Origin of the sequence: Chitinophaga sp. sic0106 (assembly GCF_019219075.1) — a bacterium.
GTDB lineage: Bacteria > Bacteroidota > Bacteroidia > Chitinophagales > Chitinophagaceae > Chitinophaga.
Genome location: NZ_JAHUWJ010000026.1, coordinates 1 through 57,671, shown reverse-complemented (window position 1 = coordinate 57,671; position 57,671 = coordinate 1). Strand labels below are relative to the sequence as shown.

44 protein-coding genes are annotated in these 57,671 nt (G+C 45.8%); 16 read left to right on the top strand and 28 right to left on the bottom strand.

Translation table 11 applies throughout. The annotated features are described in order from the left end of the window. Positions 1–31 precede the first annotated feature (31 nt). Positions 32–1,411 (bottom strand): aldehyde dehydrogenase, encoded by a 1,380-nt coding sequence (locus KW844_RS26500; protein ID WP_218379789.1) that lies wholly within the window; start codon positions 1,409–1,411, stop codon positions 32–34. Between the two features lie 164 nt (positions 1,412–1,575). Between KW844_RS26500 and gatB the strand changes: the two genes are divergently transcribed. Both gatB and KW844_RS26490 read left to right on the top strand, forming a co-directional pair. Beyond that, positions 1,576–3,018 (top strand): Asp-tRNA(Asn)/Glu-tRNA(Gln) amidotransferase subunit GatB, encoded by a 1,443-nt coding sequence (gene gatB, locus KW844_RS26495; protein WP_218379788.1) that lies wholly within the window; start codon positions 1,576–1,578, stop codon positions 3,016–3,018. Positions 3,019–3,082: 64 nt separating this feature from the next. Then, the gene (locus tag KW844_RS26490; RefSeq protein WP_255578643.1) at positions 3,083–4,243 is read left to right on the top strand and encodes a TlpA disulfide reductase family protein; all 1,161 of its coding nucleotides are present in this window, start codon (positions 3,083–3,085) and stop codon (positions 4,241–4,243) included. A 205-nt stretch (positions 4,244–4,448) separates the two neighbouring features. Here KW844_RS26490 and KW844_RS26485 read toward each other — a convergent pair whose 3' ends face one another. The 9 genes from KW844_RS26485 to KW844_RS26445 all read right to left on the bottom strand — a co-directional run bounded on the left by KW844_RS26485 (position 4,449) and on the right by KW844_RS26445 (position 24,267). Beyond that, positions 4,449–6,026, bottom strand: a complete 1,578-nt coding sequence (locus tag KW844_RS26485) for a RagB/SusD family nutrient uptake outer membrane protein (RefSeq protein WP_218379787.1) — start codon at positions 6,024–6,026, stop codon at positions 4,449–4,451. 14 nt (positions 6,027–6,040) lie between these two features. After that, entirely contained in the window at positions 6,041–9,193 is a 3,153-nt protein-coding gene (locus KW844_RS26480; protein WP_218379786.1) for a TonB-dependent receptor, read from the bottom strand. 778 nt (positions 9,194–9,971) lie between these two features. Beyond that, complete coding sequence (locus KW844_RS26475; RefSeq protein WP_218379785.1) at positions 9,972–10,511, bottom strand: hypothetical protein; 540 nt, start codon at positions 10,509–10,511, stop codon at positions 9,972–9,974. Positions 10,512–10,540: 29 nt separating this feature from the next. Next, the gene (locus KW844_RS26470; protein ID WP_218379784.1) at positions 10,541–12,307 is read right to left on the bottom strand and encodes a SusD/RagB family nutrient-binding outer membrane lipoprotein; all 1,767 of its coding nucleotides are present in this window, start codon (positions 12,305–12,307) and stop codon (positions 10,541–10,543) included. Positions 12,308–12,330: 23 nt separating this feature from the next. After that, positions 12,331–15,495, bottom strand: coding sequence for a SusC/RagA family TonB-linked outer membrane protein (locus tag KW844_RS26465; protein WP_218379783.1), 3,165 nt, complete (start codon positions 15,493–15,495; stop codon positions 12,331–12,333). A gap of 428 nt (positions 15,496–15,923) precedes the next feature. After that, positions 15,924–17,303, bottom strand: coding sequence for a RagB/SusD family nutrient uptake outer membrane protein (locus KW844_RS26460; protein WP_218379782.1), 1,380 nt, complete (start codon positions 17,301–17,303; stop codon positions 15,924–15,926). Between the two features lie 20 nt (positions 17,304–17,323). Further along, entirely contained in the window at positions 17,324–20,353 is a 3,030-nt protein-coding gene (locus KW844_RS26455) for a TonB-dependent receptor (protein WP_218379781.1), read from the bottom strand. Between the two features lie 563 nt (positions 20,354–20,916). Further along, positions 20,917–21,615 carry a hypothetical protein gene (locus KW844_RS26450; protein ID WP_218379780.1) on the bottom strand — a complete coding sequence of 233 codons (699 nt, stop codon included), beginning with the start codon at positions 21,613–21,615 and terminating at the stop codon, positions 20,917–20,919. Positions 21,616–21,858: 243 nt separating this feature from the next. Continuing rightward, a complete protein-coding gene (locus tag KW844_RS26445; protein WP_218379779.1) occupies positions 21,859–24,267 on the bottom strand; it encodes an RND family transporter in 2,409 nt (802 codons plus the stop codon). 91 nt (positions 24,268–24,358) lie between these two features. On the opposite strand from KW844_RS26445, the gene recO reads away from it, so the two are divergent. Continuing rightward, positions 24,359–25,096, top strand: coding sequence for a DNA repair protein RecO (gene recO, locus KW844_RS26440; protein ID WP_218379778.1), 738 nt, complete (start codon positions 24,359–24,361; stop codon positions 25,094–25,096). Here recO and KW844_RS26435 read toward each other — a convergent pair. From KW844_RS26435 to rsfS, 4 genes are all read right to left on the bottom strand, one after another. After that, complete coding sequence (locus KW844_RS26435) at positions 25,073–25,879, bottom strand: UDP-2,3-diacylglucosamine diphosphatase (protein WP_218379777.1); 807 nt, start codon at positions 25,877–25,879, stop codon at positions 25,073–25,075. The genes recO and KW844_RS26435 overlap by 24 nt on opposite strands. A 1-nt stretch (position 25,880) precedes the next feature. Next, the gene (locus KW844_RS26430) at positions 25,881–26,390 is read right to left on the bottom strand and encodes a lactate utilization protein (protein WP_255578642.1); all 510 of its coding nucleotides are present in this window, start codon (positions 26,388–26,390) and stop codon (positions 25,881–25,883) included. A gap of 134 nt (positions 26,391–26,524) precedes the next feature. Continuing rightward, a complete protein-coding gene (ftsH, locus tag KW844_RS26425) occupies positions 26,525–28,555 on the bottom strand; it encodes an ATP-dependent zinc metalloprotease FtsH (protein ID WP_218379775.1) in 2,031 nt (676 codons plus the stop codon). A gap of 75 nt (positions 28,556–28,630) precedes the next feature. Continuing rightward, on the bottom strand, positions 28,631–29,032 hold the full coding sequence (rsfS, locus tag KW844_RS26420) for a ribosome silencing factor (protein ID WP_218379774.1): 402 nt from the start codon (positions 29,030–29,032) through the stop codon (positions 28,631–28,633). Positions 29,033–29,191: 159 nt separating this feature from the next. Between rsfS and KW844_RS26415 the strand changes: the two genes are divergently transcribed. The 3 genes from KW844_RS26415 to KW844_RS26405 all read left to right on the top strand — a co-directional run bounded on the left by KW844_RS26415 (position 29,192) and on the right by KW844_RS26405 (position 32,228). Continuing rightward, on the top strand, positions 29,192–29,932 hold the full coding sequence (locus KW844_RS26415; RefSeq protein WP_218379773.1) for a biotin--[acetyl-CoA-carboxylase] ligase: 741 nt from the start codon (positions 29,192–29,194) through the stop codon (positions 29,930–29,932). Positions 29,933–30,202: 270 nt separating this feature from the next. Continuing rightward, positions 30,203–31,141 carry an AraC family transcriptional regulator gene (locus KW844_RS26410; protein WP_218379772.1) on the top strand — a complete coding sequence of 313 codons (939 nt, stop codon included), beginning with the start codon at positions 30,203–30,205 and terminating at the stop codon, positions 31,139–31,141. Between the two features lie 88 nt (positions 31,142–31,229). Continuing rightward, on the top strand, positions 31,230–32,228 hold the full coding sequence (locus tag KW844_RS26405) for an aldo/keto reductase (RefSeq protein ID WP_218379771.1): 999 nt from the start codon (positions 31,230–31,232) through the stop codon (positions 32,226–32,228). Positions 32,229–32,285: 57 nt separating this feature from the next. Here the strand turns inward: KW844_RS26405 and KW844_RS26400 are convergent, their stop codons facing one another. From KW844_RS26400 to KW844_RS26385, 4 genes are all read right to left on the bottom strand, one after another. After that, positions 32,286–32,621, bottom strand: coding sequence for a translation initiation factor (locus KW844_RS26400; protein WP_218379770.1), 336 nt, complete (start codon positions 32,619–32,621; stop codon positions 32,286–32,288). 19 nt (positions 32,622–32,640) lie between these two features. Then, complete coding sequence (locus tag KW844_RS26395; RefSeq protein ID WP_218379769.1) at positions 32,641–33,519, bottom strand: diacylglycerol kinase family protein; 879 nt, start codon at positions 33,517–33,519, stop codon at positions 32,641–32,643. A 9-nt stretch (positions 33,520–33,528) separates the two neighbouring features. Beyond that, positions 33,529–34,380 carry a carboxylating nicotinate-nucleotide diphosphorylase gene (gene nadC, locus KW844_RS26390; RefSeq protein WP_218379768.1) on the bottom strand — a complete coding sequence of 284 codons (852 nt, stop codon included), beginning with the start codon at positions 34,378–34,380 and terminating at the stop codon, positions 33,529–33,531. A 109-nt stretch (positions 34,381–34,489) separates the two neighbouring features. Continuing rightward, positions 34,490–34,900 (bottom strand): DUF4783 domain-containing protein, encoded by a 411-nt coding sequence (locus KW844_RS26385; protein WP_218379767.1) that lies wholly within the window; start codon positions 34,898–34,900, stop codon positions 34,490–34,492. Between the two features lie 356 nt (positions 34,901–35,256). Between KW844_RS26385 and gpmI the strand changes: the two genes are divergently transcribed. The 3 genes from gpmI to uvrC all read left to right on the top strand — a co-directional run bounded on the left by gpmI (position 35,257) and on the right by uvrC (position 39,503). After that, complete coding sequence (gene gpmI, locus KW844_RS26380; RefSeq protein ID WP_218379766.1) at positions 35,257–36,780, top strand: 2,3-bisphosphoglycerate-independent phosphoglycerate mutase; 1,524 nt, start codon at positions 35,257–35,259, stop codon at positions 36,778–36,780. A gap of 300 nt (positions 36,781–37,080) precedes the next feature. Next, positions 37,081–37,665 carry a hypothetical protein gene (locus tag KW844_RS26375; RefSeq protein ID WP_218379765.1) on the top strand — a complete coding sequence of 195 codons (585 nt, stop codon included), beginning with the start codon at positions 37,081–37,083 and terminating at the stop codon, positions 37,663–37,665. Between the two features lie 2 nt (positions 37,666–37,667). Further along, a complete protein-coding gene (gene uvrC, locus KW844_RS26370) occupies positions 37,668–39,503 on the top strand; it encodes an excinuclease ABC subunit UvrC (protein WP_218379764.1) in 1,836 nt (611 codons plus the stop codon). On the opposite strand, the gene KW844_RS26365 is transcribed toward uvrC, so the two are convergent. The 8 genes from KW844_RS26365 to KW844_RS26330 all read right to left on the bottom strand — a co-directional run bounded on the left by KW844_RS26365 (position 39,478) and on the right by KW844_RS26330 (position 49,431). Next, positions 39,478–40,059: a DinB family protein gene (locus KW844_RS26365; protein WP_218379763.1), complete on the bottom strand. Its 582-nt coding sequence runs from the start codon at positions 40,057–40,059 to the stop codon at positions 39,478–39,480. The genes uvrC and KW844_RS26365 overlap by 26 nt on opposite strands. Before the next feature lie 93 nt (positions 40,060–40,152). Next, the gene (gene gldN, locus KW844_RS26360) at positions 40,153–41,181 is read right to left on the bottom strand and encodes a gliding motility protein GldN (RefSeq protein ID WP_218379762.1); all 1,029 of its coding nucleotides are present in this window, start codon (positions 41,179–41,181) and stop codon (positions 40,153–40,155) included. Positions 41,182–41,203: 22 nt separating this feature from the next. Further along, positions 41,204–42,745, bottom strand: a complete 1,542-nt coding sequence (gene gldM, locus KW844_RS26355) for a gliding motility protein GldM (RefSeq protein ID WP_218379761.1) — start codon at positions 42,743–42,745, stop codon at positions 41,204–41,206. A 53-nt stretch (positions 42,746–42,798) separates the two neighbouring features. Beyond that, positions 42,799–43,539 carry a gliding motility protein GldL gene (gldL, locus tag KW844_RS26350; protein WP_255578641.1) on the bottom strand — a complete coding sequence of 247 codons (741 nt, stop codon included), beginning with the start codon at positions 43,537–43,539 and terminating at the stop codon, positions 42,799–42,801. A gap of 140 nt (positions 43,540–43,679) precedes the next feature. Further along, a complete protein-coding gene (locus tag KW844_RS26345; RefSeq protein ID WP_255578640.1) occupies positions 43,680–44,966 on the bottom strand; it encodes an SUMF1/EgtB/PvdO family nonheme iron enzyme in 1,287 nt (428 codons plus the stop codon). Between the two features lie 270 nt (positions 44,967–45,236). Further along, entirely contained in the window at positions 45,237–47,282 is a 2,046-nt protein-coding gene (locus tag KW844_RS26340) for a thioredoxin domain-containing protein (RefSeq protein ID WP_218379759.1), read from the bottom strand. A 250-nt stretch (positions 47,283–47,532) separates the two neighbouring features. Further along, a complete protein-coding gene (locus KW844_RS26335; protein WP_218379758.1) occupies positions 47,533–48,330 on the bottom strand; it encodes a uroporphyrinogen-III synthase in 798 nt (265 codons plus the stop codon). A 36-nt stretch (positions 48,331–48,366) separates the two neighbouring features. Next, positions 48,367–49,431 carry a DUF4271 domain-containing protein gene (locus KW844_RS26330; RefSeq protein WP_218379757.1) on the bottom strand — a complete coding sequence of 355 codons (1,065 nt, stop codon included), beginning with the start codon at positions 49,429–49,431 and terminating at the stop codon, positions 48,367–48,369. Between the two features lie 129 nt (positions 49,432–49,560). On the opposite strand from KW844_RS26330, the gene hemW reads away from it, so the two are divergent. After that, complete coding sequence (hemW, locus tag KW844_RS26325; RefSeq protein ID WP_218379756.1) at positions 49,561–50,685, top strand: radical SAM family heme chaperone HemW; 1,125 nt, start codon at positions 49,561–49,563, stop codon at positions 50,683–50,685. A 77-nt stretch (positions 50,686–50,762) separates the two neighbouring features. Here hemW and KW844_RS26320 read toward each other — a convergent pair whose 3' ends face one another. Together KW844_RS26320 and KW844_RS26315 are read right to left on the bottom strand one after the other, a co-directional pair. After that, positions 50,763–51,737 carry a deoxyhypusine synthase family protein gene (locus KW844_RS26320; RefSeq protein WP_218379755.1) on the bottom strand — a complete coding sequence of 325 codons (975 nt, stop codon included), beginning with the start codon at positions 51,735–51,737 and terminating at the stop codon, positions 50,763–50,765. Positions 51,738–51,833: 96 nt separating this feature from the next. Beyond that, positions 51,834–52,286: a PepSY-like domain-containing protein gene (locus tag KW844_RS26315; RefSeq protein WP_218379754.1), complete on the bottom strand. Its 453-nt coding sequence runs from the start codon at positions 52,284–52,286 to the stop codon at positions 51,834–51,836. 336 nt (positions 52,287–52,622) lie between these two features. Here KW844_RS26315 and KW844_RS26310 point away from each other — a divergent pair, with 336 nt between their 5' ends. The 6 genes from KW844_RS26310 to KW844_RS26285 all read left to right on the top strand — a co-directional run bounded on the left by KW844_RS26310 (position 52,623) and on the right by KW844_RS26285 (position 57,546). Beyond that, complete coding sequence (locus tag KW844_RS26310) at positions 52,623–53,219, top strand: ACP phosphodiesterase (RefSeq protein ID WP_218379753.1); 597 nt, start codon at positions 52,623–52,625, stop codon at positions 53,217–53,219. A 91-nt stretch (positions 53,220–53,310) separates the two neighbouring features. Continuing rightward, positions 53,311–53,919 (top strand): DUF2911 domain-containing protein, encoded by a 609-nt coding sequence (locus KW844_RS26305; protein WP_255578639.1) that lies wholly within the window; start codon positions 53,311–53,313, stop codon positions 53,917–53,919. Between the two features lie 280 nt (positions 53,920–54,199). Next, on the top strand, positions 54,200–55,339 hold the full coding sequence (locus KW844_RS26300) for a cystathionine gamma-synthase (protein WP_218379752.1): 1,140 nt from the start codon (positions 54,200–54,202) through the stop codon (positions 55,337–55,339). 135 nt (positions 55,340–55,474) lie between these two features. Then, positions 55,475–56,248 carry a TIGR02757 family protein gene (locus KW844_RS26295; RefSeq protein WP_218379751.1) on the top strand — a complete coding sequence of 258 codons (774 nt, stop codon included), beginning with the start codon at positions 55,475–55,477 and terminating at the stop codon, positions 56,246–56,248. Positions 56,249–56,260: 12 nt separating this feature from the next. Continuing rightward, on the top strand, positions 56,261–57,205 hold the full coding sequence (locus KW844_RS26290) for a DUF6263 family protein (protein WP_218379750.1): 945 nt from the start codon (positions 56,261–56,263) through the stop codon (positions 57,203–57,205). 2 nt (positions 57,206–57,207) lie between these two features. Beyond that, positions 57,208–57,546 (top strand): hypothetical protein, encoded by a 339-nt coding sequence (locus tag KW844_RS26285; protein ID WP_218379749.1) that lies wholly within the window; start codon positions 57,208–57,210, stop codon positions 57,544–57,546. Positions 57,547–57,671 lie beyond the last annotated feature (125 nt).

The following is a 57,671-nucleotide window of genomic DNA, read 5'->3' as shown; positions in this document are numbered from 1 at the left end:
GAACCACTCCAGCTGACACCGAAGGTGTCAGCTACATTATCTTCTTTAATAACTTCAACTTATTCTTAAACGGCGGATACTTCGTAGGTACATCCAGCCAGGTACCTGTTTTCAGCACACTCTTCGGATGTGTAAACGTTTCAAAACTATACCTGCCGTGATACTGGCCCATACCACTGTATCCCGTGCCACCAAACGGCATTTCAGGATTGGTTAAATGCACCAGCGCATTGTTGATACAGCCACCGCCAAAGCGCACCTGTTCTATCAGTGCCCTTTCTGTTTTCTTGCTTTTTGTAAATACATATAATGCCAGCGGATAGGGCAGCCTACGTATAGCGGCAATCGCCTGATCCAGGGTTTTAAATGGAAGTATCGGCAATACCGGTCCGAATATTTCTTCCTGCATCACGGGGGCATCCCATTCCACATCCGTCAGCAGGGTAGGGGCAATGTATTTGGTATTGCGATCCGTTTGCCCACCATGGGCAACATGCCCTTGTTGCAGGTATTTAGCCACCGCATCGAAGCGCTTTTCGTTGATCATACGGGCGTAATCCCCACTGGCAGCGGGGTCATCTCCAAAAAATTCACGGATTGCCTGCTTAAGTGCATCCGTAAAGGCGGTCTGCACATTTTCATGTACCAGTATATAATCGGGTGCCACGCAGGTTTGGCCGGCATTCCAGAATTTCCCCCAGGCGATACGTTTAGCCGCTACCGTTACATTCACTTTTTCATCCACCACGCAAGGTGATTTACCTCCTAACTCCAGCGTTACAGGCGTCAGGTGCGGCACTGCCATCTCCATAATCTTTTTACCCACCGGTATGCTTCCGGTGAAAAATATATGATCAAAGCGGTACGACATCAGCATGGGAATCACCACACCGCCATCACCCTCCACTATAGCGATATAGGCAGGATCAAAGGTTTCTCTTATGAGGTCTGTTAGCAGGGCAGATGTAGCCGGCGCCAGTTCCGAAGGTTTCAGAATGGCGCAGTTGCCCCCTGCTATAGCGCCCAGTAAAGGGCTGAGCAACAGCATAAAGGGGTAATTCCATGGGGCTATGATCAGCGTAAGTCCCAGCGGCTCCCGGTATATCCGGCTGCTGCTCGGATATGTCACCAGCGGACTGGTCACCACTTCCGGTTGCATCCACTCTTTGAGATGTTCCAGGATAAAACCGATTTCTTCATATAAAAAGCCCACCTCGCTGGAATATGCCTCCATCGGGTGTTTATGTAAATCCTGATGTAGTGCCTCCAGGATGCGGGTTTCGTACTGCTCAATGGCCTTTTTCAACCGCTTCAGCTGGGCTTTCCGGAAATTATACGGCAGCGTAGCCCCCGAGTCAAAATAGGCTTTCTGGGCTTTATACAACTGTCCGGCCTGGGTATTACTGATCATAGGGATGAATTTAAACTTTTGATATAACCCAATTTACCATTTTCCGGGCAGGAATTTGCCCGGAAACACAGCATTATTTGAATATATTTGCGTTAATCAGCAAGCAATTATAGTGGTGATTTGCTTTCGATTTTATTTTATTGGAATTTTTAAAATGTCACCTCTTGGATTACAGTAAATACGAAACCGTGATTGGGCTTGAAGTTCATGCCCAGCTGCTGACGGAAAGCAAACTATTCTGCAGCGACAGTGCCGCTTTCGGCGGAGCCCCCAATACCCACATCAGTCCTATCACCATGGCTCATCCGGGTACTTTACCCCGCATGAATAAAAAAGCAGCCGAATATGCCATCAAACTTGGCCTGGCTTGTCATTGCGCCATAGAAAAGGATAACTACTTCGCACGCAAAAACTACTTTTACCCTGATCTCCCAAAAGGATACCAGGTATCACAACATACAGCTCCTATCTGCAACGGCGGATACGTACGTATCACAACGGATGCAGGTACACGCGATATTAAACTCAACCGCATCCACCTTGAAGAAGATGCGGGTAAGCTGCTGCACGACCAGGACCCTTCCTACAGCTATGTGGACCTGAACCGTGCCGGTGTACCGCTGGTAGAAATCGTAAGTGAGCCGGATATGCACACCAGCGAGGAAGCCTATCAGTACCTGACGGAACTGCGCCGCCTCGTGCGTTACCTCGGGGTATGCGACGGAAACATGGAAGAAGGCAGCATGCGCTGTGACGCCAACATCTCCATCCGCCTGAAAGGCGCTACCACCCTGGGCACTAAGGTAGAAGTGAAAAACATGAACTCCATCCGCAACGTGAAACGCGCCATAGAGCTCGAAGTAAAGCGGCAGGTGGAACTCCTGGAAACCGGTGGTACGATTGTACAGGAAACCAGGAGCTTTGATGCCGCTACCGGCACATCATTCAGCATGCGCTCCAAGGAAGAAGCCAATGATTACCGCTACTTCCCCGAGCCTGACCTGGCACCTTTCCACCTCAGCGATGATTTCATTAATGCCATCAGGGCTACACTGCCGGCATTACCGGAGGAATTGATTCAGAAATATATCACACAATATAACCTGCCGGAATATGATGCCCGCGTTATCTGCGATGATAAGGCCACGGCCGATTATTTTGAGGCATTGATTGCCACTACCAGCCAATACAAGGCGGCTGCCAACTGGCTCCTGGGGCCTGTAAAGTCTTATCTGAATGATAAAGGTGCGGACATCACAGCTTTTCCGTTGCCACCTGCTACCCTGGCCAAACTGATTGCGCTGGTGGACAGTGGGAAAGTGAGCTTCTCCATTGCCTCCTCCAGGATATTGCCGGAAATGATCAGCGATCCTGCCGAGCCACTGGAAATAGCGACCAGACTGAATCTGATCCAGGACAACAATGCGGATAACATTGCCCCTATCATCGATGAAGTGCTTGCAAAATATCCGGATAAAGTAGCTGCCTACCGCGGTGGCAAGAAGGGGTTACTGGCATTGTTTGTGGGAGAGGTCATGAAAGCATCGAAAGGAAAGGCCGATCCACGCCTGACCAATGAGCTGCTGGCCGAAAAACTGAAGGGTTGAGGCCAATCCATGAAATTAACCTAATTTGAGGGCTTGCAGATATTGAATATTAAAAACTGATTGCATGAAAAAATACTTCTTATGGCTGTCTGCCGCCGCTTTCCTTGCAGGATGCGCCGGTCAGCAGCAGGAAAAGGGAGAGTTCAAAATTGACGGGCAACTGACTAACCTGCCTGTCGGACCTGTAGTACTGGAGCAGCTTAGCCTCACAGATATTAAAGTGGTGGACTCCACCAATGTTAAAGATGCCGGTGGTAAATTCAGTCTCAAAGGCATGGTGCCGGAGCAGGGCCTTTACCGCATCCGCTTCAGCAATGGCAAGTTCATTATCCTGTCACTGGATGCCGGTGACATGAAGCTGGAAGGTGACGTCGACAATCTGGACAACCTGAAAGTAGAGGGTTCTGAATCTACTGCTGAACTGCACCAGTTCCTGGCCAGCATCAGCAAGCAGTCCATCGCACTTACCGAAGAAATGCGCAGGCTGGATAGTTTACATAGCGTAAAAACGCCGGACAGTGTGCTGCATCCTAAAGTGGAAGAGCTGCAACGTAAGGAGAAAGAATTTGAAGAATACTTTTTCATCACCGCTGATAAAACCAAGTATCCTGCTAACGCGGTATTTGCTATCAGCCAGGTGCGTGATGCCGGCGAAATCCTTGGCCACAGGCAGGTGCTCACCAATATGCAGAAACGTTTTCCTGAAAACACGCTGGTGAAAAGCCTGGTAGGGAAAGTAGATGAAATGGAAAAAATGCAGGGTGCCGGCGGCGATGCTGCTGGTGGTGAAGAACCGTCTATCGCGGTAAAGGTTGGTGAAACAGCTAAAGATTTCACCCTTCCCGACCCGAATGGTAAGATGGTGAGTCTGAGTTCCTTCCGTGGAAAGTATGTACTGGTGGACTTCTGGGCCAGCTGGTGCGGTCCTTGTCGCGCTGAAAATCCGAATGTAGTGAGTGCTTTCCAACAATACAAAGGCAAGAATTTCACTATACTCGGCGTATCCCTGGATAAGGAGAAATCTAAATGGACAGAAGCTATTCAGCAGGATGGCCTGGCCTGGACCCAGGTGAGCGACCTGAAATTCTGGGAGTCTGCCGTGGTGAATACCTTTGGTATCAACGCTATTCCTGCTAACTTCCTGATTGATCCGCAGGGTAAAATTATTGCGGCTAATCTTCGCGGGCCTGCACTGGAAGCGAAGCTGAAGGAAATATTGAAATAAGATTTTTTGTAAAGAGATATAAGGTCCCGGTGGGTAACTCCATCGGGGCTTTTTTTATGCTACATGGGCTTGCCTTCACCGCTAATCATCGGCAGACGCGTAACTGGCATGTAAACAAGAAGGGTGTACCATTTGCGATGGTACACCCTTACTTGTTTACTGATTATTATCTATTAATTCACTATTAAATACTTCATTAGTGTAATTATTCGTAACCAGGGTTTTGTTGCGCTTTCAGTGTTGGATTCGCTGCTACTTCAGTTGCAGGGAAAGGCCACAGATAACGGTAGTCATCATAAGGCACTGCAGCAACGTTAGTTGGCAACAGCTGGCCGGAAGCAGCTTTGTAGTCAGCGGCAGTACCAGTGAAGCCTGAAGCCGGGTCAATTTTAGCAGGTACACCTTTGAAACCGTATTTGGTATCGAAAGCGAGGCGGTGGATATCAGCCCAGCGGCGACCTTCACCCTGGAACTCAATTCTACGCTCTTGCAGGATAGCCAGTACCAGATCAGCAGGTGCTGTTGTGAAGCGGTTCGTGCTGGTTGCTGGCAATGCTCTGTTACGAACATTGTTTAACAGAATGAAAGCCTGTGCATCATTTCCAGTACGTGCATATGCTTCTGCAGCGTTCAGTACCACTTCCGCATAACGGATGATAGGGGAATTATCTGCTTTATTTACGTAGTCACGGAATTTATAAGAGTAGGTTTTTCCGTCGGTTGACTTGTAAGTCAATGTAGTTCTGCGGATATCATCAGCTACCCACCATGCCTGATTGAACAGGTTAGGGCTCAGTGCTACCAGTCCACGGCCACCCAGGTCAGCAGGGCCGTACATTGGTGCTAATGCACCATTTGTACCACCATTTGCTAAAGTACTGTTAGCAATAGAGAAGATGGATTCTTTGCTCGCTGTCAGGAATGGATCAGATGGAGCTGCAGCCAGTACATAACCGTTGAGCGGGCTGGTAGGAACTGCTTTATCAGTACCCAGCTTGGTTGCTTCAGCGATTACGCCTGCGTAATCAGCCATGTGCAGTTTAATCCTGGTTTTAAGCGCGATAGCGGCACCTTTATTTGCCTTATTCACGTTGGTTCCGGCGCCGTTCTGTTCAACGAAATCCAGGTCAGCCAGCACCTTAGTATAAGCTTCAGCAACAGTACCTCTGCCTACTTTCAGCGCTTCTTCAATTTTGGAAGGATCATCGATGGCTACATCACGGTAAGGAATACCTGGTTTGCTACCGTTACCGTCTGCATATGGACGACAGAAGTTCAACAGCAGTTCATGGTGAGCGAGCGCTCTCAGGAAACGGGCTTCAGCTTCCATCTGCAGTTCTTTTCCGGAAGAAATAAGGCCGGCTTTCTCTGCTTTTTTCGCACCTTCAATAAACACATTCGCCTGGTTCACTAAAGCGTACAGGTTTAACCACATGTGCACATTGTTCGCCGTGGTGGTAGTGATGGTGGATTTATAAGTGATTTCGTAGAAGGTTGCCAGGTTCAGCATATCCTCACCACGCATATCTGACTGCTGAATAGCAGCGCCACCAAAAGGATAGCCACGACCAGCACCATCATTATAACTACCTACCGCAGCAGCATTGTATACACCATTGAGTGTAGTTTCAATATTAGCTGAATCAGCAAATGCGGAAGGAATACTTAACACATCTTTAGGAGTGAGTTCGGTATATTTCTTACAAGAGGTGAAGCTGGCAGATATCATCAAAGATGCTGCTAGTACAGTTCCTGTGTATTTATATCTGAATATATTTCTCATGTTTCAATTTTTTTTTACAGACCAATGTTAACGCCGAAGGTATAGGTACGTGGTACTGGAGCAGTGTTATAGTCAATACCTGGCTGCAGGTTAGCATTAGTACCAGAAGCGCTGTAAGTGTTCAGCTCTGGATCAGCACCTGTATACTTGGTGATCACGAAAGCATTCTGTACCTGGAAATAGAAACGTGCGCTGGCGATACGTGCGTGTTTCAGCAGGTCAGCAGGCAACATATAACCTAAACCGATATTCTGAGCGCGGATGAAATCACCTGACTCAAGGAAACGGGTAGTGGTATTGCTGGATTGCAACAGGAACGCATCAGAACCCTGATACAGTTTAGGAACATCAGTAACCTGGCCCGGAGTGGTCCATCTGTTCAGAATTTCTTTACTGTTATTCTGGAATTTCTGGTTGTTCAATGTTTCCTGGCGGGTAACGTTCATGATTTTGTTACCACCTGCAAAAGAGAAGAAGATGTTGAAATCAAACCCTTTATAAGAAACCGTGTTATTCAAACCACCATAGTAGGTAGGAGTCGATTGGCCCAGGAAGCGTTTGTCAGAATTAACCAGGGTAGCAGCTACTGAATTGTCCTCTGGTTTAGCCGGATCGTACTTAGTATAGTAGTTCTGGCGGGATGCATTGTTAGGATCTTTTACATTACCCTGAACAAGGCTACCATCAGCTTTTTCATACAGTGGATTACCGTTGGCAGGGTTTACACCTCTGTAAACAAATCCATAGAACTCTGCAAGAGAACGGCCTACCTGGGTTACATTGTAGTTATAAACAAGGTCAGATCCTTTGTACAGGGAGGTAACTTTATTTTTCACAAATGTTACGTTGGCAGAAGTAGTCCACTGGAAATCGCCTTTCTGGATGTTTACAGAAGTAACGCTTAATTCCACACCACGGTTAGTCATGCTGCCTGCGTTGATTGAAATTACGTTTGGTCGTACAGAGTTAGGAACACCTAAAGATGGTGCTACTGGTACCTGCAGGATCATGTTATCAATGTTGTTCTTGAAATAATCAGCTGTAACAGTGATACGATCTTTCAGGAGACCGAGGTCAAAACCAATGTTAACTTTTTTACTTGTTTCGAAAGTCAGATCAGGATTATATACTTGGTTGTATCCGAAAGCAGAGCTAGTACCATAGTTAAGTGCCTTGTAAGAGCCGTAGTAAGGATAAGGTCCGATTTCTACGTTACCTACTTTTGCCCAGCCACCACGGATTTTTACATTGGAAATCACACTGGATATGCTACCGCTTTTGAAGAAGTCTTCTTCAGAAATTCTCCAACCAGCAGAAACGCCTGGCAGGTTAGCATTCTGTTTACCCGGAGGCAGTGCAGAAATAGCATCTCTACGGAGTGTTGCACTTAAGATATAACGATCAGCATAAGCATAAGATGCACGACCAAAGAAAGACCTGAAAGCTCTTTCAGTGATACCACCACCTACTGTGAGCGGGGTCACACTACCTGAAATCAAGTTTTCGCCGGCGAAGTAAGTGTTACTGATTCCTTGTGCGTCAGCGAAGAAAGATCTTTCTCTGCTTTTTTGCAGCTCGAAACCGGCAACAGCATTGATGTTGTTTTTGCCGAAGGTCTTGTTATAAGACAATGTGTTTGCCCAGTTGTAACGGAAGCTAGGGATATATTGCTGGAATACATAGCCTTTAGTACTTCTACCGTCACCGTGGATTGGATTCCAGTATTGGTAATCTTCACCACTCAGCAGGTTCACGCCTAACTGAGTTCTGAAGTTCAGTCCTTTCAGGATTTCAACGTTCACAAAGGTATTACCGGTAACGTTCAGATTTTGGTTTCTGTACACGTTGTTATCCAACACATATCTGATGTTTGGATAGTTGTCACCGATACGGATTTTGTTGGAACCCTGACCTTGCGTATTGGCTGCCACGTTGATATTGTAAGAACCATCCGGATTCATTACCGGAACGTTAGGCAGGGAACGGAGCGCATTGGAAACGCTACCAGACAAACCGTTGGTGCTTGTGTTGAAACCATTGTTGGTAACATGGGAAATGTTCGCATTGATACCAACTGTTACAATGTTCAGCGCCTTTTGTTCTACACGGATGCGTGCCTGATATTTTTTCTGATCGTTACCAACCAGCATACCATTCATATCAGAATAGCCAAGGGAGAAATAATAGTTAGTTTGCTCAGAAGCGCCGCTTAACGACAGTGAATGATTTTGTTGAAAACCATTTCTCAGCACCTGATCCTGCCAGTCGGTATCATAAAAACCGCCAGCTGGGTTAGGCGTTGCAACTGCTTGCGGAGAGCCACCTGCGTTAGTATATTTTTCGTTTGCGATGGTGATGAATTCTTCAGCATTCAGCAGGTCGAATCTTTTAGAAGGATTGGCAGAAGCGAACCATGCATCATAGTTTACTTTTCCTTTTCCTTGCTTACCTTTTTTAGTGGTGATGAGGATTACACCGTTTGCAGCACGGGAACCGTAGATAGCTGTTGCAGATCCATCTTTCAGTACTTCCATACTTTCGATATCGTTTGGATTGATATCACCCAGTGGGTTATTTGGCGTAACGCCACTTTGGTTACCGGCGATAATAGGTACTCCATCAATTACGTACAGCGGATCAGCACTGGAAGTCATGGAGTTTGTACCGCGGATACGGATACGTGCAGGCTGGCCCAAGGTACCACTGGCAGTAGTAGCCTGTACACCCGCTACCTGACCCGCCAGTTGGCGGTCAATTGCAGGAGCAGCCGCATTTTTCAACGCAGCACCGTTAATAGAAGCGATGGAAGCAGTCACGTTTTTACGCTCTTGAGTACCGTAGCCTACAACAACTACTTCACTCAATGCTTTCTGATCACCTTCCAACAATACGTTTACGTTAACCTTGTTGGCAACATTCACTTTTTGCAGCATATAGCCAACAAAGGAAAACTCCAGTGTTGCTACCTTAGCATCTACAGCAAGCGTATATTCACCGGTAGGAGTTGTTAATGTACCGATATTGGTACCAGGGATTTTTACAGTAACGCCAGGAAGCGGTGAACCATCTTTCGCGTCGGTTACCTTACCTGTGATCGTTCTGGATTGCGCCAGCGCCTGGAAGACACTGAGGACCGCGAGCAGCCCGAGGAATAATCCTTTCTTCATAAGCAATTTTGATTAGACAATAAAAAGTAAAACGTCAGTAGTTGGTGGTGGTATAGGCATGACATCGCCCTTAGACATTTGAATGCCTTTTTTATTACAGTCCCCAAATACAATATAATGTAACTGCAACCCTGCTACAGCGGATTACACTGAAATACTAAACAAGCATAACATTTACCATCATGTTTCCTTAACTGTGATTAAATACTACTGCGTTCAAATTCGGTTGAATCTACTATCTAATAAGCTATACCTTGTTACCAATAGTGGGTTATTTTGCTGACATAAGCACATAACTATACCTGTTCCTCCGGGAGCTTGTTTAGCTTTTGAGCATGCAAAAGACTATAACAAGACCTACGTCAGGTTTTAAGGACTATGGTTGCTATAAAGTAATGGAAAAATCGTTGGCGATTCGATTCCTCATAAGCATGTTAGACTACTAAACTATTCTTCTATAAGCAATATTAGACTTTGTCATCAAAGGAGTATCATCTCGCATTGATCAAACAAATATAATGTAAATGGTTTTGGATTCAATAACATTTTAGTGGGAAAATTTTAACATTATTTAACTTAAAGGAATGTTAAGTTATTCAATACATTGCTTATCAATAGATTATTATTAAACCTATCATTTCAACCGGTTGAAAGTTGTACTAATTGTGCATTAGTAGCGATGGCATGCAAAAATGTAGGAGTGGTAAATTGACAAAAAATCCCGGCCACCTTGAGCAGCCGGGATTCTGATAAGTGTTGTTATAATTCTTAAACAGAATTAATCTATTGTTTTTTGCCAGAACAAAGAAGGATTTGAACCTGCCATACCATAGGAATTGCTGCTGTATGGCGCAATTGGCACCATATTGCCATTACCATCTAAATAAAACGGAAATGCTTTTACCAATGTCCCATCGGGCAAGGTCATATCAGCTCCAATTTCGATATACTCATCTTTAGCCAGTGTTGCAGGATCAATACCGAACCACTCTATGAATTGAGCACCTGTTACAGTGATGTTCTTAGCAGGAAGGGTGACATTTGCCTGAATAAGATGCGTATGCTGATAATCCCCGTCATATGCTGCGTAGATATCAATTTTTGTAGCTTTCAACGCATTCGGGAAATAATAATCCAGGTCGAAAGTAGCTGTAAAGTTGCGGATGTTATTCAGATTGCCACTACCTGCTGTTTGAGTAAACAAAGGCAGTACCCCTTCACGAATATTATCAGGCAATTTCGGATTATCGTTCTTACGGCAGGAACTGAATACGCAAACCGCAAGAAGCATTAATATCAATGTTACTGAATTCTTCATACTTACAATTTTTTAATGCTTAAATAATGCTACTTAGGATCCCAGAATACATTAGAAACATCTGGCTGCTTCTGAGGTGGAGCATTTCTGTTTACGTTTAATTCATCTGCCGGATATGGTAGGGAGAGTGGATAATTTCTGCCCAATACCACCCTTACCCTTGGCTGAACATGGTTTGGTTCAGTCGAAGTTGGATCACCGAAAATCGGTGGCTGATAAAACCCTCCAGGAGCCTGAGTTGGATCATTTGGATTAAATAAAATTGGGAAACCGGTACGACGATAATCAGAATACTGATCGCAACTGAAGCCATAACTTTGAATCCATTTCTGGGTCATAATTACTTCCAGCTTATCATTATTTGTTGGCCTGCCATCGTAGAAGGCTAACACTTTATTAATGTAATCGGTTTCGGCAGCAGAACCAGAAAGCTTAGGAATAGTCTGGTTTTTATTTGCTTTAGTAGCTACATAGTCAACCTGCAGGAAAGATTCCTGAATAGCAGCTTCCAGGGTAGCACGTGCATCGCCTGCAATCAAACCAGCGTTGATACACTCCGCTTTCAGGTAAAGTACATCAGCATAAGTCAGCAGCCTCAAAGGAGCAGCTCCGGTAGCATCCGATGAAGACACACCTTCAATGTTCAATTGATTGTTTTGGTTATAGTTCTTGTAGTTATCATCGTAACGACCTCCTACAGGATATATTCCAAATACAGAAATACCATTATCATTTGACCTGTCTCTGTTAGGTCCAACAGAGCCAAAAAGGATAGATACAAAAGCACTATCACGATAGTCTGTTTTACCAGAATCAGCCGGTGTAACACTTGTGGTGGTCATCTGATTATAAAAGTAATATGGAATACGTGGATCCTCAATATTGGTAAATATCCGTGGATTATATCCTTTCAGGATCGAATAGAACCACGGGCTCACATAATGGGAACGTTGTGTTGCGAAATAATCATTAAAACCAGGATTTCTGTCATCTGGTGAATTACTTGGGCCATATGGCATCATGAAGCTCTGTTCCAGTTTGCTGATCAGTTTATCACTGAACAACGCAGAAACCTCCGCACTTACATTTTTTATCAAGCGTTGTTGTACTAACATCTTCAGCTTAATACTTTTTGCAAGGCGGGTCCAGCTATCAACATTACCACCATAGAACAGATCATCAGAACCGGGCACCAGGGAGTTGCCACCTGACTGTGACAGATTTCCGATTGCAGTATCCAGCATCTTTAATAACTCAGGATAAATTGCTGCGTCATCATCGAATTTAGGATAACCGTTTTTTGTAAGATAAAACTGGTTAGCTTCAGTGAAAGGAACATCTCCAAACAAGTCCACCATCTGACTCATACCATATGCTTTCAGGATACGACCGATACCGGCAAACCTGTGGTTTTGTTCTTCGTCGGCCTGACGGATTAACACGTTTGTATTCTCCAGGAAACCAACAAAACCAAAGCCGCTGTTCTGCGCGCTATAGAATTGTGTCCAGGCATTGTTGATATCAAACTGGTCACCTTGTGCCCCATATTGATCCTGAGATTCGCGCACCGTTACCTGGTGCATATATACAGCCAGCACTTCGGTGAAACCAATTGCACCTCGGCCGCTGTTACTGAACCCTAATGCATAGGCAAGGCCTTGCTCACTTGCTGTAAGCAACTGACTTGAGGTCGCCTGCGACGGGTTATTCGGATCTGTGTTTATGTCAAGGAACCCTTTCGTACAACCAACAGTCGTTAAAAGGCCTCCTAACAGTATTATGCAAATTCTTTTCATCGATAGTCTTTTTTTCATGAATACTAGAAAGTCACTCTCACGTTGAACCCATAACGGCGGGTAGTTGGTGCACCAGAGAGTTCAATACCCTGGGTGTTAGTCGAACCGAAGCTACCTACTTCAGGGTTGAAGTTGGTATATTTCGGCATACCGGGAGCAACATACCACAGGTTACGACCAGTCAACGTAACCGTTAAACCACCAATAAATGATTTATTGAACATTGATTTAGGGAAATCGTATCCCAATGTTACTTCACGAAGTGTATACACAGTAGCATCGTAAACATTCCATTCAGTAGCAGAGTTGATCGCAAAACTTTCTCCGAAATAAGAGTCAAACAAAGATATCGGTGTGCTATTTGGAATAGGAGCTCCTTTGTCATCCAACAACGGTGTACCAGGACTGTTTACATCACCGTAGTAACCAGGCAGGATGATCATTTTTTCACGACCTTCTGTATCCTTGGTTACACCACGGCCCAGTAAACTACTTACTGTTACAGAGTAAATGTCACCGCCTCTGGTGAGATCAAATAAAGCATTCAGAAAGATACCTTTGTAGTTAAAGGTGGTTGTCAAACCAGTTTTAAAATCAGGATTTGGATTACCAACCATTCTCTGATCGCCGGCTGGAATGAGCAAGCCTGAGCTAGGGTCTATCAACAGATTTCCCTGTGCATCACGCGCATCATAGGTACCTCTCAGATATCCATAAGGCTTACCGGCTTCCAGATAAGGGCTGATACCATCAAGTACACCTGCAAGGCGTAAACGATCAACACCATCTCTCAGCTTGGTAACCATATTCACGTTTCTCGCGAATACCCAGTGCAGATTCCAGGTAAAGTTTTCAGTTTTAACCGGAACCAGGTTCAGGTCAATTTCAAAACCTTTGTTGGTAATCTCGCCGTAGTTATCCACGAAGGTGGTGTAACCAGAAGTTGGAGCTAGTGTTATAGGTGCAATCAGGTTGGTAGATTTTCTGGAATACCAGGCAAAATCCAATGCGATTCTTCTGCTGAGGAATTCCAAAGTAGCACCTACTTCGATATCCTGTGTAAACTCTGGTTTCAGATTTGGATTACCGGCACCAGGATTTTGGATAACACCAGACTGACCAAGGAATGGTACGTTAACCGTCATGATATTTTGCAGGCTGTATGGATCCGCATCGCGGCCCACTTTGGCCCAGCTGGCACGCAGTTTACCAAAGTCAAACCAGCTACTCTGAATCTTGAGTGCATCTGTAAATAACCAGGATACGGCCGCACTTGGATAAAAGTAACTACGGTTTTCTTTCGGCAATGTAGAAGACCAGTCGTTACGACCTGTTAAAGTCAGGAATAACCATTTTTTATAATCGAGGTCCACCTCTGCGAAAATACCCCACAGTCTTCTCTTAATAAGAATATCCTCATTAGGAAGTACACTTTTTGTATTGGTCAGGTTATAAATACCAGGTGCAACAATACCTTTACCAATGTTGATAACAGAGTTTGTTGTACGCTGGTTTACGTTATGACCCACGATCGCTTTAAAGCCGAAATCTTCATTTTTCAGTTTCGGAGTGAATGTACCGATGAGGTTGGACTCAATTTCTGCAAAACGGTAGTTTTGTTCGGTGATCTGCCCCAGACCTTCTGCTCCGCGGGAACCAAGATCGATGATCTCTTTACGGGTGAGATTATTCACATTCGTACCTATTTGGTAGCTGGCGTTGAACCATGGCAGGATGTCGTAGTTCAGTTTCAGACCAGCAACATATCTGTCAGTTTTGGTATTCACTGTATTGTGAATGAAAGACCAGAGAGGGTTATCGAATTGAGCATCCAGTGGTTGCACAGGATAACCATTTTTATCTTCGTATGGATAACCGGCAATATCCCAGTTTCTGGCCAGGAAGAGGTTACGTGCAAAGGAAGAAGCAGCACCATCAATCTGGTTTTCACCAAACTGGGAACCCAACTGGTTGGTAGTGCTGTAGCTGAAGTTACCACTCACATTCAGGCCATTAGTAAGTCGGGTAATACCACCCACCGAGAGACTTGCTCTGTTAAAATCAGAGTGAGGTACATAACCATCCTGGCTCAGGTAAGATGCCGTTGCACTTACAGAAGATTTTTCATTTCCTCCGTTTACACTGATAGAGTTTTCAGAGATAAAACCGGTGCGGAAGAGATCTTTTACGTTATTAGGTACTGCCCTGTAAGGAATTTTGGTACCAGGAGGATAAAGCTCAGGATATGCCCGAACGTAGGGTGCCCATAATGCTACCGAATCAATAGAACCAAAGGGCGCACCCCAGGAACCATTCGAAACACCAGAGTAGTTAAAGTTACTACCTGCACCATATTTGTTTTGGTAATCAGGGTAGCTGGCTACGGTTTCAAATGCGATAGAAGAAGAATAGGTTACTTCTGTTTTCCGTTTAGAGAGCGTAGAAGAACCGGATTTGGTAGTAATTACTACCGCACCATTTGACGCCCTGGAACCATAAAGTGCAGCAGCAGCGGCACCTTTCAGTACGGTCATGGAAGCAATGTCATTTGGATCGAGTGCAGAGAGACCACTACCGTAGGCACCACCACCCGAGGTTTGGGAAGAAGTGGTTACCTGGTCATTGTTGTACGGGATACCGTCTACAACGATGAGTGGCTGGTTGTTTCCAAAAAACGAGGTGTTACCACGGATCTGGATACGGGTAGCCGCACCTGGCGTACCCTGGGATGACCTGATGTCCACACCTGCAACTTTACCTTGCAGGCCTTTTAACATATCAGGCTCGGATTTCTGAAGGATCTGATCAGGCTTTACTGTGGATATGGAATATCCCAGTGCTGCCTCGTTCTTTTTCAGACCTACAGCGGTTACAACAACTTCTCCGAGTTGTTTTTTGTCGGCTTCCAGCGCTACATCAATGCTGTTGCCTGACCCAGCCGGTACTTCTTTGGTAAGATAACCTACGAAAGAAAATACCAGTGTGGCTCCATTTTCTACTCCATTAAGTTTGTAAGTACCATCACCAGAGGTGAATACTCCTTTTGTTGTACCCTTAATCACAACAGTAACTCCGGGAATAGCAGAGCCATCTTTTGCATCACTAACTTTTCCGCTGATCGTTCGCTGTGCGACTGCGTTTACTATGCAGCCAAACAGGAGCAGCCAAAGTAGTAGCCCTTTTTTCATAAGCGACTTGGTTTTGATTGACTAATAAAAAGAAGATTGCAGGCTAGAACTTATCAAGGCATCACCTCATTAACTCTTTCATAACTGTGACTAGTAGTTACAAAATCTTCATAAGCTAACAGGGTTAAGCGCTCATAAACATTAACCATTAGAACCTATATAACTGTGACTAGCAGCTATACAGGTTTAATTATTTTATCATATGAATTAAAATAAATAAATGTTAAATAACAGGTTAATAACAGATATATTCGAAATTTGTTTCCTTTGACCAAATATAAAATAAATCCTTATCAGAAAACCAAATTGACTACTATTTTTATTTAAATAAACAAACTATTTGATTATAAAGTTCTGTTAAATAGGCATAAAAAAAGAGTGCCCCGCCGTAGCGAAGCACTCTTTATGGTTACAACATGCTTGTCTAGTTATTCATAACCCTGGTTCTGCTCGATGTCAGGGTTCGTGTTTTTCTCAGTCTGAGGAATAGGCCATACGATATTGTATGCATCCGCAGTAAAGGAGCAAGGTGCGGTAACCGCCAGGATACTACCGCAGAAATTGCGGTCTACCCCTTTGCCGTTTCTGAGCAAATCAAAATAACGGTGACCTTCGAACATAAACTCTCTTCTGCTTTCAGCCAGTACAGAATCCAGCACAGCCGCCGGAGCAATACCTGCCAGCTTGTCCAGATTTCTGTTTTCTCTGATCACATTCACGTCTGCAATAGCAGCATCCGGATTAGCGGCACTGTTCGCTTCAGCACGAATCAGGTACATTTCTGACAAACGGAGCAGTTTCGGACTGGTCATACCAGCTTTACCTGTCTGTCCGGAAAACTTCCTGTTGGTAACCTCTGTATCCAGCGCACCAAAGTATACCAAACGACTGTCTTTCGCATCAAACTTGCTGGACAGATCCGGAGATACACGCAAGTCACCGTAGCCTGGTTTCAGATACATCTGACCGATATTATCAGAACCAGTTGTTTCTGCATCTGTAAATACCAGGGTGAAGATTTCTTCAGCACTTCCGGGAACATTATAGAAATCCGCAGCAGATGGCTGCAGGGAATAACCGGCGTTGATCACATTTGTTGCTTCAGCAGCGGCATTCACTTTATCTCCTTTCTGAAGATAAACTCTTGCCAGCAAGGCAGATGCTGCATACTTGCTAGCGTGGTATTTCGTAGATACGCCTACGTTAGCCAGCAAAGTTTTAGCCTCAGTCAGATCAGCAATCACCTGATCATAAACTTCCTTCACCGTTGCACGCGCAGGCATGTCAACTACATATTTCAGTTTTAATGGCACTCCTGGCTGACTGCCACCGCCTTGTGCGTAAGGGCGGGCAAATACATTCACCAGGTCAAAGTGCATCAGCGCACGCAAAAACAGCGCTTCACCTTTCACCACATTCTTGTCCGCTTCAGCACCGGAAACTTTATCAATAGCTTCCAGGATACGGTCGGCACGCATAATACCCGTGTAAGCAACGGTCCAGAAATCCTGAACGTCTGCATCCTGTGTATTATAATCATGACGGAAGCTGCTCAGAAAACGGTTACTGTTACTTGCAGCGATATAAATATTGTCCGCATTCACTTCGGTCATCACCCAATAGTTACGACCATAGTATTCAGTTTGCTGTAAAGCATCGTATACACCATTCAGTGCTGTATTTGCACCAGCTACATCCACCAGGGCATCTCCAACGTCCAGGCCATCAGATGGCTTTACATCCAGCTTGTTGCTGCAGGCTTGCATAAACAAACCAGCTGCGGCTATTGCTATGAGAATTTTTTTCATAATTGTTACTTCATTAAATTTTACAAAGTGATATCCACACCAAAACTTACAGTTTTGTTAACCGGGTATTTGAAGAACTCATAACCAGTATTGTCGATCTCAGGATCCACACCGGAATAACCAGTGAGGGTCAGCAGGTTCTGTGCCTGTACATACAAGCGAACATTCTGGATCTTAGCTGCATTCAACCAGGTTTTAGGCAGGTTGTAACCCAGCACTACGTTACGCAGACGGATGTAAGAACCATCCTCCAGGTAGCGGGTAGACAAAGAAGTAGAGTTCCTGTTACCGCCAGGAATTGGCTTAGGTCTGGTAGCATTCTGACCTGGAGTTGTCCAGTAGTTTTCACCGGCAGACACATTGTAGTTCCAGTTCAGGCGACCACCATCGGCATCACCATATCTGGCAGTACCGTTCATTACCTGATTACCCTGTGAAGCATAGATGAATGCAGACAGTGTGAAATTTTTGTAGTTGAAGGTGTTATTGAAACCAAGTGTGAACTTAGGCATAGTAGAACCAAAAGTGCGGTAGTTAGCTTCGTTGATGTTGTTGGTAGTTGAACCATCAGCTTTGTACCACAGCGGATCACCATTTGCCTGGTCTACACCAGCCCACTCTCTCAGATACCAGGTATAAGCCGGTAAACCTACACGGTGAATAGTACCGGTATATGCAGTACCGTCAGCGTTGGTAGGATTGATGATATCCTGGTTTTGGTACATGGAGAGGATTTCGTTTTTGTTGGCAGCAAAAGTCACGTCTGTAGACCATTGGAAGTTTTTGTTCTCAATGTTACGGGAGGTGATAGCCGCCTCAATACCTTTGTTAGACATAGATCCAATGTTCTCCAGTCTGTCAGGATAACCGGAAGAAGGAGGCAGCGGTCTGTTCTGCAGCAGGTCAGTAGATTTTCTGTAATACAGGTCTACGGAAGCAGTCAGTCTGTTATTCAGGAAGCCCATATCCAGACCTACGTTGGTAGATGCACTTCTTTCCCATGTCAGGCTGGCGTTACCAGGCTGGCTTGGGTTAGAAGCAGGAGAACCATTGTAAGCGATGTTATACTTGTAGATAGCCATCCAACCGTAGTCAGAGATACCACCGGCAATACCGGATGTACCATGGCTCACACGCAGCTTGGCATCAGAGAAGATATGCTGGTTTTTCATGAAGTTCTCATCGATCACACGCCATGAACCACCGAGGGAGTAGAAGTTAGCCCATCTGTTACCAGGAGCAAAACGGCTGCTACCATCTCTTCTGATAGATCCTGTAAAGTAGTACTTACCGTTGTAAGTATAGTTTACCTGACCGAGGTAAGACAGGAAGCGGCTATCGCTCTGCACACCACCAACACCCAATGGAACAGCAGCTGCGTCCAGCACAGGAGTTTTAGGGCTGGCGAAACCAACACCTTCTGCACTGAATGAGTTATCGTGGGTAGGAGCATACTCCATTAAAGCCAGATAATCGAACAGGTGTTTCTGGCCAACCTGGAATTTACCACTCAGAGAGGTCTGAGAAGTAATTGTTCTTACGTTACGCTGATACTGGTAGATATCTCCACTCTGGTTAGGATCAGCAGCATTGTATCCATCGCCTGTAGTAGGGTCCTGGAAGGATTTCTGCTGAGCACTGATATAATCTATAGATACATTCTGACCAAATTTCAGCCAGTCCGTGATCTTGTAGTTCAGGTACATTTTACCCAGTACACGAATGTTTTCCAGGCGGTTGGTATTCAGCGCGGAAGAATACAGGAAGTTATCGCCTGTGTTGGAAGTGTTCTGCCACAGATCTTCCAGACCGGTGTACAGACTACCATCAGGCTTGTATGCTGGCAACAGCGGGCTGTTAGCGAAGCTACCGAGCAGCGGACTGCTATAACGGTTACCCGCACCTGCGTTGTTCAGATCAGCATAAGAGAGATTCAGGTTCAGACCTACATCCAGTCTGTCGCTAACTTTGTTCTGTACGTTAGACACAACAGAGTAACGTTTCATACCGGAATTGATCATCGCACCATCCTGGCTGAAGTAACCACCGGAGATGTAATATTGTGTTTTATCATTACCGCCGCTGGAATTGATTTCATAGTTCTGTGTCTTCCCGTTCTGGAAAGCCAGATCTCTCCAGTCAGTTGCATATTTCAGCAATGAATCCGGAACAGCTTTGTTGATATCTTCTTCAGAGTAACCGTTTAAACGATACACATCACGTTTGTAATCAAACGCCTGTTGTGCATTCATTTGATCCCAGTTACCAAAGCTAGGCATGTTGTAACCATACTGTGCTTTGAAACCTACTTTGGAACTACCTGCTTTACCTTTTTTGGTTGTGATGACGATAACACCATTACCACCACGCGCACCATACAGTGCCAGCGCAGACGCATCTTTAAGCACGTTGATGCTTTCGATGTCGTTTGGATTGATGTTAGCCATTACGTCGGTAGACTGCGTCTGGGTTACCTCGTTCACCTGTCCGTTGTTGATGATGATACCATCAATCACATAGATTGGGTCAGAGCTGGCACTCAGGGAACCGATACCACGGATGCTGATGCTTTGCTTAGCACCTGGCTGACCAGATCCTGAAGCAGACACTACACCTGGTGCACGACCCTGCAGCAGCTGGTTTACGTCCGGCATAGGCACGTTTTCCAGTTGCTTGGAACCTACCTCAGAAATGGAGCTTACCATTTTCTTACGGTCCACCACAGTGTAACCGGTAACTACGACCTCACTCAGTTGTTTGTCGTCCGTACCAAGTTTCACATTCAGCACTTCTTTGGCAGCAGATTGCTCCTGGTGTGCATATCCCACGAAAGAGAACACCAGTACAGCATTTTCATCCACTGCAATTTTGTAAGAACCATCCACAGAAGAAGTAGTACCCTTGTTGGTACCCTTGATTTGAATGGTTACACCCGGGATAGGAGAGCCGTCCCGAGCATCAGTAACTTTCCCCGTAACTGTGCGACCCTGTGCGAATACATTTCCGGCAAGGGACAACACGGCCAGGAGGAGAACTAATACTTTCCTCATAAGCATGTTTTGTTTCCGTTGTTGTTATCTATCTTTCTAAAATAAAAAGCTACGCTCAGGCCCTAAAAAGAGCCAAATGATACAGCACCTGGTTAAATAGCAGGTTCGGTTTCTTCTAAAATAAATGTTGTGGAGAATGCACAGGTTTCTATGGCATGGTCGAGTTCACAAAAGTTGACAATTACCAAGAATATTACTTCTTTGTTGTGATTATTTCAATAAATCACACAAAGAAGTAGTTATCCTTTTTCTCACAAGCAGTTTCCTTAATAATTTTCCAATCAGACTGTAAATATAGACTTTATTAACAAAAATTTAAAGGTTGCAACTTGCAAATAACAACCCGATAACATGGCTTTAACTTTTTATTAACATATAAATATAATCAACTTAATATTTTCATATTGATAAATAGCTACTTATGAATCTACATGAAAAATATGCGGAAAAAAGTTAACATAAAAAATAGAAGAATTGACAACTGTTAAACAATTAACTATCTCATCTTAACAAAAAAACCCGGCCGAAACGCTCGACCGGGTCAATGCCATTAGGTGAAAAAATCAGGATAAAGTGAGTGGATATGATTTCAGCATCTCTAATAAAACCGTGAACAAATCATCTCCACGGTAATTAAATCTGAACTCACATTCCTTTAAATGTAAATAAGCAGTATTTCTGTTCAGCCCCTTGAACTTGGCTAAACGATGCTTGGTCAGGCCCCAGAAAGCATCTACCTCATCCATCTGTGGCGTACCAGATGCATCAGCAGGCTTGCTGCTTAATCTGTAAAGGCGATACTGCCCCAGATCAACCACCCCGGAATAATTGCGCAAACGCTCCGTTGTGTTAATCTTCTCCAATACAGACCTGCCTCGCGTGGCGGAATGAATCATGGAACGGCTCACATCCGGCAGTAATTCGGTGTGTAACCGGTCGGCAATCTTAACTATACCGAAGATTACAGGCCTTACAGCCTTGTCCACATCGGACTGCACTGCTACCAGGGTATCATCGTCCTGGTCCAAACGGGAATCCTCCCGGTCGTACATTGCAGCAACAGGGATAGAAACAGGATGCAACATTTCACAATAACGTGCAATCTGGTTTCTTAACTTCTTCAGGTAACTGTTGATCGTTACCCTGCTTACACCACTGATATTCGCTATCTGCGTGGCGGTAAGATCATCGGCAAACAGCCGTAAGATCTCCTTAAATTTCCGCTCACTCAAGTGAGCGCCCTTTAAGTATTTGTTTTTCATGAACTAGTGGTTAGAATGGCATTATAAACCTCACATTTTTTTATGTGGATATATACAGTTTTATGATAAACGGTCATTAAATCGGATAAACGTTTTTTACTAGATTAGTTTAAGCACTTTTTTTGTCCGCTTTAGCTAAAAGTTTAGCATTGCCTGTAGAAAAACATCCCCAAAAACGAAAAATGCAATGACTACCAACGGTAATCATTGCATTCACTTAATGAGTTATACGCCCCGGCTTTTCTAGTCCTTATCGCCCACACCCAGCTGATCAATCGCTATATCCTCCTCTGCATCCAATGGTTTCCACAACGCCTTCTTCTTCGCCTGCTTCAGCAACGCCTTCTCCATCCACAACAACAATGCCGGCAGAATAGTGAGGTTAGTAATCATCGCTACAATTAAGGTTAGTGATGTTAACCATCCCAGCGCCTTCGTACCACCAAACTCTGAAAAACTGAATATCATAAAGCCAGCAAACAAGATCAACGAAGTATAAATAATACTCAACCCGGTTTCATGAATCGTCTGCTTCACCGTAGCACTGATGTTTAAATCATGATGCGGTAACTCCTGCTTGAAATTCACCAAAAACCTGATCGTTACATCAATCGCAATACCCAACGCCACACTAAACACCAATACGGTAGAAGGCTTTAAGGGTACACCTACCCAGCCCATCACACCAGCCGTTACTACCAGCGGAATTAAATTCGGTATCAATGAAATAATCACCATGCGCCACGATCTGAACAAATACAACATACACACCATGATCAACACAAACGCCAACACTATGCTCTCCGTTAACCCACTGATGATAAACCGCGTGCCCTCCTGGAAAATCACACTGGTACCTGTAAACGTCACCTGATACTTACTGCTGTCAAATATTTCATTCACTTTGGGACGCAACGAATCCAACAACTCCGGCAAACGCCTCGAACCTACATCAGCCATATTCACACTCACCCTCGCCACCTGCTTCGTACTATCCATAAATGAATTCACCAGCTTCGAAAATGTAGTGTTCGCGCCGGCACCAGACGGTGCCTTCATCCGCAGATATGGCGCCAGAAAACCAAGATCAAACTGATTAGGCACCGCATAGTTGCTGCTGTCGCCATTATAATACGCCTGCTTCGCAAACTTAATACCTTCCACCACCGACAATGGCCGCGCAAAATCCGGCTGCGCCGCTATCAGCTTTGTCAGCTCATCCAACTTACCCAGCGTCTGCAAATTCACCACGCCATTCTTGCGCTTCGTGTCCACCGCTATTTCCAACGGCATCACACCCTTAAAATTTTTCTCGAAAAACTTTAAGTCCGTGTACAACTTATCTGTATGCGGAATATCATCTAACATATAACCAACCGACTGCAAACGCGTCATGCCCACAATCGATAACACCACCAGCACAGCACTTACGCCGTACACTGCTTTCCTGTATTTAAACACCAACGTTTCCAGCAGGTTCAGCACCTTGCTAAATAAACCATTTTCACGATAAGAGATATGCTTCGTTTTCGGCGGCGGCAAATAACTCAGCACACTCGGCAAAAACACAAACGAAATCATGAATATCAGCATGATGTTCACACCAGCTACCACACCAAACTCTTTCAGAATGGCACTGTTGGTAAAACAAAACACGCCAAAACCAATAGCAGCAGTGATGTTGGTAAACAAGGTAACAATCCCCATCCGTTGTATCATACGCACCAGCGCCCGTGTTTTATTATTATGCTTCGCATATTCCGTATGATACTTACTGATAAAATACACACAGTTAGGAATCCCGATTACCACAATTAAAGAAGGAATCAAACCCGTCAGTAACGTAATCTTATACCCCAGCAATACAATGGTTGCCACCGACCAGATTACTCCGATCGCTACCACCACCATCGACATCAATACCGCCCCAAACGATCTGAAAAACAGGAAGAGAATCAAGCCCGTCAGCAGGAATGATATCTTCAAAAATAATTTCAGTTCATCAGCCACCTTAACGGCCATGACTGTACGAATCAGGGGAAGCCCGCTCAATCGCACTTCTGTCTTTTGCTTCTCCTCAAATGCCTTGGTAATTTTATAAATAGAATCCACTACAGCCGTGCGCTTCGGTGAATTAAACACATCTTTGTTTACATAAATAGCCATCAGGTAAGCATGGCTTTCCGGATTATATAACAACCCTTTATAAAACAATAAGGTGTTAAAAACATTGGCAAGACTATCAATTTCCTGCTGCCCCGATAAATCACCTTTAAACAAAAGCCCTGCTTCCAGTTTTCTGGTGCTGTCATTCTTCACCAGGTTGATAGCAGCAGGAACACTCAGGATGTTTTCCACCGCATGGATACTTTTGATATCCTTGTTGAGCTGAATGTAATCATGGAAAAATTCTTTCTGAAAGAACTTTTCTGTTTGTACACCCAGCACCATCATGTTCCCATCTTCTCCAAACTTTTTCTTAAACTGCTGAAATTCAAGATACCTGGGGTTATCATGCGGAATGGTAGCCACATAATCATAGGACATTTGTACTTTACTGGCAAACCAGGCCATCACGCCCGTTGTAACCAGTAATAACAGTAATAATGTGAAGCGAAATTTGAGCACAAAGCTGGCTAAGCGTTGCCACATGTGGATTTTTCAATTTAGTAAGGGCGTAAAGGTAATTAAAATAGCTATTGGCTGTTAACCGCCGCTTTTAGCTAAATTGCAGGCTGATTATATGTTACACAAGACAAGAGGGATAGTACTAAGAACCGTCAAATATGGCGACACGAGCATGATTGTAAGCATTTTTACAGAATTGTTCGGAATGCAGTCCTATATCGTCAACGGGGTTCGGTCCAGCAAGCCTAAAGCTGCCCGTGGCAACCTGTTACAGCCAGGTAATATCCTGGAGCTGGTAGTATATCATCAGGAGATAAAAAACCTGCAGCGCATAGCCGAATTCAAGCTGGCCTATATCTTCAGTTCGCTACACTTCAACATCGTTAAAAACACGGTAGCGTTATATATGATTGAGCTGTTGCAGAAAACCCTGAAACAACCGGAGCAGCACCTGGAATTATATTACTTCGTAGAAAACGCCTTTGAGGTCCTCGACAAATCGGAGTTGCCTGTGGTGGCCAATATGCCCCTGTTTTTTACCCTTAAAGTAGGGGAGTACCTGGGCTTCCGGATAAATGGCCGCTATTCTGAATACACCCCTTATCTCGACCTCCAGGAGGGTCACTATACGGACCTTCCACCGCATCATATCCACCACCTGGAACCGGAGTCCAGCCAGTATACAGACGCACTTTCCCAATGCACAGCTACGGAAGAACTGGCAAGCATTGTGATGAACAAAGAAAGAAGAAGGAAGTTACTGTATGCTTACCTGGAATTTTTCAGGCTACACTTACCGGATTTTGTGGAGATGCAGTCGCCACCTATTCTACACGATATCCTTGACGCCTGATATGGCAGCTTTTTCACCAGCGGCAGTATAATACTGCAGCGTCGTTTGCTGACCGTCAAAAACGGCAAAGGAGGTGTAGTTGAGCCAGTCGCCCAGATTGATATATCGGCTGTTTTCACCCACTTTAATATCCAGGGGCAGGTGCCGGTGCCCGAAGATGAAGTAATCGAAATGTTCTTTTTGCAGCACTTCTTTGCTGTAAATGGCGAGCCACTCGTTTTCTTCGCCCAGGAATTTTTCTAAATCCTGGCCTACAGCGGCTCTGCTTTTACGGCTGAAGTAATTGGCCATACCAATCCCGATGGCGGGATGTAAGGCGGAGAACAGCCATCTGCATACGGGGTTGCGGAATACTTTCTTGAGGAATTTATAGCCATGATCTCCGGGGCCCAGGCCGTCGCCATGGCCAATATAGAAGCGTTTGCCGGCAATGGTATAAGTCTGCGGTTCATAGTACACGGGGATATCCAGCTCTTCTTCAAAATAGCCGTTCATCCACATGTCGTGGTTACCGATAAAAACGGAAATACCGATACCCTTATCGCGAAGGGCGGCCAGTTTGCCGAGAATACGGATATATCCTTTAGGAACTACGTGTTTGTATTCAAACCAGAAATCGAAGATATCGCCAACGAGGAAGATGTGTCCGGCGTCTTTTTCAGCTTCTTCCAGCCATTTAATGATGAGTTTTTCACGCGCTCTGCTGGTGTTGGCATCAGGCACTCCCAGGTGAAAATCTGAGGCGAAATAAACTTTTCTGCCTGCGGGCAAATTGATCTCCATGCTATTCGTCTACTAAAAATACGTATACTTCTTTGGGTCCGTGAATACCTACTACCAATGTTTTCTCAATATCTGCGGTTCTGCTGGGCCCTGTTGCAAAGGAAATGGCAGAAGGCAGGTCGTTGCCGTATTTGTCCTTGAGCTTATGCAGGGCATCTTTCAGGTCAAATACCAGCTGGTGTGTGTAGGCAATCATGATATGCACGGGGGTGTATACCGGCAGGGCTCTGCCGCTTGGCTGGGCCGCGCTGAGCACTACTGTTCCCGTGCGTGCTACCAGGTACTCTACGTCAGTAATAGCGGCATCTGCATCGTGCATGTTGCCCTGGTTGAGGCAGGGCAGCTCGTCGGTATGCAGGTGTTTGAGCAGGGCAGGAGTCTGGCAGTGCACATTGTGCCATTCCTTGTTATCGCAGAGTGCGCGTAAATTTTCGATCAGTTCAGTTTTACCTGCGCAGAAAACAAATTTACCCTGGAGACGGGTAAACTCTTCAGCGAATCTGATTTCCATTCCTTCGCTCTCGGTTTTAAACACAGCAGTGTTGCCCTCCGAGTTAGGGAAGGGCAACTGTACTGACTGGCTTAAAGCATTTCGTACTCGCTTCAGAATATTTTCCTTGGCAGGAGAAACCTTCATATGACTAATTACGCATTTGCAGGTGATGGTGATGGATTGATGATATCCGATGGGTGAACACCGTCTGTCGTGAATCCTTCTTTGCTTGCATGGTGTTCTTTGCTGATGTCGTACGGACGTTTACCGATCAGTCTTTCCAGGTCGGCCTGGTAAAGCACTTCGCTTTTCAGCAGTTCGGTAGCGAGAATTTTCACCTGTTCCAGTCTTTCTGTAAGCAGGCTTTTAGTTCTGACGTAAGCGCTGTCGATGAGTTTTCTTACTTCTTCATCGATGAGTTTAGCGGTTTCTTCGGAGTAAGGTTTTGTAAACGCCTGATCGTTGTTAGGATCGTAGAAGGATACATTACCTACTTTATCGTTCATACCGTAAACGGTCACCATAGCATAGGCCATGCGGGTGATTACCTGCAGGTCATTTTGTGCGCCGGTGGAGATTTTACCAAAAACGATTTCTTCTACTGCGCGGCCGCCGAGGGTCATGCAGATATCGTCCATCAGTTGTTCGGTATTGTAGAGATATTGTTCTTTCGGGAGATATTGGGCGTAACCGAGTGCAGCAACTCCACGTGGTACGATAGTCACTTTTACCAGTGGGTTAGCATGTTCCAGGTACCATCCGCAGATGGCGTGGCCTGCTTCGTGGTAGGCGATTACTTCTTTTTCTTCCGGAGAGATGATTTTGTTTTTCTTTTCCAAACCACCGATTACACGGTCAATGGCATCGTTGAAGTCGTCCATTTCCACCTCAGTTTTCCCTTTACGGGCAGCGATGAGGGCGGCTTCGTTACATACGTTGGCGATATCGGCACCGGCGAAGCCAGGCGTCATGGAGGCCAGTTTCTTGATGTCGAGGTTCGGAGATGTTTTGATAGGCTTCAAATGCACCTGGAAGATTTGTTCTCTTCCGGCCAGGTCTGGCTTATCGATGGAAATCTGGCGGTCGAAACGGCCTGGGCGCAGTAAAGCGCTGTCCAGTACATCCGGGCGGTTGGTAGCAGCCAGAATGATGATACCGCTGTCGGTGCCGAAACCATCCATTTCTACGAGCAGTTGGTTGAGGGTGTTTTCACGCTCATCATTGCTCATCATTACGTTTTTACCTCTTGCACGACCGATCGCATCAATTTCATCGATGAAGATGATACAAGGTGCTTTTTCGCGGGCCTGTTTAAACAGGTCACGTACACGGCTGGCACCTACCCCTACGAACAGTTCAACGAAGTCGGAACCGGACATAGAGAAGAAAGGCACCTGTGCTTCACCGGCCATAGCTTTTGCCAGGAGCGTTTTACCCGTACCCGGAGGGCCTACCAGCAACGCACCTTTAGGGATTTTACCACCCAGTGCAGTATATTTTTTAGGATTTTTCAGGAAATCCACAATTTCCATTACTTCTACTTTGGCTTCGTCCAAACCGGCAACATCGTTAAAGGTGATGTTTACGCGGGTACCCTTGTCGAACAGGGTAGCTTTGGATTTACCGATATTGAAGATACCACCGGGACCGCCGCTGCCGCCGCCACCTGGGCCGCCAACTTTACGCATCAGCAATACCCACAAACCGATGATCAACAGGATTGGCAACAGGAGCTGGAATACTGGCTCGAACCAACTGGTTCGCTCATCGTATTTGATTTTAACCTGGTTTTCAGGTGCTACACCCTCCTGGGCTTTATCCATATCTTTCTTGAAACTCTCTTCGCTACCAATGGTAAAACGGTAATGAGGGCCAGGGTTATCACCCCCCAAACGGCTCTTGTTAACGTCTTTGAATTGAGGATCTTTAAGTTTGTCTTTCTTTATGTAGACTTCTACATACTTCTTATTTACGACAACCAGCTGTTCTACGTCACCAGGTTTCAGGTAGTTAACCTGGAACTCCTGGAAGCTGATTTCTTTTGGATGAGAGCCGAAATCGAGTAAGTTCATGGCAAGCAGGGCTATACCAATGAAGGCATATACCCAGTATATCGTAAACTTAGGTCCTTTCTTAGGCGATTTGTCTGACCCTCTGTTGAAGTTATTGCCTCCTTTTTCCATAATCTTTCGCTCCTTAACGGATGTTTATTGCTATCAGAATTATAATTATATTAATACGAAATCGACTGATTTTGTTTAGTCATTGTGCTCCATCCTTTCGGCGTCGCTCCACATTTCTTCCAGATTATAGAAAGCTCTTGTTTCCGGCTGAAAAACATGCACCACCACATTCACATAGTCAACCAATATCCATTGCTGGGCGGTAAAGCCTTCATGTTTATACGGCGCTTCCTCCAGCTTCTTTTCTACTTCGTCAGCCACGAAGTCGGCTATTGCCCGAACCTGTGTATTGGAGTTTCCTTCACATATGATAAAGAAATCGGCCACAGCTTCAGGAATCTGGCGCAGATCCAGGGAAACGATATTTTCCCCCTTCTTTTCCTGTATGGCCTTGATGATGGTGGTAAAAATTTCACTTTCTCTGGTTAAGCGCGTCTGCGCTTTTTTCCTCGTGCTCAGAACGGTTAAGGGTGCCAATAAATCACGTTTTTGTTAAAAATAATCTTTAATTGTCAAAGTTACTAAACAAGCCTTAATATCAGCCTGAGAAAAATACGCTCAAGGCCTCCTATTATGTTAAGAAAACAATAAAATGAACTACTTTGCCGGCCTTTGTACAGACTTAAAAGGATTCAAGTGATAGGACACCCGTTTTATATCCTGGAAAAAACAGACAGCACCAATAACTATGCCATGGCACAGGTCAATTCCGGCGATGTGACATCCGGTACAGCCTGGTTTACAGGGTACCAGACTGCGGGCAAAGGAACCAGGGGTAAAAAATGGCTATCGGAACCCGGAGACGTTAGCGCTTTATCCGTAGCCCTGCAACCTGCTGCCTTGCCACTTTCCCGGCAGTTTTTGCTGAGCGCCGTTGCCGCCCTCGCTACATATGACCTCTTCAGTACTTACGCCGGCGACGAAACCGCGATCAAATGGCCAAATGATATTTACTGGCGTGACAGAAAGGCAGTTGGCATTCTCATAGAAAACGTCATTCGTGGCACTATCTGGCAGTATGCCATCATCGGGATAGGCGTGAACCTCAACCAGGCAAAATTCCCGGAAGAACTACGCCATGCCGTTTCCCTGCGACAAATTACCGGCAAAACATGGGAAGGCCCAGCCTTTGCACAGGAACTATGCGCCTGCCTGGATAAACGCGTCCGGCAACTGGAAACCGGTAATTACACCGCCATCATGGAAGAATATAAAAGCCGCCTTTTCCGGCTCAACATACCAGCCAGCTACCGCAAGGATGGAGTAGCCTTTACCGGTATCATAAAAGATGTATTGGAAACCGGGATATTGGTGATGGAGATTGATAACGCCCGCCACGAATTCACTTTCGGTGAAATAGAATTTATTCTCTCCTGAAATAAAAAAATTTAAATGGAAAAGGACGCTGAACAGCGTCCTTTTTGTATTTGGTTGAATGAGTTATCTTGTTCTATCAATAACAAGATTTTGGTTGATAAAGGCGTTAACAAATTGTGAATTCTTTTGAATATTATCAAAAATAAAAATGCAATAAAGTTGCATTTTTATGAAACTACCAGTAAAATCAATACTTTCAGCCATTCTTTATTTTTTCACCTTCCTATGCCTTCGTTGTTTTTTTAACAAATAGTTGGCGTATTTTTGAGTATGTCTTTAAAAAGAATAACCCGCTCCAACGAAATCCGGACTTCAAAAATGACGGAAATGCAGGACGACCTCTTTCTTTACCAACACTTCGATATACAACCCAAAGTACCTGCCAATGGCACCTTTGCAGCGTATTCCCGAAATGAACATCCGGTAAAAAAAGAGATAGGCGCATCCCGGCGCGACTACTACAAAATATCACTGGTCACCCGAGGAGAAGGAATCTACACCATGGATGGCGTTGCGCATGAAGTAAAAGGCCCCACTATTATCTTCATCAACCCGCATACCGTTAAAACCTGGGTGGAAACAACAAAAGAACAGGACGGTTACTACTGCCTTTTCACAGAAGAATTATTTCATAAACAGCCGCATGAGTTGCTGACTTATCCACTGCTCCAGCCAGGCAGCCAGGCTATTTTCCCTATTAACGAAGACCAGGCCAGTTACCTTTGTTCCATCTTCCGTCAACTGACGAGAGAGTTCCAGGAAAATGCCGCTTTTAAACAGGAGGCCATCCTCATCTATATAAAACTACTGTTACTGGAAGGCAGAAGAATAGCCATGGATACCACCAAGCCTACTATCGTGCATTCCGCAGCGCAACAGCTGGCCTATCGCTTTACCGATAAACTGGAAAAACAGTTTCCGATAGAGCATCCTCACCAACAAATTGGGATTAAAACAGCTAAAGAATTTGCCGCTGCATTAAACACACACCCTAATCATCTCAACGCCTGCGTAAAACATACTACCGGCCGCACCATCAGCGAGCATATCCGGCAACGGGTACTGCTGGAAGCTAAATTATTACTCATGCATACCGACTGGCAAATCGCTGAAATAGCCTGGTGCCTTGGCTTTGAAGATCCAGGCAACTTTACGCACTTCTTCAGAAACCACAGTCAACAGGCCCCCCACGCATATCGCCAACAGTAACCTTTGAAATTCACAATTATTCCTTTGAAGTTTACAATCCGGTTCATGGTACCTGCTCCTATCTTTGCCTGCATAAAACCTCAAGATTATGCAGTACAGAAAATTAGGAAAAACAGAAGCCTCCGTATCGGCTATCGGACTGGGTTGCATGGGAATGTCATTCGCTTACGGCAATCCACAGGACATTGCCGCCGGTGAGCAGGAATCACTCGCCACTTTATCACTCGCGCTGGAACTAGGCGTTAACTTCTGGGACACCGCCGATATGTACGGCCAGGGCGCCAACGAAAAATTGCTTTCTAACATCCTCGCTACTAAACGGGACGATGTTTTTCTAGCCACCAAATTTGGTTTCCGTTTCAATGATGATAATTCTTACTCCTTCGACGGCTCTCCAAAATACCTGAAACAAGCCTGTGAAGCCAGTTTAAAAAGACTTGGCACAGATGTAATCGACTTATATTATGCTCACCGCATTGATGATCAGGTGCCGGTAGAAGACATGGTGGGCGCCATGGCAGAACTGGTACAGGAAGGGAAAGTGCGCTACCTCGGATTGTCTGAAGCGAGTGCCGCTTCGCTCCGGAAAGCGTGCTCCGTACATCCTATCGCGGCATTGCAATCAGAATACTCTCTTTTTAGCAGAGATATAGAAGGCGACATCCTGAACACTGCCAGAGAACTGGGCGTTTCCCTGGTAGCATACAGCCCGCTCGGCCGCGGTATGAGTACGGGCACTCTTACCAACACGAGCCAGCTGGATGCCGGCGATTTCAGGAGAAACCTGCCTCGCTTTCAGGATGGCAACTTCGAACAGAACCTGCAAACAGCAGAAGCGCTGAGCGCTTTCGCAAAAAACAAAGGCATCACAGCAGGACAGCTCTCGCTGGCTTGGCTGCTGGCACAAGGTGATGACATCATCCCTATCCCAGGCACCAAACGCAGAAAGTACCTGCAAGAGAACGCTGCCGCTGTAGATGTAAAGTTAGATGCACAGGATCTGGCATCCATTGACGAAATCCTGAAAAACAACCAGGTTGCCGGCACCCGTTACACGGAAGGCGGCATGAAACTGGTAAACAGATAAGGTTTAGTTAAAAAAGCAAATACGAAAAAGGGGCTGATATTTATCAGCCCCTTCTGTTTATTTAGTTTTCTTATAGCCCCAGTCCTGCAGCCATTTTAAAATTTTTTCTCTGTAATCTCCCTGTATCAGGATAATTCCGTCTTTAACACTACCACCGGTACCACACTTGGTTTTCAGTTCTTTTCCAAGTTTTTCCAGGTCTTCTTCTTTCCCTGCAAATCCATCTACAATCGTTACTACTTTGCCGGCACGTTGCTTTGTATCCAGTTTCACTTTGAGCATTTGATTAGCAGGGGCCAGGGTTTCCTGTTCTTCCTGCGGCTCAGGCTCCAAAGAAAAGTTAGGATCTGTTGAGTATACTATACCACTGTTGTTTGCTTTCTTTTTAGACATCTTCCCAACATTTTAAAAGTTATGAATTTACGACCACCCTGATCGCTTTTTCCTGTATCCGCAATGTAACTTCATTGCCGGTGAAAGGAACCGCGTCACCGTCCACCTGCAGGAACTGCAAGCTGTTGCCGGTGATGGTAATAGTTTTTCCTGTATAATGTTTAAGATAACGTGTTTTATCAATATTTCCCTTCAGAGAGTGTAAACTTATCGGGAGCAGCTCCAGGAATTTAACCGGTGGCATGATGCAGACATCCAGCATGCCGTCGAAAACGCTGGCGCGTGGCGCCAGTTTGAATTCGTATCCGAACTGGTTGCCGTTGGCCACCGTGAGCAGAAATGCTTTTTCTTCCAGCTCTTTGCCATCGATATTGATGGTATAGGCTTCCGGCCGGTAGCTGTTAAAACGTTGTATCACCAGTTTAGCGTAGCCATACAGACCCCGTTTGGTGGTATGACGAAATTCCTCCGCCACCAGGGCGTCGAAACCTACGCCGGCATTGCTGAGGAAAAGGTGTTCGTTGGCAAAGCCAACGTCCATCGTTTTTTGTTTGTTGGCTACAATCAGCTGTAGGGCCTTATTTGCGTCCAGTGGAATTTTTAGGGCTCTGGCCAAACCGTTGCCACTGCCCAGCGGAACAATGGCGAGGGCGGCATCAGTACCTACCAGACCTTGTGCAATTTCATTGATGGAACCGTCGCCACCAACAGCTACCACTGTATGGACGCCGTTTTTCACCGCGGCTGCGGCGAGGTCTTTACCATGGCCGAGATAGGCCAGGTGAGTGATTTCCACGCTGTATTCCGTGGCAGGGAAGTATCGGCTGATGGCACCATCGAGGTGCTTCTGCCTGTCGGTACCCGCTTTGCGGTTGATGATAAATAGAATCTTTTTCAAAATAGCGGTTTATAAAATAATAGCTTTCAGGCTGAGATCCAGGCTCACGGCATGGTGAATAATAGCACCAACGGAGATGAAGTCCACCCCGGTTTTTGCATAATCTTCAATGGTATCCAGGTTTATGCCACCGGAGGCTTCCGTTTCTACCCGGCCATTGATCAGCTTCATAGCTTCAACAATCTGATCAGGTGTAAAGTTATCAAGCATAATGCGATCCACGTGCCCTACGGCCAGCGCTTCCCTCACATCTTCCAGGTTACGGGTTTCCACCTCTATTTTCAGGGGGAGATGGCGTTCCTGCAGGTAGGATACGGTTTTGGTAACCGCAGCGGTGATTCCTCCGGAAAAGTCAATGTGATTGTCCTTCAGCATGATCATATCGTACAGGCCCATGCGGTGGTTTACGCCACCACCTATGCGTACCGCTTCTTTTTCCAGCATGCGGAAGTTAGGCGTCGTTTTGCGGGTATCGAGTATACGTGTATGGTAGCCTTTGAGCTTTTCGGTGTATTGGTGGGTGAGGGTGGCAATGCCGCTCATCCGCTGCATGCAGTTGAGCACGAGGCGTTCCCCCATCAGGAGGGTGTGTACGGCTGCATTCACCTCAAAAGCCACTTCACCTGCTTTCATGGCGTCCCCGTCATTTTTAAGCGGGGTAAATACCGTAAACATATCCAGCCATTTGAAAATAGCTGCTGCCACTTCCATGCCGGCCAGGATACCGTCTTCCTTAATTTTAAGCCTGGCGTTCCCTTTGGCGTCCGGAGGAATGCTTGCCAGGGTGGAATGATCACCTGTTCCTATATCTTCTGCTAATGCGCTTCTGATGAAGGCATTTAGCGCTGCTTGGTCTAACATACGCGTTTATTTTAGCGGCTTCTTGCCCGCAAGTTGCGCAAAAATAAAAAGTGCCCCGCAATTAAATGCGGGGCACCGGGGTTTTTCAACTAATTTATGTGTTGTACATCTATTTATTTTCGAAACGGAGCTCATTGAGCACCATCGTATTCCCTTTCTTCTGCAAAAAGAAGGAAAGACGGTAAGTTCCTCCGGAGGTGGTCAGGTTACCAATACCGAAACGGGAACCGTCACCTCCCTGGTGCACCAGCTCAAACCCTTTTACCGGGTTTTTAGAAAAGAAATCTTTTAAAATAATCTCAGCCTGAGCTTTGCTGTAAGAATTGGATTTTCCCGTCATGTTAATCTCAACGTTCGCATCCATGTAACGGGATAAGCCATTCACATCTCCCTGTTTGATAGCTCCTACAACATCTTCAAAAGGCCCTGCTACTGAAACTTCATACGAGCTTGCCGACAGCGTAAATGCTGAAATAACTCCTCCCAACAATATCCCCAGCACAATCAAAAGCTTTTTCATTGTCAGTTATTTAATTAAAAATGTGATTTTTCTAACTCAAATTAAAAGCGAAAACTATGCCAAACGCCCTGTAAGTCAACAAAATCCCATCATCGTGGTAGCTTTGAAGGGCATAGCCATTGCATCTCTTTTATATGTTTTTTTATATAAATATTAAAATATGCAAAACTTTCATTTTTGCAGCGTCTGCTTCCGCACTCAGTGCGGGAAATAGTGTCTCCTCTTCAGCCCAAAGTTTCTGAATCTTTTTGTCCCGCGAAAATACGATCTACCTGGAAAGATTTAGATAGTATTTCAATCCATTATGAGTATTTTCACCCCTCGGGAACAAATTTAAAAATAACCTTAATTAGGATATGGAAAAGAAAAGAGCCATTCTCGTCATCATGGATGGATGGGGCGAAGGTAAAGTACCTGCTGCAGATGCCATTGCAAACGCTAAAACGCCATTTGTTAGTAGTTTATATAGCAAATACCCACATAGCAATCTGATTACCTGCGGTGAAGATGTAGGTTTGCCGGAAGGACAGATGGGTAACTCTGAAGTAGGTCACCTCAACATCGGTGCCGGCCGTATCGTATACCAGGAACTCCAACGCATCAACGTAGCTGCACGCGATGGGGAACTGGCACAAAACAAGGTACTGCTCGACACCCTGGCACATGCTAAAAACAACCATAAAGCATTACACCTCATCGGCCTCGTGAGCGACGGTGGTGTACACTCTCATATCAGCCACCTGAAAGCATTGACAGACATTGCCAAAGCTAACGGAGTAGAGAAAGTATTTATCCACGCCTTCACAGACGGCAGGGACACCGATCCTAAAAGTGGCTTAGGCTACCTGGAAGATCTCAGCGCTCACCTGAAAACCTCCGTTGGTCAGATCGCCTCCATCACCGGCCGTTACTACGCCATGGACCGCGATAAACGCTGGGAACGTGTACAACTCGCTTATGATGCCCTGGTAAAAGGCACCGGTACCCCTACCCAGGATGTTATTACCGCAGTAAAAGCATCTTACGCGGAAGGTGTAACCGACGAATTTATCAAGCCTATCATCGCTACCAATGCGGAAGGTCAGCCACTGGCCACCATCCAGGAAGGCGATGCCGTGCTTTGCTTCAACTTCCGTACAGACCGCTGCCGCGAAATCACCGAAGTTCTCACCCAGAAAGAGTTCCCTGAATTCGGTATGAAGCCGCTCAGCCTGTACTATACCACCATGACGGAATACGACAAAACCTTTAAGAATGTACACGTTATCTTCGAAAATGATAACCTGAACATGACCCTCGGTGAAGTAGTATTCAACAACGGTCTGAAACAGATTCGTATAGCCGAAACCGAAAAATACCCGCACGTTTCCTTCTTCTTCTCCGGTGGCCGTGAAAAAGAATTCGATGGCGAACGCCGGCTGATGGTGCCTTCTCCAAAAGTAGCCACCTACGACCTGCAACCGGAAATGAGCGCCAACGAAATCACCGATATGATCGTACCAGAGCTGGAAAGCAAATCGGCCGACTTTATCGCGCTGAATTTCGCTAATGCTGACATGGTAGGCCATACCGGCGTATTTGAAGCAGCCGTAAAAGCAGTAGAAACCGTTGACCATTGCGTAGAGCGCGTAGTGACCGCTGCACTCGCGAGCGATTACGTAGTGTTCCTTACTGCCGATCATGGTAACGCTGATTTCATGGTTAACTCCGATGGCACACCTAATACCGCACATACCTTAAACCTCGTACCGTTCTTCATAATCAGCAAGGACTTCCAGGGTCAGGTAAAAGATGGTAAACTCGGTGATATCGCCCCTACAATTCTGCATTTCATGGGATTACCGGTTCCTCCGGAAATGACCGGAAATTTATTGGTGTAATATTTTATCTTTTTTCACATAATCTGAAGGTTGTCGCATACATTTGTGACAACCTTTCTTTATTGCAAAACCCCGGTACTGGCCAACTTTACAAGGTACTAGATAACTAAATGATCCTTTTTTCTGATGCCCTGTAACTTTTGATCATTCACTGACGTTTAACATCTACCAAACCGATTATAATGCAGTCTACATGACTGATATTCATATTTTTAGTGCTCTCGACAGATTTGCTCATGCATCGATGCGCCGTTTTTACGGCGCATTTTTTATGCCCCTGATAAGTATTAATTTTGCAGTATGAGGAACCACCCGGCATTATTTTTACTCGCATCTCTGCTGGCTTTTACCGCCTGCAGCAACATCACTCCCAAACCTGTTACAGGGCAACCTGATAAATTCATAGATCTGCCCGGATATTTTAAGTCAGAAGAAAAACTGCTGGTGCAGGCTGGCGGCACCATGGAAAAAACGGTACTGCTAAACGGGCAATCTGCACAGTCCACCTTTGACAGTAAGGACTCCAATGCAGTACAACACCTCCTGAAGCCTTTCCTGGACATAGATCTGAATAAACCCTCCCTGCGTGATGCATACGATACTACCAGCCTGGCCGATCCGTTTTCCGGCCGGAAATCTGTCATCTACAAATCAAAAGGTGTACAAACCAATCCCGAAGAAATCACGATGGAACTGGATAAGAATGGAACCATTCAACAGGTTACCGTACAGTCCTTTACATCCAACATGGTATACGAATACCGGCAACATTTGATTTACCAGCGAGGTAAATCCATTCTCATTAACACTTATCAGAAAATTGCATTTCTTTCACCGAAAGAATTGGAAATATCAGTAAAAGCAGGCGCTAAAAACCAGCTGTAATCATGACGGGAGCAGAATTTCAAAGCATTTCACACACGATACCGGTACAGGCAGGTATTTACAAATACTACGACGAGCAGGGCACATTATTGTACGTGGGAAAGGCCAAAAGCCTCCGCAAACGCGTCAGTTCCTATTTTGTAAAGAATCACGATAACTATAAAACGAGGAAACTCGTTGAACACATCCATCATATTGAGTTTACCATTGTAGACTCCGAACAGGATGCATTTCTGCTGGAAAACTCGCTCATCAAGCAATTCCAGCCTAAATACAATATCAATCTCAAGGATGATAAAACCTATCCCTACATCGTGATCAAACACGAGCCCTTTCCACGGGTATTTCTTACCAGGAATGTGGTGAAGGATGGGAGTGAGTACCTGGGTCCGTTCACGTCCGTTGGGCGTGTACGCGAGCTGCTGGAGATCATCAAATACAATATTCCTTTGCGAACCTGCAACCTGAACCTATCGGAGCAGAATATACGAAAAGGCAAATTCAAGGTATGCCTGGAATACCACCTGGGCAACTGTAAAGGCCCCTGCGAGGGCTTGCAAACGGAAGCAGACTACCGCGAAAATCTCTCCCAGGTAAAAAATATCCTGAAAGGAAACCTGGCACCGGTGATGAATCTTTTTAAGGAGGAGATGACCTATTTCGCCACTAACATGGAGTTCGAAAAGGCGGAAATTATGCGCAAGAAAATTGAGAGTCTGCGCGCCTACTCGGCCAAATCCACCATTGTGAATACCCGCCTGGGTAATATGGACGTTTTCAGCATCATCAGTGAAGGCAACCATGCCTACGTCAATTACCTGCGTATCCTGAATGGCACCATTGCGGATACCAAAACGGTAACACTGGAAAAACAACTGGAAGAAACCGAGGAAGAGGTGCTGGTATATGCCATAGCCTATCTGCGGGATGTGTTTAAAAGTATTAACAGGGAGATAGTAGTGCCCATTCCGATTGAGTATCCGGAACATGAGGTAACCCTTACGGTACCTAAGAGCGGGGATAAAAAGAAACTGCTGGAACTGTCGGAGAAAAATGTGAACTACTTCAAGGAAGAGCTGTACCGCAAAAAAATCCTGCACCTGGAAGGCAAGAGTGATATGGAAAGGAAGCAGGTGCTGTATCAACTGCAGGCAGACCTGGAATTACCGGTGCTCCCATTGCATATCGAGTGTTTTGATAACTCCAATTTCCAGGGTGCTTATCCGGTATCGGCCTGCGTGGTGTTTAAAGACGGAGTAGCCTCCAAAAAAGATTACCGGCATTTCAATATTAAAACGGTTCAGGGCATCAACGACTTTGCCTCTATGACGGAAGTAGTGCATCGGCGCTACAGCAGACTCCTGGCGGAAGGAGAGCCATTACCACAACTGGTGATCATTGATGGAGGTAAGGGACAACTGGGCGCTGCCATGGATAGTATCCGGGCGCTCAACCTCATTGGGAGTATGACGGTGGTGGGGCTGGCAAAGAATGAGGAAGAAATCTTTTTCCCTGGTGACTCGGAAAGCATCAAACTGCCTTTCAACAGTGAGAGCCTGAAACTGATCCGCCGCATCCGCGATGAGGTACACCGCTTCGGTATTACTTTTCATAGAAATAAGCGCTCCAAAGGCACCTTTAAGAACGAATTGGAAGGGATTAAGGGCATTGGGCAGAATACTGCTACACAGCTACTGAAAACCTTCCGCTCTGTAAACAAAATAAAGCAGCTGCCCCTTGAAGACCTGGTGAAGGAAGTGGGCAATGCAAAGGCAAAAATTATTTGGGATTATTTCCATCCGGAAGAAGGCACTACGAATGTTTCGCTGCCGCAATAGCTCTTTCGGCCTGGCGCAGGTGGCGCTGCATATGTGCAATGAGGAAGGCAAAGGTATCGCCGGCGGACATACGAATAAAGGATGACAGGGAGGTGGGTACCTTCACTTTTTCGAGATTAATCCGGGTGGCGGCCACGAGCAGACTTTCCATTTCTACCTGTTGTTCCACAAATTCTTTCAGCACTTTATCAGCAGAAAGCTGGATAATGGGCTGATGATCTTTGGGGGCCTGCATTTTTGATTTGGGGTTACCGCTGCTGTCTGGCAGCATGAGCCGGGTAAACCAGCCGCCAACGAGGCCGCTGCGAAACGCAGGATCAGCCCTGGTACCTTTTATGACTGCCTGTTCTATGGCTTTTCCCAATGCAGGGAGATAAAAACGGCCGTAGGAGTTGAGATGTTCGAGGCATTGGATGGCGCTCCAGCTGTTAGGCTGTGGTGGTTGAAGGAGAGCCATATCCGGTTGTCCACCGAAATGGGATGTTGCGAGTGCACGTGCCGTGGTAACCTGATTTTTAAGTTGTTGCAGGAATTGCTGGGAATTAACGGGGGCCATCTGCTACAGTATTTTCAACAAAGCTATAAAAGAAAAGGCAATCAGTGTATACTGATTGCCTTTTCTGTTGTATGATCAGGTCAGATGTAGCGATTAATACTGCCAGAGGTCCTGTTCTTTGTTGAAGATACGGTCTTTGATGGCCTGACCTTCGAGGAGGCGCATTGTACCATCTTTGATGTAATCTTTGATTTCGCGGTTATAAGTGTTGTTTTCCTTCACTACATAACTGCCAAAGAAGCGCATTTCGAAGAGGTCTTCCCAGCTGATGGTAGATGCGTCGTTGTTTTGATTATACACATCGTATTTAGCCAGCACAGGGCGCATATCCGGGTAGTACACCCAGAACAGTGGGATAGAGGCACGTACCGAACCGTCTTCGTTCATACGGGACATGAGTGGTGCAATACCGAGTATACGAACTTTGAGCTGTGAGGCTTCTTTATCGAATACCCATACTTCTTTGATCTTGTATTGTTTGATAGTGTTGGGATCGAAGTCGTCGCGGGTGGTTACCAGCTTTTCCTCACCGGTTACAGGGTCGATGGAACGCACCTGTCTTTCTTCACCGGAGATTTTCTTTTCGATCTCATCGTACGGCATCAGGGTTGTGAAGCGATCGTCTATAGGGTTGAAGGCTTCTACTTCCTTGTTTTTAATTGCGTTGAGCAGAATACTGATAAACAGCTGATTGGTACCTGCTTCATCCTCTACATTGTATTGGAAAGGCAGATTGATTTTTTCCCTCACGTCGATCACTTGCCAGACGCGTTTTTCCCAGAAGCGGTCATCTTCGCGGATATAGTCGTACACGATAGGTACGCGTTCTCTCGCGAGGTTACGTTCTACCACACCGTCGATACGCAGCGATTTACGCGGAGTATCCACAGGGGCTGCGGCAGCTGTTGGAGCAGCGCCTGCAGGAGGGGGAGGGGGAGTAGCAACGGCGTTACCAGTTGCCGGATTCACCACCGGTGCGTTGGGATCTTGTTGAGGGGCGGCAGCCTGTGTTGCAGTTCTGCGGCGGGTTGTACCACCACGGCGCTGCGCTTCAGCTGCTGTTGCCAGCATTACCAGCAACATTGTGCACCAACCAATTCTGTTAAAGATTACTGCTCGCATATTTCAGCAATTAATAAATCCGTTAGTTTAATTTATACATGGTAGAAGGCATGGTACGAACAACGCCGTCCGGTCCTTTTACTTTTACGTTATCGATGTGAACGATATCACCTGGTCGCAGTGAACGGATAGAAGCGGTAAGGTTTGCAGGGAAGTAAGGAGATGATGCATCACCTTCCTGGTATTCTTTACCTCTTGATTCGATACCTACACGGAAACCAACTACATCGTATTTAACACCTTCGAATTCGAAATCTTCCAGTACAGCGCGAACACCTTGCTGGATTCTGAATTCAGCTGCTTTAACGCTACCACCTTTATAGGTTCCTACCTGGAGGGTTGGATCTGGCACGCGTTTTACGCGGAATTCTTTCTGCCCCAGGGAGCGGGTTTTACCGTCGATGTTAGCAACTACGTTGATAACAGCTTTACCTGGAGAAGAAACGCTCACTACATAAGTACCTGCTGATTTTTTAGTGATGCTACCGCTACCTGAAAGGGAGGCAGAAACACTTTCGGCTGGTACACCGGCGGCAGAGATAGAAATCGGGTTCTGTACACCGATGTACAGTACGTTCATTTTATCTGCAGAGATGGAAGTGCTGGAAGCACCTACATTATAAGTTTCGGTAAAAGGGAAGGATTGTGGTTCGCCGCCATTAGGAGCTTGCAGTGTTACTGTACCAGAGATGGTTTTTTCACCGATGCCGCTGGCAGTTGCTCTGAAGGTACCGAGACCGTCATGCGCTTCGATGGTTTGACCATTCACCGTGATAGAAGGATTCACGGTAGAGCTGTAGGCACCTACTGCGATATTTGCTACCACTTCCTGTCCGTCCATCAGATTTTTGGAGTTCAGGGAAATGAAAGGTCTGATTTTGTCGAATTTGAAGTCTTTTTCACTGATCTGTTTGAACAGGTTATCAATGATAGCGGCTTCAGAGTTTTTGATATCGTTCTGGAATTTGCTCAGGATGGTAACTGCTGCAATAGTAGGTACCATGTTGAAGTGGTAGGTGGTCCATGTTTTTTTAGTTTCAGTATCATGGCCATTGGATTTACCCACTTCAATTTTGAGTGGCAGGGATTTTTCGAAACCTGGTTTGTCGGTAGCAGAAACGTAGGAGAGGAATTGATTGCGAAGCGCTTTCAGTTTAGCTTCCAGTTCAGGACCTTTCTTGAAGTTTTCCATTACACGGGTAGGAGCATCCTGGTCGCTCATACCTTTAATGTCACCATGTTCGTCTAAACCACCAGCTTCCGTGATGATCGTTTTTTTCAGGCCTTCTACATAGTCAAAGGCTTCTTTGGACGCAGCCTTTACCTTGTCTGCTTTCTCTTTGAAAGGACCGGCTTTAGCAGCATCAGCTTCCATTTGTTTCGCGAACTGAGCATAAACGACGTCGTTTTTCTCAGTGATGGAACCGTTGGAAGTATTGATTGAGTTATTAACGATAGTAAATGCGTTCAATATTTCAGCAGACACGTTCAACGCCAGCATGGCCGTCAAGACCAGGTACATGATGTTGATCATCTTCTGCCGGGGATCTTTAGGTAGTGCCATAGTTTGTTTTCAGAATTTAAGAATGATGTTGATTCGAAACTAATAGCATTTCCTTATCTCGCTCCGTGCATAGCGCTCAGCATGTTACCGTAAACGGTATTGAGGTTGCTGAGGTTTTTAGCAAGCAGTGTGATTTGTTCCTGGGCTTTCTTAGCATCTTCGATGCTGTTGCTCATAGCAGCTGAAGTATTCTGCAGGTTGCTGTAGAATTTGTTCATTGCTTTGAGGTGGTTGTTAGTATCCTGCATTTCCAGTTCGTAGATAGCATTGAGGGAGGCCAGGTTTTTGGTCATACCCTGCATCTGAACATGGAAATCTTTAGTTGATTCAGAAGCACTGTTGAAGGAAGAAACCGCAGATGCAGCCTGTGTGTATGCAGTTGCTACGTTACCGATAGCAGCGGCAGCTTCACGGGTTTTAGCAGTGTAGTCGCCGGTGGCAGCTACTACGTCGCTGATGTCTCTCATTTTGTCAACAGTTGTACCCAGTTTCTGGAAGTTTTCGCTCAGGCGTTGCAGGTTAGCAGGCGTGATGTCTGCTTCCTGGAGCATTTTGTCGAGACCGGCAACAGCAGGGCTGCCAGCAACAACTACAGCACCGCCTTCCGCATGACCACCACTGGTGTCTGGAACGAATGCATAAACAAAGAAGATCAGGGCTTCTACGCTCAGACCAACGATCAGTGCGATGTCAGCACCTTTCCAGTGTTGGATTTTAAAAAGTGCGCCTATAATTACCACGGAGGCTGCAATACATACGAAAAAGTTCAGCCAGCTAGCTTTCTTAGGATTCATAGCCATAGGTTAAAATTTAATCTGGTTAAAGTGATTAGTGTTAAATTTCTGTATGGAATAGTTAATACTCAACGATTTGCGGATAATGTACATCATAACTAAAAGGCTTTTCTTGTGTTTAATAATAGAGCCATTTTACCTTAGTGACGTCCTTTTGTTCTGCGGCTCAGCGCAATGGTGCATCTGAAACCTACGTAAGACTTAGCACTGTCCTGATACTCATATGTCCTGGTACCAGTCTGAAGGAAATAGCCGATATCTTTCCAGGATCCTCCTCTGATGGCCTTACGTTTCATTTTCAACGGGGCATCATCCGGAACATCCATTCTTAAATACGGGTTCATATCAGAGGTAAAGGAATAAGCATTTTCGTAGAAGATATCCGCTGTCCATTCCGCTACGTTACCTGCCATGCAATACAGGCCGTAATCGTTAGGCCAGTAAGCGTCGGCACGTACGGTGTAGAAACCACCATCTTCAGGATAGTTACCGCGGCCAGGTTTGAAGTTAGCCAGCAGACATCCTTTTTTATTGCGGATATAGTAACCACCCCAAGGATAAGGAGTTTGTTCTCTACCACCGCGGGCGGCGTATTCCCACTGTGCCTCAGACGGCAGCTGGAATTTATCTTCTGTAAATAATTTCTTGGAGGTACGATAGTCTTCCCAGAACTTACTTCTCCATTCACAGAAAGCAGTTGCCTGGTGCCAGTTTACACCCACTACCGGATAGTTATCAAATGCCGGGTGCCAGAAGTACATACGTGTCATCGGCTCGTTGTAGGCATATGAGAAGTCCCTGATCCAGCACAGCGTGTCCGGATAAATAGGTACGTCTTTTTTCACGATGAACTGAGAACGCGGTTTACCAGCGTTTTCTCTCAACTTGGCTTTATCCCAGTTGAAAGTTTCCTGATGGTAAATCAATTTTCCCACATCAATATCTTTGCGGCCATAGAGGCGGTCCGCTTCAGAATAGATCATGGCATCCAATTTCTCATTGATACCCTTATCTTTCCAGTCAATTTTCTGCTTCCAGTCAATAACGTCCTGACCATCATCCTGCTTCACATGTCCTAACAGGATATGTGCGATGGAGTCACGAACCCAGTTCACAAACTGGCGGTATTCGTTATTGGTGATTTCCGTGGCATCCATATAGAAGCCGGAAATGGAAATAGACTTGTTACGGGCTGTAAACGCGTAGTTTACATCCTCGTCACTCGGTCCCATGTGAAATGTTCCTGGTTGTACGTAAACCATTCCATAGGGTACAGGGGGATAATACTTTGGCCTTGGACTAACGCCAATCAGTTGCCCTTGCGCATTTTTGGGGGTTTTACTACCACCACAGCTGGCAAGCAGGGAAACCAGCAAAATTGCCAACAGACCTCTTAAATAGTTAAGCTTCATAAGGGTAGCTTTCATCAGAATATGTTTTTCTATTAACCAGCCAGGCGTTTTTGCCAGTAAACAAGGGAACACTTTTTCTCATATTGTCACCCGCTGCGTTTATATGAAAGATAGCAAATGTAATAATTAATTTTAATCCGTAGTTACTTTTTATCCAACTTTTTCAATTCCACACACAGCGACCCGGTAACTAATTTAAACGTATTTTTTAACATTTTATTATATCCATATAATAACATTTTTGAATTTATATGCATCCCTTACGGTATGCAAGTTACATAATAATTATATTAAATTAATAATTTCACTTATATAAAAAACAGGCTTAATGCAATGGTAATCTTTACATAAATACACCAGTGTTTCATTTTCCTTGTATCGATCTATCAATAATGGTATATCCTCATTATTTTTTTCTGCACCCAATAACACCCGATACGGAATAAACCAGTTGCCCGCTTCAGATAACCTGGCCTGGTAGTCGTGCCCAACTACCGCAATTTCGGCTGTTCCTTGTACAAACTGTAATAACTGAGACGCCCAAACGCCAAATGAGGTGGGGTATCTTACCGCGGTTTGTGACAGTCCGGACACCGCGCCTATGGCTTTGTCTGCCAGACTCTTATCTCCGAAAACAACAGAAAGGGTCCAAAGGTTCTGCGCCATAATCGCATTGCCACTAGGTGTAGCCCCGTCGTATACTTCCTTCTTCCTGACTATAACGTCTTTTTGGTCGTCTATCGTATAATAAAAATATTGTCCACTTTCGTCTGAAAAATGTGTAATTACAAAGTTAGTCAGGTCACGGGCGGTATAAAGATGATCCTGGTCACCAGTTACCTCCGACAACGCTATCAGCGCCCTGATCAGGTAAGCATAATCGTCCAGGAATGCCGGATATTTAGCTTTTGATTCCTTCCAGGTATGATAGAACGCGTAACCTCCCTCTTTTATGCGAAATTCCTGCAAACAAAATCGAATATTCCGTATAGCCGCTTCCCGGTAGGCCTCCGTACCGATGGCCGCATATGCCCGACAATAAGCATGGGCCATCAGCGCATTCCAGCCCAGCAATATCTTATCATCCAGCCCCGGCCTCACCCGCTGCGCCCTTACTGCCATTAGTTTTTCCCGGCAGCCCTGTAGCATAGCTCCCAGCACCGCTGCATCGTAGCCCTTTTCGGCTGCAAACTCCGCAAGCGGCTGCTGTACCCACAAAATGTTCGTTTCCTCCCAATTACCATGCTCACTTACATCGTAATATTCACAGAAAGGTCCGGCCTGCTCACCCAATACCTGGTGAATCTCCGCCTTACTCCAGGTATAAAATTTCCCTTCAACACCCTCAGAATCAGCATCCAGGGCTGCGTAAAACCCACCCTGCGGCGATGTCATCTCCCTGGAAATAAAATCCAGTGTATCCTTTATCGTTTGCGCATATACGTCGTTTTTAGTGAGCTGATATGCATCACTCAGCACGTCAATCAGCAAGGCATTGTCGTACAGCATTTTCTCAAAATGCGGTGCCAGCCATTTCTCATCCACGGAATAACGGGCAAACCCGCCTCCAAGGTGATCGTATATACCTCCCTGCAGCATTTTATCCAACGATAACAATGCCTGCTGCAAGGATTCGGGATGTTTATAAAAATGATGGTACCTCAGCAGATAGCCAATGGTAAAAGTTTGCGGAAACTTAGGCGCCCTGCCAAATCCACCCCATACCTTATCGCCCTGCCGCAGCATATTTTCACAGATGGTATCCGCCTGCTCTTTGGTAAACAGCTCATCTACAGGCACTTTCAGGTTGAGACTAGCCTGAATACCAAACTGACTGGCATGCTCCAGATGCTGCGTAAGCGTGGTGGCCTGCTGCTCAATCTCATCCCGCTTATTCACAAAAGCGTCCGATAAAGAAAAAAGTACATCCTTCCAGGATGGCCTGTTATAGGCATTTACTGGGGGGTAATAGGTGCCGCCATAAAAAGGTTTTTTCTCAGGCGTCAGAAAAACATTCAGCGGCCAGCCACCCGCTCCTGTCATCGCCTGCACCGCATCCATATAAATATGATCCAGATCCGGCCGCTCCTCGCGGTCGATCTTGATATTGATGAAATGCTCATTCATGATACGCGCCGTTTCCGGATCTTCGAAACTCTCGCGCTCCATCACATGGCACCAGTGACAAGCAGCATATCCAATGCTTACCAGTATTGGTTTATCCTCTTTTACCGCCCGCTCAAGCGCTTCGGCTCCCCAGGGATACCAATCAACAGGGTTATGTGCATGTTGTAGCAAATATGGGCTGGTTTCGCCTATCAACTTATTCATGGAATCCGGTTAGATTTAGATTGGATCTGACAGTTAGTGTAACGTGATACAAAGAAATTACTTTTCGGGATTTATAGAAATTATTTTTTCAGTTTTCCCCGGAGCGGGAAGCGACCCTCGGCCGCTCCGCTCCGGATTTTTGTTTCGCACCAACGGCGCTAAGCAAAATTCCGGGTGCTACAGGATTGCAGCCAATAAAAAAGGGACAGCACCATGGCTGTCCCAGTCAGTTATTTCAAGCGTCCTTCGCTTATTTCTTACTTGTTGTAGCTGCTGCAAGGTACTGTTCCAATGCCGCTACCATGCTCGGCGCCTGCGGAGCAGGAGCTTTTACGTCCAGTCTTAAACCCGCTTCTTCTACTGCTGCCGAGGTTGTAGGACCAAACGCCCCGATACGGGTGCCGTTCTGTTCAAAACCTGGTACATTTTCGAAAAGAGATTTAACCCCATACGGACTGAAGAAAACAATCATGTCGTACTTGTTCGCCGCCAGCTCATTCTTTACATCATTGGATACTGTTTTGTAAAGGGTTGCCGTGGCATACTCACACTTGTTAGTCTTCAACCATTCCTCGATGTCCTTCTTTTGGCTATCCGCACTCGGGAACAGGAACTTCTCATTGTCCTTGTGCTTGTTCATAACCTCAAGAACACCCTTCGTAGAGCCATCCGCTCCATAAAACACCTTACGCTTACGGTAAAGGATGAATTTCTGGAGGTACAACGCTACTGCTTCGGTAATACAGAAATATTTACAATCCTGAGAAACCTTTACCTTCATCTCTTCGCAAATGCGGAAAAAATGATCCACTGCATTGCGACTGGTGAAAATTACGGCCGTGTAAGTCAGGATGTCAATTTTCTGCTTCCTGAATTCCTTAGCAGGTAACCCTTCCACTCGAATGAACGGTAAAAAATCCAACTTAACATTGAATTTCTTGGCCAGATCAAAATAAGGAGACTTTTCTGTTTCAGGCTTAGGTTGAGAAATTAGGATTGACTGAACTTGTTTACCTTGCAAATCTTTTTTTGTCCCGCCTTTAATCATACTTTTTTATGCTCTAGTGTTAACAATAGGCGGTAATCAGGGATTACCAGTTAACCAGATATTCAGTAACACCTTTGTTAGTATTAAAACCGGTGCTACTTCGAATGCGCAAAGGTAAAGAAAAAAATGCAATTTACTGAAAGACAGGTATTGCTTTACCAGCGAATAAGACCTAATATACCTATAGATAACCAGTAATATAATGAAAAATATCGAAATATAAAGAAAGGCCTGGGCTATTTCAGCACTGCAGAAGGCTAATATTACCACAAAAGGTACCAGCAGCACGCCTAAGATCTTGTTAATCAGATACAAAATAAAAATGTAAGCATCCGCCAGTTCCGCATTACCAAACAACCAGCCGCAAAACCTCAGTACCACATACTTGGTACCATAAACCATCCCCACCAGCGCTATCAATCCGGGAATCAGCATCCAGGGCTCGGCCTGTGGAAATACCTGCTTACGGTACAATACCAGGTACAAATACACCCCCAGTGAAATGATGAAAAAAGCGTTAAACAGAAAATTCGGAAACGGCGACTGCGACAGCTGATCCTTCAGCTGGCGCTGACTCAGCGTCGGGTTTAGAAAAGCCCTGAACAGGTCCGTAAAATATTTCATATACGACAACCGGATAATACTGATCACCAGCACAACACCGCCCACCACGTAAATCAGCCAGTCCATGTTTTTGTACGGCCGCGTGACATTGACATCTCTGTACACAGGCTTACCCGCTTTCAGAAACATATTGGTAGCAGCTATTTGCTGCATATACAGATCGTAGTAGGAAATTGGTTTGGGCTTGGAAACCGCCACCACGGTTGTGTCGCCCGCTTTTTTGACAGTATCCGCAGGGGTAGCAGCAGCCACAGCAGTCCGGTGAGTGGTATCCCTTCTGGCAGCAGCTCTGGCGGCAGAATCCAGCCGGGGCCTTACCGGCTTAGGTTTTGGACGTACCGTATCCGCAGCCTGGCGGGCAGCAGTATGTGTAGGAGCAGGCACCTTTGCGGAGTCTGCCTGTTGGGCCATCAGCGGCAGATAACAGATAGTAAGTAGTAGCAATAACCAGTTGCGCACCCGGAAATGATTTTTCAATGAATTGAAAGAATGGCAAATAACGGCATCCTGTTCACAAAACAAAATTGCAACGTAATTTTGATGTTTGCAAAGATATTAAAATACTCCATAGTTGGCCCAGCGCCACCAAGGATAAGGAAAGCATTCATGTCGGGGATATACATACATATACCATTCTGCAAGCAGGCTTGTTACTATTGTAACTTCCATTTCTCTACGTCTGTTTCTCAGAAAGATGCCATGGTATCGGCCATCATCAAGGAAATAGCACTGCAACAGCACTACCTGGGAACGGATACCATACACACCATTTACTTTGGAGGAGGGACTCCCAGTTTATTAGCTAAGGGAGACGTAGATGCCATTTTGCAACAACTACAGCGCCACTTCACTATTGCTCCGGACGCTGAAATCACCCTGGAGGCCAATCCGGACGACCTGACTATGGAAAAGCTGCTGGAGCTGAAGCATTCCGGTATCAACCGCCTCAGCATCGGCGTGCAGTCCTTCCATGAAGCAGACCTCCAATGGATGAACCGTGCACACAACAGCCAGCAGGCCATTGACTGCATCACCAACGCGCAGGCGGCGGGTTTCAACAACATCACCATCGACCTGATATACGGCAGCCCCGGCCTGTCGGACGAGGGCTGGGAATACAATGTACAACAGGCCATCCGCCTGGGCGTACCGCATCTTTCCTGCTATGCACTCACGGTTGAACCGGGAACTGCGCTGGATTCGTTTATCCGTAAAAAGAAAATGGAAACAGTAGACCCGGAAAAAGCTGCCAGGCACTTTGAGAAGCTGATGCAGTGGGTGGAAACTGCCGGCTACGAACACTATGAAATTTCCAACTTCGCCCTTCCCGGCTGGCATAGCCGCCATAACAGCAGCTACTGGAAAGGTTTGTCGTACCTGGGACTAGGGCCATCAGCACATAGTTTCAACGGCCACTCCCGGCAATGGAATATTGCCAACAATGCGCTGTACCTGAAAAGTATCAGCGCCGGAGAGGTTCCATTTGAAATAGAAACCCTTACTGCAGAAATGCAGTTCAACGAATATATTATGACTTCACTGCGCACCAGCGTGGGCTGTGATACCGGTTGGGTAGGAGAGCGGTTTGGAGCAGACCTGGCCAGGCAACTGCTGGCCAACAGCCGGGAATTCATTTTCAAGGGTTGGATGGAGGAATCAGGCACGCACCTGCGACTCACCAAAGCCGGCCGCTTGTTTGCAGACGGGATAGCCGCCGACCTGTTTCTCTGACATCTCCCGTAATAAAAATAAAAAAAGTCGTGACGCCCATGCGTTACGACTTTTTCGCTTTAATATCTGTTTACTGACTACCAGCCAAGGATATACGCAAACATCAGTGGCGCTACGATGGTAGCATCTGATTCCACGATAAACTTAGGCGTGTGAATATCCAGTTTACCCCAGGTGATTTTTTCGTTTGGAACTGCACCGGAGTAAGAACCGTAAGAAGTGGTAGAGTCAGAAATCTGGCAGAAGTAACCCCAGAAAGGAACATCTGTCCATTCCAGATCCTGGTACATCATAGGCACCACGCAGATCGGGAAATCACCGGCGATACCGCCACCGATCTGGAAGAAACCTACGCCTTTACCGCCGGAGTTTTGACGATACCATTCAGACAGGAAGATCATATATTCGATACCTGACTTCATGGTAGAAGTTTTGAGTTCTCCTTTGATGCAGTAAGAAGCAAAGATGTTACCCATGGTGCTGTCTTCCCATCCTGGAACGATGATAGGAATATTTTTTTCAGCAGCAGCGAGCATCCAGCTGTTTTTAGGATCGATCTCGTAGTGTTCTTTCATCACACCGCTCAGCAGCAGCTTGTACATGAATTCATGCGGGAAGTAGCGCTCACCGGCTTCTTCAGCGTCTTTCCAGATTTTATAGATATGCTTCTGAATACGGCGGAAAGCCTCTTCTTCCGGAATGCAGGTATCTGTTACGCGGTTGAAACCTTGTTCCAGCAAATCCCATTCTTCCTGAGGGCTGAGATCGCGGTAGTTTGGTACACGTTTGTAGTGTGTATGTGCTACGAGGTTCATGATATCCTCTTCCAGGTTTGCACCAGTACAGGAGATGATATCAACTTTACCCTGGCGGATCATCTCTGCGAAAGAAATGCCCAGTTCAGCTGTACTCATGGCACCAGCCAGAGTCACCATCATTTTACCACCTTCCAGTAAGTGTGTTTCATATCCTTTGGCAGCATCCACCAATGCAGCGGCATTAAAGTGGCGGTAATGGTGCTGGATAAATTGAGAAACAGGTCCCTTGTTCATGTCATTTAGTCATTTATACATTAACAGCCTGGCTAATAAAGCCATAACAGGTGGCAAAGTTAAGATAAATTTACTGGTGATGGCATGTGCGGTGGATTATGCTTTCTGGAGTTTCTCTTTGAGGGTAAGGTTGCCATTCTCATCTGCCCTTACTTTCATCCATGTTTTTTCGCCTTCCAGCATGATCATGTAGATGGTACCTCCGGCAGATTCGAATTCAACAATAGATTGAATGCTGTTGCCTGGATATTTTTTCATGAGTTTATTCACAACGGCCAGTGGTAAGCTTTCTGCTTCAATCCAGCGGGAGGTAACCAGCAGCTCACCGTTTGCATCAAAATAAGCATTCACCCGGGTGTTGTTCAGCGTGAATTTAGCGGTGAATGTTTTGTTATCATCCGTGAACCATTTCACGTCACTCACATTTGCGAAAGCATTATCGAATGCGGACTTCACCTTAGTGTTAACGGTGGTTTCATAAGGCACAGCATAGATGTTTGCTGAGGTAAGTGTCAGGGCTGCAACGATTGCAATCAGGAACTTTTTCATAGTACGAACTTTTAGAGGTTTTTGAGATTAATTTAGTTTCCGAATAGTTGTTTTTTAATAATTGGTTTTTGTTCGATAACTCAAAGCTACATCTACTAAATACGCGCAGATATAATTCTTTATTAACGGCCAGAACTCAGGCAGGTAGCTGGATACGTGTTGCGACAATTAATGCATTTTCTGTATCCCGCTGTCTGTAAGAGCCGCTGTACTTATAAAGTAGACTGAACGTAAAAAAAGTTGCATGGGGTTAGGTTAAAAGAACGTTAAATAGGATAAGATGCAGATAAAAGAAGGAATGTTACATTTGTTGGAACTCAACAGCAGCTTAACTATATGAATCATCTGGCCCACGCATATTTATCTTTTGGCGATCCTGAAATTATTACCGGCAACCTCATTGCGGATTTTGTTAAAGGGAGAAGACAACTTGAACTGCAGGAAAAGGCTATACAAAAGGGGATATTGATCCACCGGGCCATTGATACGTTTACCGACCAGCATCCGGTAACGGCGCAGGCTAAAGCATACTTTAAGCCATCTGCGCGGTTATACAGCGGAGTGTTTACCGACCTGGTGATGGATCATTTCCTGGCTACGGACACTTCCCGGTTTACGGATGATAGCCTGTATACTTTCAGCAGGCAGGTGTACTGGCTGATAGGGGAGCGGGCCGACGGCCTTCCGCCGGCGTTCCTGGAAATGTTTGGTTACATGAAGGAATACGACTGGTTATATAATTACCGTTATATAGAAGGGATTGGCAGGTCGCTGCGGGGCATTGCCCGTAGAGCAAAATACCTGGAAACCTCCGGGGACGTGATTTACGCTGCATTCATGGAACATTACGACGGGCTGAAAGCCTGCTACGAAGCGTTTTTCCCGGAACTGGAAGGCTATGTGAGGGGAATGACCGATCATGCAAACTCCTGAACCACAACGGCCTATCCTCCTACTTTTTGGATTGGTTAAAAAGCGGTAGGTTTGGGCCCAATTTCCATATCAAGAAAAAATAGTAATCCGGATGATGAAAAAAGCAATGGTAGTTGCCTTTATGATGGGCATGTTTTGTTTGAATGCAGGCGCACAGGATAAGAAATTACCTCCTATGGACGCCAGCCCGATGGACATGGCCTATTACCCTGTAATGTACCCGTATGTAGTAAAAGTAAAAGGTGAAAGTGCCGGCCCGCTGGTAGCAAGAGTTATCTACAGCCGTCCCCAAACCAAAGGCCGTGAAATTTTCGGCAACCTGGAAGAATATGGTAAAATCTGGAGATTAGGTGCCAACGAAGCCACTGAAATCGAATTTTTCAGACCTGTTGTTATCGCCGGCAAATCCGTTCCCAAAGGCCGGTATACTATGTATGCCATCCCAACAGAAAAGAACTGGACCATCATATTCAACAAGGAAACTGATATCTGGGGCGCTTTCAAATACGACCCGGCAAAAGATGTGGTAAGAACTACCTTGCCAGTACTCCAGCTCAATACACCAATTGATGCATTTACCATGGCTTTTGAAAAAGCTGATGCAGGTGCAACCCTGATCATCGCCTGGGACCGTGTGAGTGTAAACATCCCAATCAAATGGACCGATGCATCCAAAACAACGGTGAAAAAATCCAAATAAGTAAAAAAAAGAAAGGCGGTAAGAATACCGCCTTAAAAATTTTAACCATATCCTATGAAAAACCTAAACAAATTTAATCCGATTATCTTTTGCGGTACATTCGAATCCGTGAACGCTAAAAAATAGTTCGTAAGCGTAAAAAATAATACGATAATATTTTAATATTAGCTAAATCGGACAAGTAAAACCCCTGTTTCCCCCTCTTTTCTCCCTTTCTCTTTCTTAAAACGAATGTATATTTGGTAACCACCAGAATTGTTCATTATAAATTATTTAAGACATGAAGCTGGGTACCAAACTCATACACGCAGGTGTAGCTCCCGATCCGTCCACAGGGGCCATTATGACGCCTATTTTCCAAACCTCCACCTTTGTGCAGTCTGCCCCGGGGGATCATAAAGGCTACGAATATGCCCGCACCCAAAACCCCACCCGTGATGCCCTGCAGAACGCACTGGCAGCCATTGAAAACGGTACGCACGGCATCTGCTTCGGCAGCGGCCTCGCCGCCACAGACGCAGTGCTGAAACTACTTAACCCGGGCGACGAAGTACTGGCAACCAACGACTTATACGGCGGCACCTATCGCATATTCACGAAAGTATTTGAGCGCTATGGCCTCAAATTCAAGTTCATCAACATGCAGGATGCCCACAATATAGAAAACCATATTACCCCGCAAACCAGGATGATATGGATTGAAACACCCACTAACCCGCTACTCAATATCATTGATATACAGGCCGCTGCACAGGTAGCCCGCAAAAGCGAGGTCATACTCGCGGTGGACAATACCTTTGCATCTCCCTACCTTCAAAACCCACTGGACCTCGGGGCCGACATAGTAGTACACTCCGCTACCAAATACCTCGGAGGCCACAGCGATGTGGTGCATGGTGCCGTAATCGTGAAAAATGAAGCGCTGGCCAAACAGCTGTATTTCATTCAGAACAGTTGCGGAGCCGTACCTGGTCCGCAGGACTGCTTCCTGGTACTGCGCGGGATCAAAACCCTGCACGTGCGCATGCAGCGCCACTGCGAAAACGGCGCAGTGATCGCTCACTACCTCCGCAACCACGCCAAAGTGGACAGAGTTTATTGGGCCGGTTTCCCGGACCATGTCAACCATGATATAGCTAAAGCACAAATGCGCGGTTTCGGCGGCATGATCTCCTTTACCCTCAAAGCTGACAGTGTGGAAGAAGCTAATAAGGTACTGAGCGGCACACACCTGTTCAGCCTGGCCGAATCACTGGGCGGGGTAGAATCCCTGATCGGCCACCCGGCCACCATGACGCACGCCTCCATACCAAGAGAGGAGCGCATCAAAAACGGCCTGGCCGACAGCCTGATACGCCTCAGCGTAGGCATAGAGGATGCCGACGACCTGATTGCAGACCTGCAGCGGGCACTGGGATAAAAAGTTAGGCGTTTAGCACTATCTTTACCAACACCTGATTGCTAAACCATATCCACAGCCAGATTACCGGCTGCATGCGTGAACGTATATACGTTCACGCATGCAGCCGGGCTGTTGATACATTTATAAACAAATATGAAGATGCAGCAGCTCCGGGATTTTCTGAACGCCAAAGCCGAACAGTACGACCATCCGGACTTTATAACCAACGATCCTATCACTATACCACACAGCTTTACCAAGCTGCAGGATATCGAAATCTCCGGCCTCTTCGCCGCCATCCTTGCCTGGGGAAACCGCACCACCATCATCAACAAGTGCAGAGAACTCATGAATATGATGGACAATGCTCCCTACGACTATATAAGGCACCATAAGCCGCGTGAAAGAATGAAACTAATGTCTTTCCGCCACCGGACCTTCAATGGCCTGGATCTGCTTTATTTCGTGGAATTTCTCCAGCATTATTATTCCAACGTCACCTCCCTGGAATTCGCCTTCAGTGGTCATATGTCGCCCGATGATGAAAATGTGGAAAAAGGACTGATCGGATTCCGCAAAGTATTTTTTGCGCTCGAACACCCGGAAAGAACAGGTAAGCATATATCCACACCCGCTCGCAACAGCGCCTGTAAACGATTGAATATGTACCTTCGCTGGATGGTGCGTAAAGATGAAAATGGCGTGGATTTTGGACTGTGGAACCACATATCGCCGGCTCAACTTGTTTGCCCGATGGATGTACATGTGAGCAGAGTAGCGGCCAGACTGGGCATCATCCAGGACCCTAAGGCAGACTGGAAAACAGCCGTAGCGCTGACGCATCAGTTAAAAAAGCTGGACCCGGAAGATCCGGCGAAATACGACTTCGCACTGTTTGGACTGGGAGTAATAGAAAAATACGTTTGATAAAAAATAGCAATGATGAAAAGATTACTGGGCATTACCCTTACGATCATGGCCGCCACATTTCAGGTGCAGGCACAGGAATACACCGACTTAAACTACCAGTTCCAAAAAGGACAGCAATTTGAACTGGAACAGAAAAGCCGCAACGAAACCTACATGACTGTAAACGAAACGCAGCAGCGTACCACCCGGGATTATAACAACATCATAGTTATCGATGTAACGGAGGTAAACCCGGGTAAATCCGTACTCAGCTTCTATTACAAGGATCTGAAATTCAACTTCAACGCTAAAAACACCAATATCGCCGTAGATGCTAAAGGCCCTGCTACCGAAGAACCTTTCCAGGAAGGCCTGAAGCAGATCCTGAAAAAACCGTTTACGGTAGAGATCAACTCTTTCGGTGTGATTAATAAAATCGAAGGGCTGGATGAATTGCTGGACAACGCTTCCGTGGCTTTCGACAAACTAAAGAAAGACGAACAGGCCGCCTATAAAAAACTGATGAAAGACCAGTTTGGTACCGAAGCCTTCAGGAGCTGGCTCGAGCAATTACTGGTTATGTATCCTGCCCATGGCATTAAATCCGGTACACAATGGGAGGAAAGCGTGCCTATGCGTGGAGGCCTCATCGGCTCAATAGACCTCTACTGGAGCCTGCAAACCTGGGATTCCCAAACAGCCAAGATCAGCGGCACTTCAAAAATACGAACCGATAAAGTGCAGCTGCTCACACTCGAGGATGATATTAAGGCCACCGCCGAAATCAACGGTAGTACACAATCCAACTACCTCATCAACCGCAGCTCCGGCCTTCCCAGCATCTGCGTACAGAATACCGAATTAAACGGCACCTACAAGTACAAAGTGAATAAAGCAAAAGGTATTAAAAAAGAGATCCTTGTTCCCGTGAAAATCGTTACCAACGCGAGCTACAAGATCAAACAAATGAAATAACCATGGCACTGCCGGTACATATACAGGAAACAGCGGAATGGGCATCGCAAACTTTTGAACTGCGTATACCCGGCCACGTGAGTTACGAAACCTTGCAGCATTTGCTCTCGGAACGGCTTAAAACCCTGATAAATACTGACTTTCAACAGTTTGTATTTCTTTTGTACCGAATAGATGTATCAGAAAAAAAAGTACAGGCCATCATCAGCGAAGCAACCGCCGCACTGGCCGAACCCTATAACGAAATTGCGGCGCTGATCATAGAGCGGCAACTGCAAAAAATAATCACCAGGGCCAGCTTCCGGCAGCAACCGCCGGACGATGACGAGGAAAAGTGGTAAATCGAGTAGGAAGTGAGGGATTATTTCCCTCACTGTCCTCTCACACCACCGTACATGCGGTTCCGCATACGGCGGTTTGTTAGAATAAGTTCATTTGGTGGGTTGTTTTCCAATAGTAGTAGTTC

Bases quoted from the DNA above. Each gene is read 5' to 3' on its own strand.
- KW844_RS26430 (WP_255578642.1), bottom strand. From the start codon at position 26,390: ATGGAAATCAGATTCGCTGAAGAGTTTACCCGTCTCCAGGGTAAATTT.
- KW844_RS26460 (WP_218379782.1), bottom strand. From the start codon at position 17,303: ATGAAAAAAATTCTCATAGCAATAGCCGCAGCTGGTTTGTTTATGCAA.
- KW844_RS26400 (WP_218379770.1), bottom strand. From the start codon at position 32,621: ATGTCTAAAAAGAAAGCAAACAACAGTGGTATAGTATACTCAACAGAT.
- KW844_RS26475 (WP_218379785.1), bottom strand. From the start codon at position 10,511: ATGAAGAATTCAGTAACATTGATATTAATGCTTCTTGCGGTTTGCGTA.
- KW844_RS26465 (WP_218379783.1), bottom strand. From the start codon at position 15,495: ATGAAAAAAGGGCTACTACTTTGGCTGCTCCTGTTTGGCTGCATAGTA.
- KW844_RS26320 (WP_218379755.1), bottom strand. From the start codon at position 51,737: ATGAACAAGGGACCTGTTTCTCAATTTATCCAGCACCATTACCGCCAC.
- KW844_RS26375 (WP_218379765.1), top strand. From the start codon at position 37,081: ATGAGGAACCACCCGGCATTATTTTTACTCGCATCTCTGCTGGCTTTT.
- KW844_RS26385 (WP_218379767.1), bottom strand. From the start codon at position 34,900: ATGAAAAAGCTTTTGATTGTGCTGGGGATATTGTTGGGAGGAGTTATT.
- KW844_RS26410 (WP_218379772.1), top strand. From the start codon at position 30,203: ATGTCTTTAAAAAGAATAACCCGCTCCAACGAAATCCGGACTTCAAAA.
- KW844_RS26450 (WP_218379780.1), bottom strand. From the start codon at position 21,615: ATGAAAAACAAATACTTAAAGGGCGCTCACTTGAGTGAGCGGAAATTT.
- KW844_RS26455 (WP_218379781.1), bottom strand. From the start codon at position 20,353: ATGAGGAAAGTATTAGTTCTCCTCCTGGCCGTGTTGTCCCTTGCCGGA.
- KW844_RS26470 (WP_218379784.1), bottom strand. From the start codon at position 12,307: ATGAAAAGAATTTGCATAATACTGTTAGGAGGCCTTTTAACGACTGTT.
- KW844_RS26335 (WP_218379758.1), bottom strand. From the start codon at position 48,330: ATGATTAAAGGCGGGACAAAAAAAGATTTGCAAGGTAAACAAGTTCAG.
- KW844_RS26500 (WP_218379789.1), bottom strand. From the start codon at position 1,411: ATGATCAGTAATACCCAGGCCGGACAGTTGTATAAAGCCCAGAAAGCC.
- gldL (WP_255578641.1), bottom strand. From the start codon at position 43,539: ATGAATCCTAAGAAAGCTAGCTGGCTGAACTTTTTCGTATGTATTGCA.
- gpmI (WP_218379766.1), top strand. From the start codon at position 35,257: ATGGAAAAGAAAAGAGCCATTCTCGTCATCATGGATGGATGGGGCGAA.
- KW844_RS26310 (WP_218379753.1), top strand. From the start codon at position 52,623: ATGAATCATCTGGCCCACGCATATTTATCTTTTGGCGATCCTGAAATT.
- KW844_RS26290 (WP_218379750.1), top strand. From the start codon at position 56,261: ATGATGAAAAGATTACTGGGCATTACCCTTACGATCATGGCCGCCACA.
- KW844_RS26435 (WP_218379777.1), bottom strand. From the start codon at position 25,879: ATGGAGATCAATTTGCCCGCAGGCAGAAAAGTTTATTTCGCCTCAGAT.
- nadC (WP_218379768.1), bottom strand. From the start codon at position 34,380: ATGTTAGACCAAGCAGCGCTAAATGCCTTCATCAGAAGCGCATTAGCA.
- KW844_RS26315 (WP_218379754.1), bottom strand. From the start codon at position 52,286: ATGAAAAAGTTCCTGATTGCAATCGTTGCAGCCCTGACACTTACCTCA.
- KW844_RS26285 (WP_218379749.1), top strand. From the start codon at position 57,208: ATGGCACTGCCGGTACATATACAGGAAACAGCGGAATGGGCATCGCAA.
- KW844_RS26490 (WP_255578643.1), top strand. From the start codon at position 3,083: ATGAAAAAATACTTCTTATGGCTGTCTGCCGCCGCTTTCCTTGCAGGA.
- KW844_RS26305 (WP_255578639.1), top strand. From the start codon at position 53,311: ATGATGAAAAAAGCAATGGTAGTTGCCTTTATGATGGGCATGTTTTGT.
- hemW (WP_218379756.1), top strand. From the start codon at position 49,561: ATGTCGGGGATATACATACATATACCATTCTGCAAGCAGGCTTGTTAC.
- KW844_RS26340 (WP_218379759.1), bottom strand. From the start codon at position 47,282: ATGAATAAGTTGATAGGCGAAACCAGCCCATATTTGCTACAACATGCA.
- recO (WP_218379778.1), top strand. From the start codon at position 24,359: ATGTTACACAAGACAAGAGGGATAGTACTAAGAACCGTCAAATATGGC.
- KW844_RS26295 (WP_218379751.1), top strand. From the start codon at position 55,475: ATGAAGATGCAGCAGCTCCGGGATTTTCTGAACGCCAAAGCCGAACAG.
- KW844_RS26445 (WP_218379779.1), bottom strand. From the start codon at position 24,267: ATGTGGCAACGCTTAGCCAGCTTTGTGCTCAAATTTCGCTTCACATTA.
- KW844_RS26365 (WP_218379763.1), bottom strand. From the start codon at position 40,059: ATGGCCCCCGTTAATTCCCAGCAATTCCTGCAACAACTTAAAAATCAG.
- gldM (WP_218379761.1), bottom strand. From the start codon at position 42,745: ATGGCACTACCTAAAGATCCCCGGCAGAAGATGATCAACATCATGTAC.
- gldN (WP_218379762.1), bottom strand. From the start codon at position 41,181: ATGCGAGCAGTAATCTTTAACAGAATTGGTTGGTGCACAATGTTGCTG.
- KW844_RS26345 (WP_255578640.1), bottom strand. From the start codon at position 44,966: ATGAAAGCTACCCTTATGAAGCTTAACTATTTAAGAGGTCTGTTGGCA.
- KW844_RS26405 (WP_218379771.1), top strand. From the start codon at position 31,230: ATGCAGTACAGAAAATTAGGAAAAACAGAAGCCTCCGTATCGGCTATC.
- KW844_RS26300 (WP_218379752.1), top strand. From the start codon at position 54,200: ATGAAGCTGGGTACCAAACTCATACACGCAGGTGTAGCTCCCGATCCG.
- KW844_RS26480 (WP_218379786.1), bottom strand. From the start codon at position 9,193: ATGAAGAAAGGATTATTCCTCGGGCTGCTCGCGGTCCTCAGTGTCTTC.
- KW844_RS26485 (WP_218379787.1), bottom strand. From the start codon at position 6,026: ATGAGAAATATATTCAGATATAAATACACAGGAACTGTACTAGCAGCA.
- uvrC (WP_218379764.1), top strand. From the start codon at position 37,668: ATGACGGGAGCAGAATTTCAAAGCATTTCACACACGATACCGGTACAG.
- ftsH (WP_218379775.1), bottom strand. From the start codon at position 28,555: ATGGAAAAAGGAGGCAATAACTTCAACAGAGGGTCAGACAAATCGCCT.